A 57,069-nucleotide genomic window follows, 5' to 3' on the forward strand; every position below is an offset into this window, starting at 1 on the left:
ACGATCCGGCCGCGGGGCGCGAGCAGGGCGACGGCTCCGGCCAGGTCGTTCGTCCCGGAGGTGTCGATGTGGACGTCGACACCTCCGGGGCTGAACTCGCGTATGCGGTCGTCGAGGTCGGGGTCCTTGTAGTCGAAGACGGCCTCGGCGCCGAGCTCGAGGCAGTGGCCCGCGTCCCGCGCCGAGGCGGTGGCGATGACCCGGGCACCCGCCTCGACGGCCATGACGATCAGGGCGCTGCCCACGTTCCCGGCGGCGCCGGCGACGAGGACGGTCTCGCCGGGGCGGATGCGGCCGTGGGTGAAGAGGGCGAGGTAGGCGGTGCCGGCGGGGTGCACGACGGCGACGGCCTCGGCGGCGTCCACGGCGGCGGGCAGGCGGTAGAGCCGGTCGACGGGGACGACGGCCAGTTCGGCGGCGGCGCCCTGGCGGCCGCCGTGGCCCAGGCTGTTGCACCACACGCGGTCGCCGGGCGCGAAGCCGGGCGCGCCGGGTCCGGCCGCTACGACCGTGCCGACCAGGTCGCGGCCGATCACGAACGGGAACTCGACGGGGGTGCGGAAGAGCCCGGACCGGACGAAGGTGTCCACGGGGTTGACGGAGACCGCCTCGACCTCGACCAGGACGTCCGTGGGGCCGGGGGCCGGAGGGGCGACGTCGCCGTAACGGATGTTCTCGGCGGGGCCCAGTTCTTCGATGAAAGCTGCACGCATGGGGCGATCCTCGCAAGGGCCCGGGGTGTTCGCGCACCGTGTCGGGAAGGCTTCGTCAACTCCCGGAACGGGGCGCAAGCCGCCCGGAAACCGCCCGGAAGCCGCCGGGGAGCCGCCCGGGAGCCGCCGTGGTCATGGCCGGATCCGGGCATGACCGAAGGGCCGCTACGGGGGTGTGAGCGGCCCTTCGGAGAGGGGGGGAGCGTGCAGGAGCTGGCGACTCCGGCCGGGGGGGTTCAGCGGACGGACCGGCTGCGGATCAGAGGCCGGCCTCGGCGATGGCGCGGGTCTCGCGGATCTTCGTACCGAGCGCGGAGAGCAGCTGCTGGAGGATCTCGACGGTGGTCTCGTCCGTCAGGTTGCCGTGCTCGTCGAAACGCTCGTGGGCGCGGAAGATCTGCAGCTCCGGCTTGCCGACGACCTTGGAGTCCGTCCACAGGAACATCTGGCGCAGCGCGAGCTGGGCGCGGACGGTGCCGAAGTTGGTCGGCGCGGCGCCGGCAATGGCGACCGGCTTGCCGGTCAGCGAGGAGGCGAGGGCCGGGCGGCTCGCCCAGTCCAGGGCGTTCTTCAGGACACCGGGGATCCCGTAGTTGTACTCGGGGGTGGCGATGAAGAGGCCGTCCGCCTCGGCGATGCGGCGACGCAGGTCGGCCACGGCGACCGGCGCGGGGTCGACGTCGTGGTCGGTGTCGTAGGGCGGGATGTCGCGCAGGCCCTCGTAGATCTCGATGGCCAGGTCACCGGGGGCGAACTTCTGGGCGGCGCGCACGAGGGCGCTGTTGTACGAGGCGCCGCGCAGGCTGCCGGAGATGGCCAGGATCTTGAGCTCGGGCATGAACTGTCCTTCCGCGAAGGTGACATGCGCAGCGAATGCCGTGCCCGGCATGCCCCTGCGAGTTGAACGTCGGTGAATGAGCAGGAGTCTGTCCGCGCACGGGGCGCACCGACAACGGCGGACGGCCGTATCTGTCATCTGTCGGCGGGCCGGTCGGTGAGCGGGAGGCGGGCCGGCCGGTGCGCAGGACTCGGGCCGGTCGGTGCGCAGGACTTGATCGGGGACGGTCCCTCCCGTATAACTGACATCGAACTGAACTGAACTGTATGGTTCATTACAGCTCATCACCACCGGAGAGCGACGACCGCGAACGACGAGAGAAGGCATCATGACCACGCTGGGTTCCGCCACCGCCACCGCCACCGCCACCGCGCTCCGATCGGTGGCCGACGTGGTGCAGCCGGTGCACACGCTGGAGGGCGAGGGCTTCCCGGTCCGCCGCCCCTTCCCCACCCCGCGGATCCCGCAGCTGGACCCCTTCCTGATGGTCGACCAGGTCGGCCCGGTGGACCTCGGCCCGGGTGAGCCCAAGGGCGCCCCCGACCACCCGCACCGCGGCTTCGAGACCATCGCGTACGTCCTGGAGGGCGACATCGAGTACGCGGACTCCACCGGCAGCCGCGGCGTGGTGCCGCCCGGTGCGGTGCAGTGGCTGACGGCGGGCGCGGGCGTGGTGCACTCGGCCCAGCCGACGGACGCCTTCCGCACGGCCGGGGGCCTGCAGCACAACCTCCAGATCTGGGTGAACCTGCCGGCCTCCCGCAAGGGGCTGCGTCCGCGCACCCAGAACCACACGGCGCAGGAGATCCCGGTGGTCCGCACCCTGGACGGCTCCTGGTTCAAGGTCATCGCCGGCTCCGCGCTCGGTGTGACCGGGCCGTTCGACACGCAGGTCCCGGTGACGGTCGTGCACGCCTCGATCGCGCCCGGCGCGAGCGCGGAACTCCCGGCGCCGGCGGGCCGCAACGCGGCGGTGTACGTCCTGTCGGGCAGCGGCAGGGTCGCCGCGCGCGAGCTGGCCGACGGGGAACTGGCCGTCCTCGCCGACGACGGCGGCGCCGTCCGCGTCGAGGGCGGTCCGATCGGCGCCGACCTGCTCTTCCTGACGGGCGAGCCGATCGGCGAACCCGTCTTCCGTGCCGGCCCGTTCGTGATGAACACCGCCGAGGAGATCGACCAGGCCTTCGACGACTACGCGGCGGACCGCCTGGGCCGCTACGAGGACTGATCCCGGTCGCCGGACCCGACCACGACGGGGGGCACCGCGCCGGCTTCCGGCGGGTGCCCCCGGTGGCATTTCGGGCACGTAGCTACGATCTTCGCGTCATACAGGGGCACGGAGGGGGCGTCATGAGGCTGGTCTGGCTGGTGTGGCTCGTGCGGCACTTCGAGGAATTCGGCTACAGCCACGGGGTGTTGCGGGGCGTCATCGGCACGGTGGCCGTGGCCCTCACCGCCCTGCTCGTCGGGTACACCTTGCGCCGCTCCCGACCGGCCGCCCTCGCCGGCGCCGCCGCGGCCGCCGCGGCGGGCGTCACCTGGCTGACCCTGCACTGACGCCACGGGCGACGCGGGCGCGGGCGGCAGCGCGCGAGCGCGGCCAGCGGCGCAGGACGCGGGTAGCGCGCGGGCGGCGGCGCGGGCGCGGGCGGCGGCGCGGGCGCGGGCAGCGGCGCGGGCGCGGGCAGCGGCGCGGGCGCGGGCAGCGGCGCGGACAGCAGCGCAGGCGCGGACGGCAGCGCGCGGGCAGCAGCCAGGACGCGGGCGCGGGCAGCGGCGCGGACGCGGACGGCAGCGCGCGAGCAGCAGCGAGGACGCGGGCAGCAGCCAGGGCGCGGGCGTGGGTAGCGCGCGGGCGGCGGCGAGGACGCCGGCAGCAGCGCACGGGCGCGGACGCGGGTGGCAGCGCGGGCGTGGGCGCAGGCGCGGGCAGCAACGCGCCGACAGCGGCGAGGACGCGGGCAGCAGCGCACGGGCGCGGACGGGGGTGGTGCGCGGGCGCGGGTTCGGCGTGGGCGCGGGCAGCGGCGAGGACGCGGGCGGCAGCGCGGGCGGCCGTGGTCCCCGCGGCCGGGAGGAATGACCGGTCTGCACAGACGCGGACAGCGACGCGCATGCGGGCGGCAGCGCGGGCGCGGACGCGGGCAGCGGCGCGGACGCGGAGAGATGCGCGGACGCGGACGGCACGCGCGGACAGCAGCGACGCGGGCAAAGGCGGGCAGCGGGGCGGGCGCGAACGGCAGCGCAGACGCGGGCGGCCGCGCGGGCAGCGCAGGGGGCGGGGAGCGCCGGGGTCAGTCGCGCAGGAGGACGACCGCGAAGCCCGCCACCACGCCCAGCAGGATGCCGAGTACGCCGTACCGCGGCCTCGACTCCCGCAGTACGGGGAGGAGGTGGTCGGCGGAGAAGCGGCCCGGCCCGGTGAGGGTCAGGGCCACGACCCCGGCCAGCAGCACCGTTTCGAGCTCCACGCCCTTGGGGGCGAAGTAGGTCCCGGGGTTCCGCACGGCGAGGATGTTGACGAAGACGCCGATCAGGGCCGCGCCCGCCAGCGGCGTGAGCAGGCCGAGGGCGAGGCCGAGCCCGCCCAGCGTCTCGGACAGGCCGGCGACGACTGCCATGGTCTTTCCCGCCGGGTACCCGCTCGCGGTGAAGCCCTTGCCGAACGCGTCGAGCCCCGGACCGCCGAACCAGCCGAAGAGCTTCTGCGTGCCGTGGGCGGCCATGGTCAGACCGACGACCAGCCGCAGCACGAGCAGGCCGACGTCATGGGTGACGGTGGTGACGGGGGCGGCGGGACCCGAGGCGGCGCTGAGGAGCGAGCGTTCCCATTGCTGCGACGTCATGAACGTCCGTCCGTTCTTCCGCTTCTGCCTCCCCCGTGCGCGATGGCCACCCTAAGGGCTGTCCCGTGGGCCCTGGTGGATCGGCGCGCGGCGTCGGATGCGGTGCATCGCAAGCGGAGGGGCGTCCCCGTACTGGGCGTATTCGGGCGTTCCGACGACGCAACGAGGTGCCGTAGCCGGCGTCGTGCGCCCGCCGGGGATGACGGGACGGCCCTGAGGACGCCCGGCGGCCACGGCCCCGGCGAAACGGCGGGCGGCCGGGCCGGTGACCCGTTCGGCTCCCCCCTCCGGCCCCGGTCAGACCTCGTTCACGGCGTACTGGTGGAGGAACATGTCCACGCCGCCCTGGATGAGGCGCTCCGCGAGGTCCTCGTCGAGGGCCGTGCCGTACACCCCGTAGACCAGGTGGGGGGACAGGACCAGGCCGGAGAGCTGGAGGACGGCCAGCTCCATGTCGGGGATGCGGAGCAGACCGCGGTCGTCGAGCCGGCCCAGGGCCGTGGCCAGGGCCGCGTGCTGGCGGCCTGGGCCCTCCTCCTGCCAGGTGGCCCCGAGTTCGGGGAAGCGGTGGCGCTCGCCCGCGATCACGTTGCGCAGCGCCAGCACCTCGGGGGTGGTGAGGCCGGCGACCCAGGTGCGGCAGGCCTCCAGCAGGTCGGTGCGGACGTCGTCCGACTCGGCGAGCTTGGCCTGGATCACCGACTGGGCCACTTCCAGCGCCTCGTCGAGCGTCTGCCCGATGACGGCGTTGAACAGGTTCTCCTTGCTGCCGAAGTGGTTGTAGATGGTGACCTTGGAGACGCCGGCCTCGGCGGCGAGCTGGTCCACTCCGGCCCCGAAGCCCTCGCGGAGGAACACGGTGCGCGCCGCCTCCAGGATGGCCTCGCGCTTGCGCGCCGCGCGCGCCCCCGTGGGAACGGCCTGGTGGGGCTCGGTGGTGCCGGTCCGTGCGCTGCTCCGTGCGGTCATGTCGGTCCCTACTCCTCGGAAGTGCGGTGCCCAGTCTAGATCCCAACTGAACTGAACCGTTGCGTTCAGTTGAACTGAACTGTATGGTTCAGGAAGTGGGAGGCGCCAAACACGGCGCCGAAACACCGCAGTTGAGACGTTCCAGTCCAAAGGAGGCCCATCCCCATGAGCGACACCCAGACGCCCCTCTTCCGGTCGCGAGCCCAGATCCACGTCTCCGCCACGCCGGCCGAGGTGTACGCCGTGGTCACCGACCTGGCCCGGAGCGGCGAGTGGAGCCCCGAGTGCCTCGGCGGGGAGTGGACCACCGGAGCACCCGGCGCGGTCGGCTCGGTGTTCCACGGCGAGAACGAGCGCAGCGAGGACGTCGTCTCCTGGGCCCCCGTGGTGCGCGGCAAGTGGTCGACCTACGCCGAGGTCGTCGCCGCCGAGCCGGGCCGGACCTTCCAGTGGGCCATGCACAACAGCTCCGGCGAGAAGCAGGACAGCGTCTGGGGCTTCTCCATCGAGCCCGACGGCGAAGGCAGCCTGCTGGTCCACCACTTCCGGATGGGCGCCGCCACCGAGGGGATCACCGGCATCACCGCCGAGATGGACGAGGACCGCAAGCAGCAGTTCTTCGCCGAGTGGGGCGAGAAGGTCGCCGGCGACCTCGCCACCACCCTCGAACGCATCAAGGTCGTCATCGAGAAGGACCTCGCCGGGAACGGCCCCGTCCGGACCGGCGCCTGAGCACCCCGAACCGTCCGATTCGGCACCTCACCTCCATCACAGCTGACGTGGAAAGAGCCAGACGATGATTCTGCAGCGCATCGGGAACAAGGGAATCCGGCTCGGGACGCTCTTCGAGCGGGCCGCGAGAAAGCATCCGACGAACGTCGTGATCCTCGACCACGACCTGGACATAGCCCCGGCCCTGGGCCGCCGGGCGACGGTGGCCGAGGTCGCCGACCTGATCGACGACTTCGCCTCCCGGCTCTGGGCCGCCAAGGTCCGCCCCGGCCGCAGGGTCGTCGTCTACAAGTCCGACGGCTTCGACATCACCCTGCTGGCCTGCGCGGTCGCCCGGATCGGCGCCGTCCCGGTGCTGCTGTCCCCCAAGCTCGACGGCGAGACCGTCGCCGAACTCGTACGCCGCACCGACCAGCCCTACCTGCTCACCGACCAGGACAAGCTGGAGACCGAGCTGCCCGCCTCGGTCTTCGCGGAGGCCGAGCAGGTGCTGCTCACCTCCGGCAGCTACCAGGAGGCCACCGAGCTCGCCTCGCTCGCCGGGGTGCCCCGGGTCCCCGCCGTGACCATGCCGCCCGAGCACCCGACGCTCATCACGCACACCTCCGGCACCACCGGCACCCCCAAGCTCGCCGTCCACACCGGCGCCACCCTCCAGGCGCGCTACCGCCCGCAGGCCACGATCACCAAGCCGCTCATACCGGGCCGCGAGACCATCGCCATGCACGTCTCCTTCGTCCACTCCCGGCTGATCACCGCCCTCGCCATCTCCCTCTTCCGCGGCTTCCCGATCGTCGTCCTCGCCGACTCCGACCCCAAGCAGGCGGCCGACCTGTTCGCCCGGCTGCGCCCCGGCATCCTCGAAGCCCACCCCAACTCCTTCATGGAGTGGGAGGAGATGGCCGACGACCCCCGCGGGCCGCTGTCGAACGTGAAGCTCTTCAGCAGCACCTTCGACGCCATCCACCCGCGCACCGTGCAGCGGCTGCTCAAGGCGACGAAGCGCAGGGCACCGGTCTTCGGCCAGCTGTACGGGCAGAGCGAGATCGGCCCGGCCGTCGCCCGCTCCTTCTCCAAGCGCCGCGGGCTCGACGCCGACGGCCGCTGCGTGGGCATGCCCTTCCCCGGCATGACCGACGTCCGCGTCGTCAGCCGCAACGGACTGCCGCCGTCCGAGACCAACCCGGGCTTCATCGAGGTCAAGAGCGACGGCCGGATCGTCACCTACCTCGGCGAGCAGGAACGTTACGACAAGCAGGTCACCGACGGCTGGTGGCGCATGGGCGACGTCGGCTACCGCACCAAGTGGGGCTGCGTGCACCTGCTCGACCGCGAGGTCGACCTGATCGAGGGCTTCGGCTCCACCCTCGCCGCCGAGGACACCCTCTTCACCCGGCTGGACGAGCTCGCCGAGGTCATCATCATCCCCGACGAGAGCGGCCGCGCCGTCCCCGTCGTCTGCACCAAGGACGACAAGCCCCTCGACCCGGCCGCATGGAAGGCCGCCACCGCGGGCCTGCCCGCCATGGCGGACCCCGTCCAGTGGCGCCAGTCCGACCTGCCGCAGACCGCCACCACCAAGATCAAGCGGCTCGAACTCGCCCGCCTGATCGCCTCCGGCGCCGGCGCCGGCCAGCAGCGCACCGAGGAGAAGGTCTGATGTCGAAGCTGATCGTCGTCGGCGGCGGAATCGGCGGCCTCGCCACCGCGCTCGCCACCGCCCGTCAGGGCCACCGGGTCCTCGTCCTGGAGCGCGCCCCCGAATTCGCCGAGATCGGCGCCGGCATCCAGCTCGCCCCCAACGGCCTGCACGCCCTCGACCGCCTCGGCCTCGGGGACGCCGTCCGCTCCACCGCCGTCCGGATGGACGAGCTCCGGTTCATGGACGGGGTCACCGGCCGGCACGTGGTCAGCATGGACCTGACCGAGCGCTACCGCGAGCGGTTCGGCAACCCGTACGCCGTCGTCCACCGCGCCGAACTCCACACCAAGCTGCTGGAGGCCTGCCAGGCCTCCGAAGCCATCGAACTGCGCAGCGCCGTCACCGCCGTCGGGTACGAGCAGGACGCCACCAGCGCCTCGGTCGTCCTGGAGGACGGCGAGCGGATCACCGGCGACGCCCTGATCGGCGCCGACGGCATCCACTCCGCGATCCGCGCCCAGCTCGTCGGCGACGGCGCGCCCCGCAACTCCGGGATCACCGTCTACCGGGCCGTCATCCCGATGGAGCAGGTCCCCGAGGAGCTGCGCCACCTGACCTCGGTGACCTGGTGGACTGGCCCGCACTGCCACTTCGTGCACTACCCGATCGCCGGCGGCAAGTACCTCAACCTCGCGGCCAGCAGCGACAACCACGCCACCGAGGCCCTCGCCGGAGTCCCCGCCACCGCGGACGACATCCGCCGTGAGTTCGCCGCCCTCGGCGAGGACGCCCAGCGCCTGCTCGCCCTCGGCGAGGGGTGGAAGTCCTGGGTCCTCGTCGACCGGGACCCGGTCGACACCTGGACCGACGGCCGGGTCGCCCTGCTCGGGGACGCCGCCCACCCGATGCTCCACTACGTGGCGCAGGGCGCCTGCCAGGGCCTGGAGGACGCCGTGATCCTGGGCGACCTGCTCGACTGCGGCTCCGGCGAACTCCCTCAGCGCTTCGAGAAGTTCAACGCCGAGCGGCACGAGCGCACCGGCAAGATCCAGCTCCTCGCCCGGGAGAGCATCAAGCTCTGGCACACCTCGGGCGACGCCGTCGCCACCCGCAACGAGCACCTCTCGGCCCTCACCACCGACCAGCTCCACGACTACGTGGCCTGGATGCACGGCGCCCGCACCCTCGACGAGAACACCGCCCCGAACGGAGAGCAGCGATGAACACGAACCAGGGACAGAAGCAGGGACACCTCCAGGTCGCCATCATCGGCGCCGGCCCGCGCGGCCTCTCCGTACTGGAGCGCCTGTGCGCCAACGAGCGCCGCAACCCCACGCACTCCGCGGTCACCGTCCACGTGGTCGACCCCTCGGCGCCCGGCGCCGGCCAGGTCTGGCGCTCCGACCAGTCCCAGCACCTGCTGATGAACACGGTCGCCTCCCAGATCACCATCTACACCGACGACAGCGTCCGCACCGAGGGCCCCATCGAGCCGGGTCCGAGCCTCTACGAGTGGGCCAAGGACGTGGCCTGCGGCTCCGCCGACGAGGCGACCCTGGCCGAGGCCCGCCGACTGGGCCCGAACACCTACCCGACCCGCGCCTTCTACGGCAGCTACCTGCGCGCCACCTTCGAGCGGGTCGTCGCGAACGCCCCCGCGAACGTCACCGTCGAGGTGCACCGTTCCCGGGCCGTGGCCATGGCCGACACGCACGGCAGCCCCGGCGGGCAGCAGGGCATCCGGCTGGAGAACGGCACCCGCCTCAACAAGCTCGACGCGATCGTGATGGCGCAGGGCCACGTACCGGCGCGGCTGACGCCCCGCGAGGCGAAGACCGCGAGCCTCGCCCGGATCCACCACCTCACGTACGTCACGCCCGCCAACCCGGCGGACCTGAACCTGAACGTCGTCAAGCCCGGCGAGAACGTCCTGCTGCGCGGCCTCGGCCTGAACTTCTTCGACCACATGGCGCTCTTCACCGCCGGCCGCGGCGGCGAGTTCGTCCGGCAGGAGGACGGCCGCCTCGTCTACAAGGCCTCCGGCAACGAGCCGAAGCTGTACGCCAGCTCGCGCCGGGGCATCCCGTACCACGCCCGCGGCGAGAACGAGAAGGGCGCCTACGGCCGCTACCTGCCGCGCCTGCTCACCCCCGGGAAGATCGCCGACCTGCGCCGGCGCTCCGAGGACGGCGAGGGCATCAGCTTCTCCGCGGACCTGTGGCCGCTGATCTCCCGCGAGACCGAGAGCGTCTACTACGGCACCCTGCTGGAGACCCAGGGCCGCGGTGACGAGCGCGAGGGCTTCACCCGGCGGTTCCTGTCCCTGGAGTCCGCCGAGGACCGGGACTCGCTGCTGGACGTCTACGGCATCGACGCGTCGCAGCGCTGGGACTGGGAGAAGCTCTCCCGCCCCTACGGGGACCGCGAGTTCACCAGCCGTGAGGACTTCCGCGACTGGCTGGTCGGCTACCTGGCCAAGGACGTCGAGGAGGCCCGGGCCGGCAATCTGAGCGGCCCCCTCAAGGCGGCCCTGGACACGATGCGCGACCTGCGCAACGAGATCCGCCTCGCGGTGGACCACGGCGGCCTGACCGCCGACTCGCACCGCGACGACCTGGAGGGCTGGTACACGCCGCTCAACGCCTTCCTCTCCATCGGTCCGCCGGCCTCGCGCATCGAGGAGATGATCGCCCTGATCGACGCCGGGGTGCTCGTCCTGACCGGTCCCGGGACCGAGATCCGCGTCGACACGGCCGCCGGTGACGACGCCACGTTCATCGCCGCCTCCCGCACCGTCCCGGGCGAAGCGATCCGCTCCACGGTCCTGATCGAGGCCCGCCTGCCCGAGCCGGACCTGCGCCGCACCGACGACCCGCTGCTGCGCCACCTCCTCGACACCGAGCAGTGCACCACCTACCGGATCTCCGGCCCCGACGGCGCCAGCTACGAGTCCGGCGGCCTCGCGGTCACCGAGCGGCCCTACCGGCTCCTCGACGCCCGCGGCCGCGCCCACCCGCGCCGGTTCGCGTACGGGGTCCCCACCGAGTCCGTGCACTGGGTCACCGCGGCCGGCATCCGCCCCGGCGTGGACTCGGTCACCCTCGGCGACTCCGACTCCATCGCCCGCTCCGTCCTGGCCCTGCCGGCCGCGACGGTCGTCCCGCACGGCGTCGCGCCGCTGCCGGCCGAGACCGACCTGACGGGCGTCCTGGTATGAGCGCCGCCGCGTACGACGCGCTCACCGACGCGGGGCTGCTGTCGCCGGTACGGGCCGGCACCCCCGCCGAGGAGGCCGTCTCCGACCTGGCCTGGCTCCAGGCCATGCTCGACGCCGAGGCCGCCCTGGCCCGGGCCCAGGCCCGGCTCGGGACCCTCCCCGGGGCGGCCGCCGAAGCCGTCACCCGTGCGGCGCGGGCCGAGAACCTCGACCTGCGGGCCCTGGCGCTGGCCGCCCGGGAGACCGCGAACCCGGTGGTCGCCCTGGTGCAGGCGCTGACCCGGGTGGTGGCGGAGCAGGACACGCAGGGCACCGGGGCCGCCGAGTACGTGCACCGCGGATCCACCAGCCAGGACATCTTCGACACCGGCGCCATGCTGGTGGCCGGCCGGACGCTGAAGCTGATCCGGGCCGATCTGGCCCGGACCGCCGAGGCCCTGGCCCTGCTGGCCGGCGAGCACCGCGACACGGCGATGGCGGGACGCACGCTGGCCCTCCAGGCCGTGCCCACCACCTTCGGACTGAAGGCGGCCGGCTGGCGGCAGCTGGTCCTGGACGCCGACCGGCGGCTGGCCCGGGTGCAGGAGGACGGGCTTCCGGTGTCGCTCGGCGGCGCGGCCGGCACGCTCGCCGGCTACCTCGAATACGCCCGGATCGACGGCGCGAAGCGCTCCCCGGAGCCCGGCGCCTACCTGGACGACCTCGTCGGGGCCTTCGCGGACGAGACCGGACTGGCCCGGCCCGCGCTGCCCTGGCACGTCCTGCGCACCCCGATCGCGGACCTCGCCGCCGCGCTCGCCTTCACCGCCGGAGCCCTCGGCAAGATCGCGATCGACGTGCAGAACCTGGCCCGCACGGAGGTCGCCGAGGTCGCCGAGCCGGCCGTGGCCGGCCGCGGCAGCTCCTCGGCCATGCCCCACAAGCGCAACCCGGTCCTGAGCACGCTGCTGCGCAGCGCCGCCCTCCAGGTGCCGGTGCTGGCCACCGGGCTCGTGCAGTGCCTGGTCTCGGAGGACGAGCGCTCGGCCGGGGCCTGGCACGCCGAATGGCAGCTGCTGCGCGAATGCCTGCGGCTGGTCGGCGGCGCCGCCCACACGGCGGCCGAGCTCGCCGCCGGACTCACGGCCCGGCCGGAACGGATGCGGGCCAACCTGCTGCTGACCGGCAGTCAGGTGGTGTCGGAGCGGATCGCGGCCGTGCTGGCGCCGGAGTTGGGCAAGGCAGCGGCGAAGCAGCTGCTGACGCGGGTCTCGGCCGAGGCCGAGGCGAGCGGCCGGCCACTGTACGAACTGCTTGCGGCGGAGCCGGTGTTCGCGGGACGCCGGAGCACGCAGGAGCTGGCGCAGCTGTGCGATCCGGGCGCGTACACCGGAGGCGCGGGCGCGCTGGTGGACAAAGCCCTGGCCCTTAAGTGAACTGAACTGTATGGTTTACATAGTTAGCCGCCACGAACAGAAAGCCGAGGAGCCATGACGCCGCCGCCCGCACGGCCCGCAACCCGACGCTGGATCGAGGACTGGGACCCCGAGAACGAGGAGTTCTGGCAGCGCTCCGGCAAGCGGACCGCCCGCCGCAACCTGATCCTCTCCGTCCTCGCCGAGCACGTCGGCTTCTCGGTGTGGAGCATGTGGTCGGTCCTGGTCCTCTTCATGTCGCCCGCGATCGGCCTGGGGTTCACCCCCGCCCAGAAGTTTCTGCTCGTCGTGGTCCCCACCCTGGTCGGCGCCGCCCTCCGGCTCCCCTACAGCTACGCCGTGACCCGCTTCGGCGGCCGCAACTGGACCGCCTTCTCCTCGGCCGTCCTGCTCGTCCCCACCCTCGCCGCCCTGTACTTCGTCCAGCGCCCCGGAACCCCGCTGTGGGTTTTCCTGCTGATCGGCGCCGCCTGCGGACTCGGCGGCGGCAACTTCGCCTCCTCGATGACCAACATCACCGCCCTCTTCCCGCAGCGCCTCCAGGGCTGGGCCCTCGGCATCAACGCGGGCGGCGGCAACCTCGGGGTCGCCGCGGTCCAGCTGATCGGCCTGCTCGTCATCGCCACCGCGGGCAGCACCCACCCCGCCTACGTCATCGCCGTCTACCTCCCCCTGATCGCGGCCACCTCCCTGCTCGCCGCGCTGAGGATGGACAACTTCGCGGCCGTGCGCAGCGCCCCCGGCGCGCAGCGCGAGGCCGCCCGCAACCCGCACACCTGGTGCATATCCCTCCTCTACGTCGGCACCTTCGGCTCCTTCATCGGCTACGGCTTCGCCTTCGGGCTGGTCCTGCAGAGCCAGTTCGGCGCCACCCCGCTCCAGTCCGCCTCGTACACCTTCCTCGGACCGCTGCTGGGCTCCCTGTTCCGGCCGCTCGGCGGCCTGCTGGCCGACCGGTGGGGCGGGGCCCGGATCACCCTGCTGACGTTCTGCGCGATGGCGGCCGGCACCGGCGTCCTGCTGCTGGCCTCCGCGCAGGGCTCGTACGGGCTGTTCATCGTCGGCTTCACCGCCCTGTTCGTGCTGACCGGCATCGGCAACGGCTCGACGTACAAGATGATCCCGGCGGTCTTCGCCCGGCAGGCCCAGGACGACGTCACCTCGGGCCACGACGCGCAGGCGGCCTTCGCCAGGGCCCGCCGGCTCTCCGGTGCCGTCATCGGGATCGCCGGTGCGGTCGGCGCCCTCGGCGGGGTCGGCGTCAACCTGGTCTTCCGCAGCGCCTACAGCGGCACGGAGAAGTCCGGCGAACCGGCCTTCGTCGCCTTCCTCGGCTTCTACGTGGTGTGCGTCCTGGTCACCTGGGCCGTGTACCTGCGGCGGCGCCCGCAGGACGCGGTGGCCACCGCGGCGGCCACCGGGACGACGGGGGGCACGACGGTCCGGGCGGAGGTCTCCCGTGTCTGACCTCCGCCGCACCACCCCGACCACCGAAGCCGCCGAAGCCACCGCGACCACCGGCACCGAGACCACCGGCAACGCCGGCGCCCGGGCGAGCGGCACCGTCACCACCCACTGCCCCTACTGCGCCCTCCAGTGCGGCACCCGGCTCACCCGCCGGGACGGCCGCACCGCCGTCGAGCCGACCTCGTTCCCGGTGAACCGGGGCGGGCTGTGCCAGAAGGGCTGGACGGCCCCCGCCCTGCTCGACACCCCCGGCCGGCTCACCCGGCCGCTGGTGCGCGGCGCGGACGGCCGGCTCGCACCCGCCACCTGGGAGAGCGCCCTCGACACGATCGCCGCCCGGCTGCAGGAGATCCGCGCCGCACACGGCCCCGACGCGGTGGGCGTCTTCGGCGGGGGCGGGCTCACCAACGAAAAGGCCTACCAGCTGGGCAAGTTCGCCCGGGTCGCCCTGGGCACCAGCCAGATCGACTACAACGGCCGGTTCTGCATGTCCTCGGCGGCGGCCGCGGGTTCGGCGGCCTTCGGGCTCGACCGGGGCCTGCCGTTCCCCGTCACCGACCTCGGCGGCGCCGACGTGATCCTGCTCGCCGGGGCCAACCCCGCCGAGACCATGCCGCCGCTGATGCGCCACCTGACCGGAGCGCAGCTCATCGTCATCGACCCGCGGCGCACCGCCACCGCCGAGGGCGCCGCCCTGCACCTCCAGCCGGCGCCCGGCACCGATCTCGCGCTGGCGCTCGGCCTGTTCCACCTCGCCGTCGTCGAGGGCCGCACCGACCGGGGCTACCTGAACAAGCGGACCACCGGCTTCGACGCCGCCTGGGCGCGGGCCGCGGCCTGGTGGCCCGAGCGGGTCGAACGGGTCACCGGGGTCCCGGTCGCCGAGATGCGCGAGGCGGTCCGGCTGCTGGCCGGCGCGGAGCGGGCGTACGTACTGACCGGGCGCGGAGCCGAACAGCACAGCAAGGGCACCGACACGGTCGCCGCGTTCATCAACCTGGCCCTCAGCCTCGGCCTGCCCGGCCGCGAGGGCAGCGGCTACGGCTGCCTCACCGGCCAGGGCAACGGCCAGGGCGGCCGCGAGCACGGCCAGAAGGCCGATCAGCTGCCCGGCTACCGGATGCTGACCGACCCCGCCGCGCGCGCCCACGTCGCCGGGGTGTGGGGCGTGGACCCCGACGTGCTGCCGGGCCCCGGCCGCAGCGCGTACGAACTCCTCGACGCGCTCGGCACCGGCGGCGGCCCGCGCGCCCTGCTCGTCTTCGGCTCGAACCCGGTGGTCTCGGCGCCGCACGCCGCCCGGATCGCGGACCGGCTGAACTCCCTGGACCTGCTGGTCGTCGCCGACTTCGTACCGTCCGAGACGGCGCGGATGGCGGACGTCGTCCTCCCCGTGACCCAGTGGGCCGAGGAGGAGGGCACGATGACCAACCTCGAAGGCCGGGTGCTGCGCCGCCGCCGGCTGCTGTCCCCGCCCGGCGAGGCCCGCAGCGACCTGGAGGTGCTGCACGGCCTCGCCGTCCGGCTCGGCCAGCCCGCGCACCGCTTCCCGGCCGCGCCCCGCGAGGTCTTCGAGGAGCTGCGGCGGGCCTCGCGCGGCGGCCCGGCCGACTACTCCGGCATCAGCTGGGAACGGCTCGACGCGGGCGAGGCCCTGCACTGGCCGTGCCCCGCGACCGCCGGGGACGAGGCGGCGCACCCCGGCACCCCCCGCCTGTTCCTCGACGCCTTCGCCCACCCGGACGGGCTGGCCCGGTTCGCCGAGGTCGAGCACCGCGACGGCGCCGAGACGCCCGACGCGGCGTTCCCGCTGTACGCGACGACCGGGCGGGTGCTCGCCCAGTACCAGTCGGGCGCGCAGACCCGCCGGATCCCGGAGCTGGCCGCGGCCGCGCCGGAGGCCTTCGTGGAGGTGCACCCCGACACCGCCGCCCGGTACGGCCTGGCCGACGGCGACGCGGCCGAGGTCAGCTCGGCCCGCGGCAGCACGCTGGCCCGGGTCCGGCTGGTCCCCTCGCTGCGGACCGACACGGTGTTCCTGCCGTTCCACTTCGCCGGGGCCGGCCGCGCCAACCTGATCACCAGCCCGGCGCTCGACCCGCGCAGCCGGATGCCGGAGTTCAAGGTGTGCGCGGTGCGGATCGGGCCCGCGCCCCTTGCGGCGCCCCTTGCGGCGCCCCTTGCGGCGCCCGGGACCGCGGAAGCGGTCCGGCCGTGAGCGCGGGCGAGGTGCTGGTGGTCGGCGCGGGACCCGCCGCGCAGCGGTTCGCGGAGCGGCTGCGCCACCATGGACACCGCGGCGGCGTGACCCTGCTCGGCGCGGAGCCGCAGGCCCCCTACCAGCGGGCGCTGCTGTCCTGCGTCCTGGACGGGACGCTGCCGGCCCCCGCCCTCGCCCTTCCCGCGCTGCCCGCGGGCACCCGCCTGCACACCGGGGTCACGGTGACCCGGATCGACCGCGCCCGGCGGCTCGCGTACGGGGACGACGGCTCCGTACACCCCTACGACACGCTGGTCCTGGCCACCGGGTCCCGCGCGGTCGTCCCCCGCATCCCGGGGCTGCCGGCCGGGGCTGCGGCGGCGCTGCGGACCCTCGCCGATGCCCGGCGGTGCGCCGGCGGGCCGCGCGGGGCCGCCGTCGTCGTCGGCGGCGGGCCCCTCGCGGTCGAGTCGGCCGCCGCACTGCGTCGCGCCGGACACGAGACGGTGCTCGTCCACCGCGGCCCGCACCTCCTGGACCGGCACCTGGACGCCGCCGGGGGCGTGCTGCTCACGCGGGGCCTGGAGGACCTCGGGATCGAGGTCCACACCGGCCGCACGGCCGTCGGGTACTGCGCCGGCAAGCTCACCCTCGACGACGGCCGGGTCCTCGCCGCCGACACGCTGCTGCTGTGCACCGGCGTCGTCCCCGAGACCGGGCTCGCCCGCCGGGCCGGACTCACCGTCCGCACGGGCGTCGTCGTCGACGGGCTGCTGCGCACGGACGACCCGCACATCCACGCCATCGGCGACTGCGCCGAACACCCCGGGGACACGGCCGGACACCTCGAACCCGCCTGGGCACAGGCCGAGTCCCTGGCCCGGACCCTCACCGGAACCCCGGTGCGCCACCTCGGCACCCGGCGGATCACCCGGCTGCGGGTGCCCGGCGTCGACCTCGTCGTGCTGGGACGCGGCGGGCCGGCCCCCGAGCGCGCGGAGGTGGTCGCGTTCTCCGACCCGGCGCGCCGCCGCCACGCCCGCCTCACCCTGCACGGCGGGCGGATCACCGGGGCGGTGCTGCTGGGGCTGCCGAGGGCCATCGCCGCCGTGAGCCGGCTCCACGAGCTCGACCTGCCGGTGCCGGCCGGGCGGCTGGAGTTCCTGCTCGGCATCGCACCGGCCGCGCCGGGGGCCGACGCGCTCCCCGACGAAGCGGTGGTCTGCCGCTGCAACAACGTCACCAGGCACACCATCACCGAGGCCTGCCGGTCCGGGGCCGCCGACGTGGCGCAGGTCGCCGCGGCGACCCGGGCCACCACCGGCTGCGGGGGCTGCACGGACGCCGTCCGCGCCCTCTGCCGGGCCCTCCCGGCGGGTCGTGACGCCGGGCCGGACGTGACGCCGCGGGACCGGCGCGACGCGCCGCCGACGCCGGCCGGACCGGCCGCGGACCAGGACCACGGGCCCGGCGATCCGGCCGGCGCGACCGACGAGCCGGGGCGTGCGCCCCGAAGGAGTGGGGAACGATGACCAGGACCCTCGTCGTCGCCGGACACGGCATGGCCGGACACCGGCTCGTGGCCGACCTGCGGTCCCTGGACACCGCCGGGCTCTGGCGGATCGTGGTCCTCGGGGAGGAGCCGCACCCCGCGTACGACCGGGTCGCGCTGTCCTCGTACCTCGACGGCCGCAGCGCCGCGGACCTCGCCCTGGCCGGGCCCGGCTTCGCCGACGACCCGCTGCTGGAGCTGCGGCTGAACACCGGCGCCGCCGCCGTGGACCGGGCGGCGCGCACCGTGACCACCACCGCCGGTGACGTCGTCGCGTACGACGCGCTCGTCCTGGCCACCGGCTCGCGGCCGTTCGTCCCGCCCGTACCGGGCCACGATCTGCCCGGCGCCTTCGGCTACCGCTCGCTCACGGACCTCGACGCGATCCGCGCCGCCGCCGTACCGGGCCGCCCCGGCGTGGTGATCGGCGGCGGACTGCTCGGCCTGGAGGCCGCGAACGCGCTGCGGCTGCTCGGCATGGAGCCGCACGTGGTGGAACTCGCCCCTCGGCTGATGCCGTTGCAGGTGGACGCGGCCGGCGGCGCTGTCCTCGGGCGGCGCGTCGCGGAGCGCGGGCTGCAGGTCCACTGCGGGGTGGCGACGGCCGCGCTCCGGGCGGGCCCGGACGGCGCGGTGGCCTCGGTCGCCCTGGCCGACGGCAGCACCCTGGACGCCTCCCTGGTGGTGTTCTCGGCGGGGGTGCGGCCGCGGGACGAGCTCGCGGGCCCGGCGGGCCTGGCCACGGGCGAGCGCGGCGGGTTCCTCGTCGACGAGCTGTGCCGGACGCGGGACGAGCGGATCTGGGCGATCGGCGAGTGCGCTGCCGTGTCGGGGCGCTGCCACGGGCTGGCCGCGCCGGGCTACCGGATGGCGGCCTCGGTGGCGCGGCAGCTGCTGGGCGGGGCCGGGGACCCGTTCGGGGAGGCGGACCTGTCCACGAAGCTCAAGCTGCTGGGCGTGGAGGTGGCGAGCTTCGGCGACGCGCACGCGGCGACGGCGGGCGCGGTGGAGCTGAGCCGGCTGGACGAGGCTGCGGGCACGTACGCGAAGCTCGTGCTGGACGCGGACTGCGCCACCCTGCTCGGCGGCATCCTCGTTGGGGACGCGCGCGCGTACGGCGAGCTGCGGCCCTACGTCGGCCTGGGCCTGCCGGCGGCGGGGCACCGGCTGCTGGCCCCCGCGGCCTGAGCCCCGTACGGCGTGCGGCGCCGGACGCACGACACCGCCCTTCGGGTTCCGGAACCCGAAGGGCGGTGCGGGGAGGGCCGGGTCAGACGGTTTCGAGCGTGCGGTCGTCCCGGACGGCGGCCTCGGCGGCCGCGGCCTTCGCGGCCCTGGCCTTGCGCGAGCTGGAGAAGCGGCGCGTGATCGGCGCCTCCACCCAGGCGTACAGGGCCCAGGAGAGCAGCACCGCGACGACGATCTGGGCGGCGATCAGGGCGATGCCGGCCGGGGTCGAGTAGAGCTGGTCCCCGAGCAGTTCGCGGGAGTAGGCCAGGACGATGTAGTGGAGCAGGTAGAAGGCGAAGGAGATCTCGCCGAGCCAGATCATGAACCGGTTGTTGAACGGCGTCGGCTTGTTCTCGGCGTCGCGCAGGGCGACGGCCGCGATCAGCAGCACGATCGGGACGAGGGTGACCGAGCGCTGCGCGTACAGGTGCTCCACGTTCATCGCGATGCCGTACGTGACGGCCAGCAGCAGCGCGGACCAGGTCGTGCCGATGTTGCGCCAGCGGCCCGCCATCACGGCGCGGGCGACGAGGATGCCGAGGGCGAAGTCGAGCAGCCGGACGGGCGGCAGGACGTACGCGAACCAGTACTGCACGGTCGAGGTGCCGTCGGCGCCGGGCATCTGCATGCCGCCGCCCGGGATGACCGCGTAGGTCAGCGTCGGGGTGAGGAAGATCGCGGCGACGACGCCGGCGATCCAGTACTTGAGCCGCGCCGGGTCGATCCTCTTGATGAACAGGAACAGGGCCGGGAAGGCGAGGTAGAAGATCGCCTCGGCGCCCAGGGACCAGCTCGGCGGGTCCACGCTGAAGTTGGTGGCGAAGTCGGGCACCCACACCTGCACCATCAGCAGGTTGACCACGGCCTGCCAGGGCTTGGTCATGACGGCCGCGAAGGTGACCAGCGCCAGCGCCCAGGTGATCACGTAGTTCGGGTAGATCTTGACGAAGCGGCGGCGCCAGAAGGCGCGCATCGTGTCCTGGTCGCGGGCCGACCAGGTGAGCACGAAGCCGCTGAGGACGAAGAAGAAGGTGACGCCGAGGGCGCCGGCCTGCGAGGCCCACTTGGCGAACGCGTCGTTGGCCGAGTCGTCGGCGAAGAGGCGGATCCACGGGACGCCGAGGGAGGCGTGGAAGAAGAAGACCAGGAGGGCGGCGGGGAAGCGCAGGCCGGTCAGCGACGGGAGCCGGGGCGGTCTCGCGGGTCTGGAACCGACCGTTCCATTCATGGACATGACAAAGACGCTCCTTGTGCGGTGTCGGGAGGGTGGGCGGGGCGTGGGGGGATGGCCGTACGGAAAGGCGGGTCCGGACCGCGGCGGCCGGCAGGGCGGCGGCCGCGGCCCGGACCCGTCAGGCGTGGTGCGTCAGTCGCGGATGACGGTCTTCGTCCGCATCAGGAACTCGCCGAGGTAGCCGTCGTGCGGAACGCCCGGCCGGATCCAGTACGTCGGGTGGTCACCCAGGTAGACGTTGCTGATGGTGGGCTCCTGGAGCAGCGCGTCGATCAGCGCCTCGTCCTCGGTGAACGCGGTCAGCACCAGCGAGTTGCGCAGCGGCCCGATCCCGTCGGCGGGCGACCACGGCGCCACCCACACGCAGGGGAAGGGCAGTTCGATGCCGGCCTGCTCGGCGTCCGGCCGCTCCAGCCGGTGCACGGCCGGGCGCAGTACGGCGCTGCCGTCGCCGAGCTCCTCCACGACGCCGTCACCGCCGAGGTGCGCCGTGGTCCCGGCCGCCTTGGCGAGCAGGAACCTCTCGATCGCGCGGGCCCCCTCCACGGGCTGCACCGCGAGGACGGCCTTCTCGTCCTCCGGCGGCAGGCTGGGGATCGTGGCCAGGCGCTCGGCGATGGCCTGCGCGAGCGGCTCCGGATCCCCGTCGATCAGCACGGTGGTGGCGTTGATGCAGGCCACACCGCCCTGGTGGCTGATGGAGTCCACGATGGTGTCGAGGTGGTCGCGCCAGTCGACACCGGCCGGGACCAGCATCTTGGAACGGCCCGGGCCCTGCGGCAGCACGTTGGTGCCCGCGTACTTGCGCACCACGTCGTCGCCGCCGTACACGAGGCCGTAGTCGGCGCTGCGCAGGATCTCGTCCGCCGCCTCGTAGTCCGTCGGCAGCAGCACGACCTGGTCGGGGCCGAAGCCCGCGGCCCGCAGCGCCGAGATCAGCCGGTGCGGGGTGAACGGCTCGCGGCGCGAGGGCCGCACCGCGACGCGGTAGCCGAGCGCGAGGGCCTCGACCCACAGCGAGTGCGGCCCGGGGTGGTTGCCCGCGGCGTGCACGGCGAACACGTCACCGCGCCGGGTCCACACGGCGCTGCCGCTGCGGGTGTCCTCGGCGCGCCAGTCGTCCACCGCGCCCGCCGGCCGCGCCTGGTAAGCGGCGAACCGCGACTGCTCGGTCGCCTCGATGATGGCGGCGGTCGCGGCCTGCACGACACCGATGGGCACGCCGGAGACCCGGGCGACCGTGTGCTCGTACGCGGCGAACGACAGCCCGTCGATGGTCTCCTCGGCGAAGATCTTCCCGGCGCGGGCCAGCGCCGCCGTCCGCTCGTCGGCCGGCAGCGACTCGGCCTTGCGCAGGGCGTCCATCGCGCGGGTCACGAACAGCTTCGGGACCAGGCTGAGTTCGGCGACCGGCGCGCCCGTCACATCGGTGACGGTCGTGCGCTTGCGCGCCCGGAACGGTCCGGCGGGCCCGAGCGCGTCCAGCGTGATCAGGCCGGCATTCATTAATAGACCCCTTCGATGACGGTCTCGTTGTCGAACTCCTGGACCGGCGCGATGTCCGCCACGGAGTCGCCGAGCTGCCAGACGCCCTCGGGGCCGGGCACCCGGGTCGCGTAGTCGCGCTCCAGGTTGTTCGGCATGAACAGGCTCTTGCTGATGTGGTGCATGACGACCTGGCCGCGCTCGCCGTACGGGACGGTCTCGCGCGTCGCGGGGTCGACCACGTCGAAGATCATGTGGGGGGAGAACGGGTCGTAGATGCACGGGTCGTCGTCGGACAGGCCCGGACGCTCGCTGGCGTTGCCGAGGATCATCGTCGAGCCGTAGCCGCTGTAGAGGTGCGCCTTGGGGAAGACCTCGGTGCGGTACAGGTAGCGGGTGTCGGCGTCCATCTGGGTGCCGACCCAGTTGATCGCCTTGACCTTCTCGTCGATGAGCTTGGCGAGGTCGTCACGGCGGGCCAGGCGCTCCAGGACCGGCGGCGTGCACATCAGGACGCCGATGTCCTGGGTCTGGAGCAGGAAGGCGACCTGGTCGACGATGTGCTCGGCGTACGCGCCGGCCTCGGCGCCCTTGCCGTCGGAGATCAGCTTCTTGACCCAGCGCGGGTCGAGGTCGACGGTGAAGGCGAGGCCGCCGCGGAAGGCGGTCTGCCGCTTGATCACGTCACCGACCATGTGGGGTCCGGTCGGGGCGACGACCAGCCAGTTCACGTTCTGCGGGACGCCGTGCCGGTCCAACTGGGCGCTGCTCCAGGCGAGCAGCCGGTCCAGCCACTCCTGGAGCAGGACGATCCGCTTGGGGGCGCCGGTGGTGCCTCCGCTCTCGTAGACGCCGACGACCTCGGGCTTGTCCCCGTAGCCGCGGGGTATGAGGTCCTCGGCCCGTACGTCGCGCAGTTCGTTGGCGAGGTTGGGGAACCTGTTCAGGTCGGCGAAGCCGCTGATGTCGGTCAGCGGGTCGAACCCGAGAGTTCCTGCGCGTTCCAGCCAGAACGGCGAACCCGTTTCCGGGGAGAAATGCCACCGCAGGGCGGCGCGCAGGAATTCGTCGGGGTCCGGCTGGGTGTCGAGTGGAAATTCCAGCAAGGGATCAACGATGGACACAATGCTCCTTCCGGATACGGAGTAACGCCGTACTCCGGGCATCGTGCGCCGGGCCGCGGGAGCCGGTCCACGTTATTCGGGTGAGTACGTCAACTGTCTGTGTCAGGTCAGCTGGATCCCGACGGTCCGGTTTGCGCCACCGCTGTCCGGGAGTTCGTCGAGCTCCATTCCGAAGTGGGTGCGGTAGGCGTCCAGGAGGTCCTGGTCGCTCGAAGGCTTCTCGATCGTGCGCTCGCCCCCCTCGATCCTGACCAGGCGCCCGCCCTTCAGGGTGACCCGGCCGTCCGCGAGCGCCAGCGAGCAGAACAGCTCCTGGAGGAACGGCGAGTCGGGGCTGCTGCGCCACCACCACAGGGTGGGCCCGAAGTCCTCGAGGCGGCAGGCCCGGTCGTCGATCCGGTAGAGCGGGACCCCGTTCAGGGACACGTCGAACCCGCCCTCCGCGGCCGCCTCGACCCGGTACTCGCCGTGCGGGTCCCGCTGCACGTCAGCGGTGGTGAAGCGGAGCGGATGGCGGCTGTTGCGGCCGAATCCGGCGTCGACCAGCCAGGGCTGCCCCTCCAGGGTCACCCGCAGGGCGAGGTGGCACATCGCCGGCCCCAGCCCGTCGGGCCGGTAGACCCGGCCGGGCAGGATCTCGACCTGGTGGCCGAGGGCCTCCAGCAGGACCGCGAGGGCCGAGTTCACCTCGTAGCAGCCGCCGCCTCGGCGCCGGCGCACGATCTTGTCGACGGCCCGCTCGCCGAGGTGGATCTCCCGGTCGAGGTGGTAGTCGATGTTTTCGAAGGGCACCGAGAGGACATGCCGCTCCTGAAGGTGGCGCAGACCCGCGAGATCGGGCCGCTCCGGCCTCTTCGCGCCAATTCGGTCGAGGTATTCGGCCACTCCTGCGTCGTCCAGCATCGCATTCTCCTTGACGATTCGAACCCGGCAGCGTACGCCGAATGAAAATACACGGCCACCGGTGGTCCCCGAATCGAGCTGACGGACAATCCGGCACCTGACAAAGTGCCCTTCCACTTGTTGCCGCGTTCTCGCGCGGTTACCAGCATCGGATGGTCCGGAGTCATCCGACGCGGCGCATTCGGTTCGAATGGGCACCGTGGAGTCGGCGTGACTGACCACCCGCCGAAGACGATGGAGAACCCACGGCAATGGCCACCTCTGCCGCCCCCAGCCCCTCGCCTGAAACCGGATCCCGCGCCGGAGCCGGCACCGTGCTCGCGCACACCAGTGCCGGTGTGATCGCCGGGGAGCGCTCCGGCCGGCTGTCCGTCTTCCGCGGCGTCCCGTACGCCGCGCCGCCGGTCGGCCCCCTGCGCTTCGCCTCGCCCCGGCCGCCCGTTCCGTGGAGCGGGGTGCGCGACGCCACGGCGTTCGCCCCCGAGTCCCTCCAGCCGATCATCCCCGGCAGCGGCGAGGACTCCCTGTACGCGAACGTCTGGACACCCGCCCCGACCGGCTCCGCCGACGCCGGCCCGGACACCGACGCCGAAGCCGCCAAGCCGGTGCTGGTCTACATCCACGGCGGCGGCTGGATGGTCGGCGGCGGCAGCCTGCCCGTCTACGACGGCGCCCGCCTCGCCGACCGCGGCGACCTCGTCGTCGTCACCTTCAACTACCGCCTCGGGGCCCTCGGTTTCGGGCTGCACGAGGACTTCACCGATCCCGACACCGGCGACTTCGCCAACTGGGGCCTCCAGGACCAGGCGGCGCTGCTGCGCTGGGTCCACCGCAACGCCGCGGCCTTCGGCGGCGACCCGGACAACATCACGGTCGCCGGCACCTCCGCCGGCGGCGCGAGCACCTGGCAGTTCGCGCTGCTGCCCGAACTGCGCGGGATCATCCGCCGCATCGTCCCGATCAGCGCCTGCCACGTCTGGGAGCCCGCCACCTCGCTGTCCCCCGCCGACTCCCGGCAGGCCTACGAGGCCGTCGCGCGCCGGCTCGGCACCACCGTGCCCGGCCTGCGGGAGGTCCCCGCGGCCGCCCTGATGGACGCCTGGGAGGAGGTGTTCGGCGGGCTGCCCGGCGAGCGCGAGGTCGGCAGCGGCCGCGAGTTCCGCGGCCCGGTCGTCGACGGCCGCTGGATGAGCGCCTTCGACTACGAGCTGCCCACCCCCGAGGTGCCGGTCCTGGCCGTCCACACCCGTACCGAGGGCTCGTTCTACACCGGCCCCTGCCCGCCGCAGCCCACCCCGACCCCGCCGCCCACCGACGCGGCGGAGCTCCGCGAAGCCGTCCGCGGTGTCCTGGAGAAGGGGATGGAGAAGGTTCCGTACGAACTGGCCGACGCCTGCATAGCCGCCTACCGCGAGGCCGCGGAGGCCGACGGGCTGCCGCAGGACCCGCTGTCGCTGTGGACGGAGATCTGGGGCGACGCACTGTTCCGCTACCAGATCGTGCGGCTGTCCGAGCGGCACGCCCGCCACGGCCGCTCGCCGCAGTACGTCATGGAGTTCGCGCAGCCCGTCCGAGCCCCCCACCACGGCACCCCGCACGAGGCGACCTCGCCGTTCCTGTTCGGCACGTACGCCGACCCCGCGGCGATCTCCGCCACCTACCCGGTACCCGGGACCACTCCGCTGTTCCACGACGGACCGCACGAGCGCGCCGTCTCCGAGACCTTCATGGACCTGGTGGCCGCCTTCGCCCGCGACGGCGTGCCCACCGGCCCCGGTGCTCCCGCCTGGCCCGTCTTCGACCCCGAGCGCCCCAGCACGCTGGTCCTCGGCGGTGAGCCGATCGCCGAGATCGCCACCACGTCGAAGGCGCGCCAGCTGCGGTTCTGGGACGAGTCCGGCTGGGTCCCGCGCACCTGACCTGCCCCGCGGCCGCCCTGCCGCCTCCCAGCAGGCCGGCTCCCGCCCCCAGACACGAATGAGGTTCCTGTCATGGCAACACTGGAAACACCCGCCGAGACCGCCGCACCGGCGCAGGTGCCGGAGAGCCCCACCTCCCTGAAGAGCTGGTTCGCCGTCATCTCCGTCGCCGTCGGCATCTTCACCCTCGTCACCGCGGAGCAGCTGCCCATCGGGCTGCTCACCTCGGTCGGCGGCGCCCTGCACGTCTCCGAGGGCACCGCCGGGCTCATGGTGACCGTGCCCGGCCTCGTCGCCGCGCTGTCCGCACCGCTGATCCCCGTGGTCGTCGGCCGCATGGACCGCCGCTTCCTGCTCGTCGGCCTGATGACCGTGATGGCCGTCGCCAACCTGGTCACCGTCCTCGCGCCCAACTTCGGCATCCTGCTCGCCTCCCGCGTCCTGGTCGGCATCACCATCGGCGGCTTCTGGGCCATCGCGGGCGGTCTCGCGTTCCGGCTCGTGCAGCCGGCGGCGATCCCCCGGGCGACCGCGCTGATCTTCGGCGGCGTCGCCGCCGCCAACGTCCTCGGCGTACCGACCGGCACGCTGATCGGCGGACTCGCCGGCTGGCGCACCGCGTTCGCCACGCTCGGCGTCCTGGCCTTCGTCGTCCTCGTCGCCCTGCTCGCCCTGCTGCCGTCGCTGCCCGCCACCCGGCCCGTCAGCGTGCGCGAGCTGATCGGCCAGTTCGCCAACCGCGGCGTCCGCTCCGGCATCATCGCGACCGCCCTCATCGTCACCGGGCACCTCGCCGCGTACACGTACGTCAGCCCGATGCTCCAGCAGGTCTCCGGCATCGACGAGGACCTGATCAGCGTCCTGCTGCTGGGCTTCGGCGTCGCCGGCATCATCGGCAACTTCGTCGCCGGCGCGGCCGTCGCGAAGAACCTGGGCCGCACCATGGCCGCCATCATCGTCGCGCTCGCCGCCGCGATGCTGCTCTTCCCGCTCCTCGGCAAGACCCAGGCCGGCGGCATCGCCCTGCTCGTCCTGTGGGGCCTGGCCTTCGGCGGCGTCTCCGTCAGCCTCCAGACCTGGATGCTCAAGTCCGCGCCCGACGCGATGGAGGCCGCCTCCGCCCTGTGGGTGTCCGTCTTCAACCTGGCCATCGCGCTCGGCGCGCTCGTCGGCGGTCTGATCGTCGACCAGGTAGAGCTGATCACCGTGGCCTGGCTGGGCGGCGTCGTGGTGCTGCTCACCGCGCTCACGCTCCCGAGCCTGCGCACCGCCGGCAAGGACGCCCGGTGAGCACCCCGTCAGACGAGAAGGGAACCTCCTCCGTGACCACCACCGCCGTGACCGACGACGACTTCGCCGCGCTCGCCGCCGAGCTGCGCGGGCCGCTGCTCCTGCCCGGCACCGACGCCTACCAGGACGAGACCGAGGTCGGCTTCAACCGGATCCTGGCGGACAGCCGGCCCGCCGCCGTGGTCCTCGCCGACGGCACCGCCGACATCATCGCCTCGGTGCGCTTCGCGGCCCGCCGCGGCATCGCCGTCGCCGTCCAGGCCACCGGGCACGGCGTCGCACGGCCCGCCGACGGCGCCCTGCTGATCAACACCCGCAACCTGCGCGGCGTCCGGATCGACCCGCGCACCCGCACCGCCCGCGTCGAGCCCGGCGTCCAGTGGAGCCGGGTCATCGAGGAGGCCGCGGCCTTCGGCCTGGCCCCGCTCAACGGCGCCTCCCCCGGTGTCGGCGTCGTCTCGTACACCCTCGGCGGCGGCCTCGGCCCGCTCGGCCGCTCGTACGGCTACTCCGCCGACCACGTGAAGAACATCGACCTCGTCACCGCGGACGGCGAACTGCGCCTGGTCTCCCCCGAGGAGCACCCGGAGCTGTTCTGGGCGCTGCGCGGCGGCAAGGGGAACTTCGGCGTGGTCACCTCCATCGAGATCGGCCTCTTCCCCGTCGCCCGGCTCTACGGCGGTGGCCTGTTCCTGCCCGGCGAGCACATCGACGAGATCCTGCGCACCTGGCGCGACTGGACGCGGACCGTCCCCGACGCGATGCAGTCCTCCATCGCCGTGATGCGCTTCCCCGACATCGACGTCCTGCCCGAGCCGGTCCGCGGCCGTTTCCTCGCGCACATCCGGATCGCCTTCAACGGTTCGAACGAGGAGGGCGAGGAACTGCTGCGCCCGCTGCGGGCGATCGCCCCGGCCGTCCTCGACACCGTCGCGGACATGCCGTACACCCGGGTCGCCGAGATCAACATGGACCCGACGATGCCGTTCGTCTACTACGAGCGCTCCACCCGGATCCGCGAGCTCGACGACGCCGCCGTCGACACCCTGCTCCCGCTGATCAAGGAGGGGGTGGACGCGGTCCGCCCCGGCATCGAACTGCGCCACCTGGGCGGCGCCCTGGGCCGCCGGCCCGAGCACCCCAACGCCCTGCCGCACCGCGAGACCGCGTACACGCTGTTCGCGGGGGCCCCGGTGTGGCCCGAACACATCCAGGACGTGCGTGAGTTCCAGGAACGGCTGATCGAGACGATGGAGCCCTGGCGCATCGGCGGCCCGTTCCTCAGCTTCATCAGCGCCCTGGAGAGCACCCCCGAGCACATGCGCTCGGCGTACGACGGGGCGACGTACGCCCGGCTCGTCGAGGTCAAGGACGCCTACGACCCGCAGAACGTGTTCCGCGTGAACCACAACATCCCGCCGACGGGGTGGTCCCGATGACGGAGGAGAGGACGAAGACCATGCTCAGCGATGCGATGGTGGACGCGTACCTGGAGCGCATCGGTGCGCGCCGGCCCGAGAGGGCCGATATCCACGCCCTGCGGCACCTCCAGGAACGCCATGTGCTGTCGGTGCCCTTCGAGAACATCGACTACCACGTCGAAGGCGCCGAGCTGGGCCTCGACCGCGAGTTCCTCTACGAGAAGATCGTCACCCGGCGGCGCGGCGGCGGCTGCTACGAGCTCAATCCCTCCTTCGGGCACCTCCTGGAGGCGCTCGGCTTCTCCGTGGAGATCCTCGCCGGCCAGGTCTTCCTCGGCGGCGCGTTCGGCGCCCCGCTGTGCCACCTGGCGCTGCGCGTGCGCGTGGACGGCCAGGACTGGCTGGTCGACGCGGGCTTCGGCAAGAACAGCCGGTTCCCGCTGCAGACCTGGTCGGAGGAGGTCCAGAAGGACCCGCACGGCGATTACCGGGTGACGCGGCCCGAGAAGGGCTTCCTCCAGGTCCACTTGAACGGGAACATCCAGTACCGCCTCGACGAGCGGCCGGTGCGCATCGACGACTTCCACCCGACCCTGTGGTGGTACCGCACCGCGCCGGATTCCGTGTTCCTGCACAACCTCATCGCCTCGATGCAGAGCGACGCCGGCCGGGTCACCGTCAACGGACGTGAGCTGACGCGTACGGACGAGAACGGCACCGTGACGACCCTGCTCGCGGACGACGCCGCCCTGCGCGCCGCGTACGAGGAGCACTTCGGCATCGTCATCGACCCGGCGGCGATGCCGAAGCAGCCGGACGTCGACCCGGCGGTCCGTATCATCATGCAGATCGACTGATTTCTCTTCTCCTTGTCGACGATCCCCTGTGCCGCACGCATTCACGCGTGCGGCACAGGGGTTTTTCATGGACCTGACGGATCGATACCCGGTCTATACCTCCCGTGAATTCACTGCGCCATCATAGGAATTGCCGGAATACACACCGATTCCTTGGGAGAGATTCACATGCGTAAGAGCACCCGCATCAAGGTCGCCGTTTTCGCGGGCGTCGCCGCGCTCGCCACCGCGACGGCCGTCACGGGTTCTGCGAACGCCGCGGTCGAGGGCGGCAGCGGCTGCTACACCCTGCCCGGCAGCTGGAAGGTCGTCGACGACAACAGCCACGAGACCTTCCTCGGCAGCTACTACGGCGCCACGAGCGCCACCGCCGGCGTCGTCAACTTCACCTCGCCGAACAACACCACGACCGCCTCGCACGGCGAGTGGCGCCTGACCGGCTGCGGCACCTACTCCGACACCGACACCGCCTTCCTGATCGGCACGGACGGCAAGGCCGCCTCCACGATCACGTTCAAGGCCAACATCACGGTGACGGGCAAGAACACCGCCAACTTCGACTTCGCCTTCACCATCAACAACCTCGACGGCTCCTTCGTCACCAGCGGCGCCTCCACCGGCAAGGCCACCCGCATCGCCGTCCAGCCCCGCTGACCCCCGCAGCGCCCCCGCACCATCCCCGCCGCACCCCCGCTGCACCCCTCAGGCGCCCGCCGTACGGGCCCGGCTCCCCCCGGCCGGGCCCGTACGGCTTTGTCGTGCGGCCGGCCCGCGTGCCCGCGTGCCCGCGCCCACGCACCGGCACGCGGGCGTCCAGGCACGCGGGCACGCGGGCACGGCCAACGGAACGGGGCCCGTGGTGCGCACCGGCCGGGTGCGCGCCACGGGCCCCTCAGGGTCCGTACGAGGGCTCAGGAGGGTTCGGGGGCCGGCAGTGCGGCGACGACCACCGCGGCCTCCTCCTCGGTCAGCTCGATCTCGAACTGCTTGGCCAGCAGCTCGCGCACCTCCGCGTCCACCACGTACCGGACCTCGACGCTGCCGTCGGACCGGGTCAGGGTGAGCTTGCGGTGGTTGAGGTTGAGCCGCCAGTCCTCCGCGATGCGCTCCAGGAAGACCCGGCCGGTGAACGGCGAGCTGGAGTGCGTGGAGATGAAGTAGTTCGCCACCACGCAGTCGATGTGGTGGTGGCCCTCCGTGGCGTACCAGTACAGGGGGAACCAGTCCTCGCCCCGCCGGAGCGAGAGCACCCACTCCTTGTCGGTGCCCTTCACCCGGGCCAGCCGGTACACCCAGCCGTTCTGCTCCGAGACGATGCCGTCGCGGACCGGGATCGGCTCCAGCGGGCCCTCGTCGCCGAAGCCGACGTCGGCGAGGTACGTCTCGTCGCCCACGGCCACGCTCAGGATCAGGTGCGTACGGGGCAGCGGCTTGGGCGCGTCCAGGATGGGCCGCGCGTACAGCCGGGTGACCTCGTACCCGAGGCGCTCCAGCAGGACGGCGAAGAGCATGTTGTGCTCGTAGCAGTACCCGCCGCGCCTGCTGCGCAGGAGCTTGGACTGCATGACGTCGACGTCGAGGCCGATGCCCCGCCCCAGCAGGATGTCGAGGTTCTCGAACGGGATGGTCAGGGCGTGCGCGCGGTGCAGCCGGCGCAGGGTCTGCGCGTCCGGCTCCAGGGGCCCGGTGACGCCCAGGCGGTCGAGGTACGCCTGGACGTCGAGGCGGTCGGCCTGCCACTGGGCGGCGCTGCCGATGGGCCGCATGCTCAGCCCTTCTTCTCGCTGTCGAGCATGGCCATGCCCTCGGCGTCGAAGCGCGTGCCGGCGACCTCGTCGGCGGGGACGGCCCGCTCGATCTCGGCGACGTCCTCGGCGGTGAGCTCCAGGGACAGCGCGCCGAGCGCCTCGGTCAGCTGGTCGCGGCGGCGGGAGCCGACGACGGGGACGATGTCGACGCCCTGGGCCATGGCCCAGCCGATCGCCAGCTGCGAGGTGGTGACGCCCTTGGCCTCGGCCACCTTGCCGAGGGCCTCGACCAGCTGGAGGTTGCGGTCGAGGTTCTCGCCGCTGAAGCGCGGGAAGTTGCTGCGGCCGTCGTCGGAGGCGGCGGCCCGCTGGTGGTTCCAGCGGCCGGACAGCAGGCCGCGGGCGAGCACCCCGTACGCGGTGATGGCGGTGCCGAGCTCGCGCGCGGTCGGCAGGATCTCGTCCTCGATGGCGCGGGAGAGCAGCGAGTACTCGATCTGCAGGTCGGCGATGGGGTGCACGGCGGAAGCGCGGCGCAGGGTCTGCGCGCCGATCTCCGACAGGCCGATGTGCCGCACGTGACCGGCGTCGACCATCTCCTTGATGGCGCCGATGGTCTCCTCGATCGGCACCGCCGGGTCGAGGCGCGCCGGGCGGTACACGTCCACGTAGTCGGTGCCGAGCCGCTGGAGGGTCTGGGCGAGGGAGTTCTTCACGGCCTCGGGGCGGCAGTCGACGCCGAGGATGCCGCCCGACGGGTCGCGCAGGACGCCGAACTTGACGCTGAGGGTGAGCTGCTCGCGGTCGTGGCTCTGCAGCACCTCGCGCAGGAGGAGCTCGTTGTGGCCGCTGCCGTAGAAGTCGCCGGTGTCGAGGAGGGTGATCCCGGCGTCGATGGCGGCGTGCGCGGTGGCGACTCCCTCGGCCCGGTCGGCGGGCCCGTAGAAGTCGGACATGGACATCAGGCCGAGGCCGAGAGCGGATACCTCGGGGCCGGCCGAACCAAGTGATCGCAGCTGAGTCATATACCCCAGCATTGAGCAGGCCGCTGTGGCGCAAAAACCATTCCCTGCCGGTCTGTCAGGTCGTGAATGGCCGGATATCGATGGGGATTCCGCTGCGCCGGTTGAGATCATCGAATGCATGACAGAAACCATGCGCACCGTCCGCCAGGAATCCCTCGGCGGAATTGACGTACTGAACTTGACGGATTCCCCGCTCCCGATTCCCGGCTCCACCGAAATTCTGGTAAAGACCCACGCCGCCGGCGTCAATCCCATCGACTGGAAGATCCGCGCGTACGGACTGTGGCTGACCCCGCCGTTCGGCGTCGGCTGGGACGTCTCCGGCACCGTCGTGGCGGTCGCGGCGGGCGAGAACCGCTTCAAGGTCGGCGACGAGGTCTTCGGCCTGCCGTCCTTCCCCCACGAGGCGGCCGGGTACTCGGAGTACGTCGCGGCGCCCGCCCGGCACTTCGCGCGCAAGCCGGGCAGCCTCGACCACGTCTCCTCGGCCGCCCTGCCGCTCGCCGGGTCCACCGCCTGGCAGGCACTGATCGACGGTGCGGACCTCCGGGCGGGCCAGCGGGTGCTGATCCACGCGGCGGCCGGCGGCGTCGGTCACCTGGCCGTCCAGATCGCCAAGTCCCGCGGCGCGTACGTCATCGGCACGGCCAGCGCGGCCAAGCACGAGCTGCTGCGCGAGCTCGGCGCCGACGAGCTGATCGACTACACGGCGCAGGACTTCGCCGACGCCGTGCAGGACGTCGACGTCGTGCTCGACCTGATCGGCGGCGACTACGAGGACCGCTCGCTGCGCACCCTGCGCCCCGGCGGGCTCTACATCGGTGTGACGAACCCGCTCGCCATCGAGGAGATCACGGCGAAGGCGACCGCGGCGGGCGTCCGCGCGATCACGGTCAACGTGGCCCCGGACCACGTCGTGCTGGCGGAACTGGCTGCACTCGCCGACGCGGGCCGGCTCCGCCCGCTGATCGCGGAGACCTTCCCGCTCCAGGAGGTGCGCAAGGCCCACGAGCTCGGTGAGTCGCAGCACACCACGGGCAAGATCGTTCTGACGGTCTGAGCCGGGGCCGCCGTACCGCCCTCGGCCCCGGGGCGGTACGGCGGACGCGCGGTGACACACGTCGGGCGCACGCGTCGGGCCCGCGCATCGGGCGCACTGCGGCACGGCGGTGACAAAAACAGATGCGACGACCACTTAAAGTGATCATGTGTTGTCACCGACGATGTCGGTATGACGGGATCTCCCTCATCCGGGTCGGACGGCGCCGACGACGCCGACGACGCCAAGGCGCAGCGGGCAGGGGTACGGCAGGAGGCCACCGCGTCGGACGCGGCCCGCGTCTACCAGGCCGGCCGCGACCTGCGCATCCTCGACCTCCGCGTTCCGCGCGGCATCCGCAACGCGCTCGTCGCCCTCGTGGTCCTGGCGCTGCTCGGCGGCGGGGCCTGGGCGGTGGTGCGCTGGGTGCTGCCGTCCTACGCGCCCACCTACAAGACCCAGTTCCTGATGGACGCCACCGCCGTCGCGGACTCCGGGGACGCGGACGCCGTCGCCGCCTCCCTGGGGACCGTGGTGGGCAACGCCGGCGACTCCGACGCCCTGGCCCTGCGCCGTTTCGGCGGCGAATGCGGCGCGGACGGCAACACCGCCCGGCTGGTGGACTTCGGCACCGACAACCGGCAGGACATCGTCCGCGCCGCGCGGCAGGCCCCCGCGGGCGGCAGGGCCACCCTGCTGCGGGGCATCGTCCAGGCCGTGGACGACTTCTCCACCACCTTCTCCTCCACCTTCGCGCTCGGCGCCGGCCAGCGCGCCAAGCAGGTGAACCGCATCGTCGTCATCACCCGGCACGGCCGGGACGCCTGCGACGACGACACCGACTTCGTCCGGCGCGAGATCGGCGAGCGGATCCGCGCCGCCGGCCTGGACATCGAATTCCGGCTGATCGGCTACCAGGTGCCCGAGAACCAGAACGACAGCCTGAAGTCGATCGCCGCCGCCGGCTCGAACCCGGCCGAGCCGGTGTTCGCGCACACTCAGGCGGACCTGGACGCAGCCCTCGCATGGTCGACCAACACCGAACCGGTCCTGCGCAACGCCACGCGGATCGTGGACGTCCTCAACCCGGCCGTGACCCGCATCAACACCGCCGCACAGGAGATCGTCGAAGGCCGGCTCGACGAGGCCGGACAGAACCTCGACCGGGCCCGGGAACCCCACATCGGCACCGAGTTCGAAGACCTCGGCGGGCGCGCCGGGACACCCGAGGGCCGCGACATCAACGACCGGGCGTCGAAACTGCGGGAGCAGCAGAAGACCGTGCTCGACGCGGCCGACCGGCTGCTGGCGGCGGCCCGCTCCAAGACGCCGCTGGGCCCCCGGCACGCGGCCTTCGAGAAGGCCGCCACCGACTACAACACCCAGGTGGACGCGATGAACAAGGCACTCGCCACCCTGCGCGCCCAGGCCCCGGCCGCCCGATGACCACCCCTGCGGCCCGGCCGCGCAGGCGCTGGTTGCGCATCACCCTGGCCGTGCTCGCGGTGGCCGCGATGGGCATCGGGGCGACCGTCGTGTACGTCGTCCGGTCGACCCCGCAGTACCGCACCGCGTTCCTCGTCGACACCTCCGACGCCGGGCCCTCCGATACCGCACCCTTGGACGCGCGGCGGGACTTCGGCGCCCTCGCCGACTCGGTGGGCGCGGCGGTCCGCAACGCCGGGGACGGCGACGCGCTCTCGCTGCGCCGCTTCGGCGGCGGCTGCGGCGACGCGGACAACACCGCGGAACTCGTCGGCAGCGGCACCGGCAACGGGAAGCGGATCAGCGAGGCGGCCCACGCGCTGGAACCCGGCGGGAAGGCGACCCTAAACAGCGGGCTCCTGGCCGCGATCGACGACTTCTCCGGGCGCTACCCGTTCCGCGGCAGCAAGCGCAACCGCATCGTCGTGGTCACCACCCGCGGCACCGACGGCTGCGGCGGCGACCCGGCCGCGATGAACGCACACGTCCGCGACCGCATGGACCGGCTGGGCCTGCACCTGGAGTTCCGCTTCGTCGGCTACCGCGTGCCCGTCGCGGAGCAGGAGGTCCTCACGCGGCTGGCCACGGCGACCCGGAGCGCCGCGCCGCAGTTCGCGCAGGACGTCGCCGAGCTGAACGCGGTGCTGGAGAAGCTCGTGGTCCCCGCCCAGCCCGAGGCGAAGCCGATCGAACTGCCGCTCCAGGAGGCCGCCGTCACCGCGTGCACGCAGGACGGCGCGTCCGGGCAGAGCCTGCCGAGCGTGCCGCCGCAGGCGCAGCCGCCCGTCCCGCGCTCGGTGCACCTGCCGCGCCAGGTCCGGCTGCCGGCCGGGGCCGCGGTCTACGGCGGGCGTCCGGACAACTACCTGATCGGGCCCGCGGGCGGCAGATGCGCGTTCACCTACTTCGCATCCGGATCCACCTGGCAGATGGGCCAGGGTGCGGACCCCGTCGTCATGGAGGGGCACGGGCAGGGCCTGACGGTCGAAGAAGTGACCGGCGAGCTCCGCGACTGCCTCTCGTTCGGCCGGACCGCGCCCGAACTGCTGCAGCATCTCGCGCCGGACGTCACGGAGAGCGCCTGCAAGGAGGCGGACCGAGGAGAGCTGACGAACGTTCCGAGCGGTGTCCCGGGGCTCTACATCGGAACGGAACGCTACGTCGGCCCCATTGACGACCCGTCGGGCATCGACGTCAAGGCCACGCTCACGGTCCTGCGGTTCGACCGCGAGAAGCCCGTGCAGAGCACCTTGGCCTGCCTGCTCCCCAAGGAGCAGGCGGACATCTGCACGGCCTCGCTCGTCTACTTCTTCCTCCAGCAGTCGGCCGGGACGAACCTCTCCGACGCCGACCGCGACCGCGTGGTCGCCGCCCTCAGCACTCCCCTCCCGTGATCAGGCGATGCGCAGTCCGGCGAGGTACGAGCGGACGTTGCGGCGGGTTTCGGCCACGGAGTCGCCGCCGAACTTCTCCACGACCGCGTCCGCGAGGACCAGGGCCACCATCGCCTCGGCGACGATCCCCGCCGCCGGAACCGCGCAGACGTCGGAACGCTGGTGGTGCGCCGCGGCCGCCTCACCCGTGGCCACGTCCACCGTCGCGAGGGCCTTCGGGACGGTCGCGATCGGCTTCATCGCGGCCCGCACCCGCAGCAGCTCACCCGTGCTCAGACCGCCCTCCGTACCGCCGGAGCGGCCCGAGGTCCGCCTGATGCCCTCAGGAGTGGCGACGATCTCGTCGTGCGCCTGCGAACCCGGCACCCGCGCCAGGTCGAAACCGTCACCCACCTCCACACCCTTGATCGCCTGAATGCCCATCAACGCGGCCGCGAGACGCGCGTCGAGGCGGCGGTCCCAGTGGACGTGGGAACCAAGGCCGACCGGCACCCCATACGCCAGGACCTCGACCACACCACCAAGGGTGTCGCCGTCCTTGTGGGCCTGGTCGATCTCCGCGACCATCGCCTTCGACGCGTCCGCATCCAGGCAGCGCACCGGATCCGCGTCCAGCCGCTCCACATCCCCCGGCGTCGGGTACACCCCGTACGGGGCCCTGGCCGAGGCCAGCTCCACCACGTGCGAGACGATCTCGATCCCCGCGACCTCCTTGATGAAGGAACGCGCGACCGCACCCAGCGCCACACGGGCGGCCGTCTCACGGGCGCTCGCCCGCTCCAGGACCGGCCGTGCCTCCTCGAAACCGTACTTCTGCATACCCGCCAGATCGGCGTGGCCCGGCCGCGGACGCGTCAGCGGCGCATTGCGGCCGGTGTCCTTGAGCAGCGACGGATCGACCGGGTCCGCCGACATCACCGTCTCCCACTTCGGCCACTCGGTGTTCCCGATCATGACCGCCACCGGAGAACCCTGCGACAGGCCGTGCCGCACACCGCCCAGGAACGTGACCTCGTCCTGCTCGAACTTCATCCGGGCACCGCGGCCATAGCCGAGCCGGCGCCGGGCCAGATGATCCGCCACCAGCTCGGTGGTGACCGGAACGCCGGCGGGAAGACCCTCCAGCGTCGCGACCAGTGCCGGTCCGTGCGACTCTCCCGCGGTCAGCCAACGCAACCTGCTCAACGGGCCGACCCGGTCCCGAAGTCGTACGCGTCGTGCAGCCACGCCACCTTGTCGTACATGTCGTCGTCCGACAGCGACGCCAGCATCGCGTTGCGCTCGACGCGCGCGTCGCCCGCCGCGTGGTAGAGCTGTCGCCCCATCTCCCGCGCCACCAGCTGCACCCGCCCGGTCCGCTCGCGCCGCGCCGCGTTGTACTTCTCCAGCCGCTGCTCGTAGTCGGCCGGGCAGCCGTCCAGCAGCCCGCTCAGCAGCACCGCGTCCTCGATGGCCTGGCAGGCGCCCTGGGCGGCGTACTGGAGCATCGGGTGCGCTGCGTCGCCCAGCAGCGCCACCCGGCCCTCGGTCCAGCGGTCGACCGGGTCGCGGTCGCACAGGACCCAGGCCTTCCAGTCCCGGCCCAGCTCCAGCAGCCGCCGGGCCGCGCCGGACAGTTCGGGGAAGGAGTTCAGGACGTGGTCGTGCTCGGCCGGCACGCCCGCGACGGCCTCGGTGGCGCCGTCGTCGCGGGTCGCGGCGAGGTTGAAGTGCTCGCCGCCGGCGATCGGGTAGTGGACGAAGTGCCACTTCGGGCCGGCCCACAGGGTGACGGTGTTCCACCGCAGCTCCTCGGGAACCTCCGACATCGGGATCACCGACCGGTAGATGGTGTGCCCGGACACCCGCGGGGAGCCGTCGGCGACCATCTGCTGCCGGATGGCGGAGTGCAGCCCGTCCGCGCCGATCAGGGCGTCGCCGGTGATGCGCCGGCCGTCCGCGAGGACGGCGGAGACCGTGCCCGCCTTCTGCTCGTACGCGACCACGTGGTGGCGGCCCAGCAGTTCGACGCCGGGATGCCGGCGGGCGGCCTCGAGCAGCGGCAGGTACAGGTCGACGCGGTGCACGACGGCGTACGGGTTGCCGAACCGGGCCCGGTACTTCTCCTTGACCGGCATGGCGGTGACCTTCTCGCCGGTCGTGCCGTCCATGAAGCGCAGCTCGTCGATGAAGACGGCGCGGTCGCGGACGTCCTGGCCCACGCCCAGCAGGTCGAGGGCGTGGAAGGCGTTCGGGCCGAGCTGGATACCGGCGCCGACCTCCGTGAACACGTCCCGGCGCTCCAGCACGGTGACCCGGTGTCCGCGCTTCGCCAGTCCGAGCGCCGCGGCGAGGCCACCGATGCCACCGCCGGCGATGAGTATGTCGGCCATGGGGTTTCTCACATCCCTTTCGTTGTCAGTGACTGTGGGTGCCCGAGCGGTGGGCCGGGAAGAGCCGTTCCAGTTCGGCGTGGAAGCCGGGGAAGGTCTTGCCGACACAGGACGGGTCGTCGAGCGTGATGCCGGGGACGCGCAGGCCCAGTACCGAGAACGCCATGGCGATCCGGTGGTCCCGGCGGCAGGCGATCCGGGCCGCGACGGGACGGCCCGGGTGGACGGTGAGCCGGTCCGGTCCGGACACGGTGCGGATGCCGAGCGCCCGCAGGTTCTCCTCGACCGCGGCGATCCGGTCGGACTCCTTGAGCCGGGCGTGCCCGATGCCGTACACCGTGATGGGGGCGTCGGCGAGCGGGGCCACCGCGGCGAGGGTCATGAACGTGTCGGAGATGTCGCCCATGTCGATGTCGAAGCCGCCGCGCAGCGGTCCGGTGCCGGTGACGGTGGTCGCCCCGTCGGTGATCTCCACCCGGGCGCCGGCCCGGCGCAGCACCTCCACGAAGCCGAGGTCGCCCTGGACGCTGCCGCGGCCGAGGCCGGGCACCGTGACGGTGGTGCCGGTGACGGCGGCCGCCGCGAAGAAGTACGAGGCGGTGGACGCGTCGGGCTCGACGTCGAGTTCGGCGGCCCGGTAGCCGCCGGGCAGCACCTGGATCGCGCCGCCCTCGAACTCGTCCACGTACGCGCCGAAGTGGCGCATCAGCGCCTGGGTCATGGTGATGTACGGACGGCTGACCAGGCCCGCGCCCCGCACGGTCAGCGGCTGCCGCATCAGCGGCCCCGCCATCAGCAGTCCGGTGAGGTACTGGCTGCTGAGGGAGGCGTCCACGGTCAGCTCGCCGCCGCTCAGGCCGCGGGCGGCGACGGTCAGCGGCAGTCCGCCGACGGGCTCGGTGACCCGGGCGTCCGCGCCGAGCCGGCCCAGCGCCTGCGCGAGGGGGCGCAGCGGCCGGGCGCGCAGCTGGTCGGTGCCGTCGAAGGTGAACGTGCCGCCCCCGGTCGCGGCGAACGGCGGCAGGAACCGGGCGGCGGTGCCCGCGTCCTCGCACCACACCGAGCCGCCGGCGGCCGGGGCGCGTCCGCCGCCGGTGACCTTCCAGCCGTCACCGTCCGCGGTGACGGAGACGCCGAAGCCGGTCAGCGCCTCCCGGAAGGCGAGGGTGTCCTCGCTGACCAGCGGCGCCCGCAGCAGCGAGACCCCGTCGGCCGCGGCGGCCAGCAGCAGCGCCCGGTTGGTGATGCTCTTGGAGCCCGGGATCCGGGCGGTCAGTGCGGACGTGGCGGTGTTCACGCGCGCTCCCGGTGTCCGGCGCGGGCCAGGCCGGCCCGGGCGGTGGCGGCGACCCGCTCGGCGCAGAATCCCGGCTGCTCGCGGAACGCGGAGTACGGGCCGCCCGCGACGAACTGGTCGAGGCGGGGCGGGATTCCGGCGTCGCCGAGCAGCTGGTACCAGCCGAGCGCAGAGCCGGCCCGGACGGAGACCCGGGCCCGGGCGCCGCACGGCCGCTGCGGGCCGGCGGCCGGCACGACCCGGGCGGCGATGCCCTCGCGGCCGAGGATGGCGCGGGCGTCGCGGGCGATGTGCACTTCGCTGCCGGTGGCGATCAGCACGACGTCGGGGTCGGTCCGCAGGCGGCCCTGCTTGGACCAGCCGGGCTCGCCCGGATCGGCGGCGGTGGACGGGGCAGTGGTCGGGGGAGGGGTCAGGGGAGTGGTCACGGCTCTACTCGCTCGTCTTGCGGTCGAGCACGAGGTCGTGCCCGACGATGTACGCGGCGGCGTCGGAGCAGAGCCAGACCACGGTGTCCGCGATCTCCTCGACGCTGGCTCCGCGCCCGAGCGGGCAGGGGCTGATCGCGTTGATGCGGATGGACTGGGTGACGTACTCGCGGGCCGCGGTCCGGGTCAGGGCGCTGACGGCGGCCGTCGAGGCGGCGTACGCGCCGAGGCCGGGGAGCATGCCCTGGGAGCCGATGTTGCTGGCGGTGTTGACGATGACGCCGCCGCCCGCGGCCCCCATGTGGGCGATCTCGTGCTTCATGGAGAGCCAGACGCCGGTGAGGTTGGCCGTCAGGGTGCGGGCCCAGACCGTCTCGTCGATGTCCGCGACGGACTGGTGGGGGCCGAGTTCGGTGGTGTTGTTGAAGGCCACGTTCAGGGCGCCGTGGCGGCGCACGGTCTCGGCGACGACGTATCCGGCGCCGGTGGCGGCGCCGGGCGTCGTGTCCGACACGTCGGCGACCACGCTGTCGGCCCGGCCGCCCTCGTCGCGGATCAGTTTGACCGTTCCTTCGAGCGTCTCCGGGTGGCGGCCCGCCACCACCACCAGCGCGCCGAGCCGGGCGAAGGCAACCGCCGCTGCCCGGCCGATGCCTTCGCCTCCTCCGGTGACGAGGACGACCTGGCCGTCGAACCGTTCAGACATCAGCGTTCTCCTGATTCTCCGCGTCGGATTTACCGGGAAGGCGCTCCGGGGAACGCCACCAACCAACCGTCACACTGCAAGAGACGGGCCCTGGTGAGGCAGTGGAATCCGGTCACTTCGTCAGGTCCTCCGGGCAGGTGACGTAATACCCCGAGCCGCTTTGACACCGTGGTTCACCGGGCCGATGCTGCACGCCGGCCCAGCGGCGGAAAGGGGAGATCAATGCTGACGCTTTCATGGACCCGTCCGGTCGTCGGCGCAGCTCAAGAGGGGTGTCCGGCCCCCACACGGGAGAGCTTGTGGCAGGCTCTGCTCCACAAGGCGGAGTTCCCCACCGGATATGTTCCGGCCATAAAGGAATGCCGGATCAACGAGCGGTACGCCGATGGATTTCTCCGGGAAATCCGGCGCGGCGAGCTGACGTTCCTGCAACGCGTCACTCCGCAGGAGAGTGCCGGTCGCATTACCTACCGGCATCTGAACGACACCGACATCGCGGAGATACGCAACGAGATCGGCGAGGACGAGGACGGCCGGCTCACGCTCACGCTGAGCATCACCCTGACCGACCGCCCGGCCGCCGCGATCCTGGCGCAGAACACCTATCTGCGGGACCTGGACAGCGATTTCCACGGCACGCTGGACGCCATGACGGAGGTCCTGCGGGACGTCCTGAGCAAAGGGGCGTAGTCCCACGACGACGGCCCCCCACAGCCCCGGAGAGGGGATGCGGGGGGCCGCCCGTGTGCGCGCGGGTCACACCCTCCCGGGCAGCAGGGGGACGCCCTCGACGGTCGCCTCCACGTCGAACACCGTGTACGAGGCCGGGGCCCGCCCGATCAGCTCGGCCGCCCGCGGGGCCAGCGGCTGCGCCGCCGCCTCCGCGGTCTCCCACAGCATCACCGCGCCCCAGCGCTGCGTCTGCGGGTCCGCGATCCAGAACTTCAGGCGCAGCCCCTCGACGGCGGCGAACCGGTCGATCGCCTCGTCGTGCAGGTACGCCCGCAGGGACTCGATGGTGTGCCCCGAGCCCTTCAGGTCCCACCAGGCCACGGTCGCCTTCATACGGCCCGCTCCCGCAGCAGTCCGGACAGGGCCTCGCTGACGATGCGGATGCCGTCCTCGGTGAGCACCGACTCGGCGTGGAACTGCATCGAGCGGAAGCCCGGCCCGCGCAGGGCGTGCACCTCCCTGGTCCCCGGCTCCCGGCACACCTCGACCGTGCCGATCCCGGGCACCTCGACGGAGTCGGAGGCGCTCTGCGCGGCGAAGGTGTTGTAGAAGCCGACGCGCTCGCGCCGTCCGAACAGCTCGATCTCCCGCTGCACGCCCTGGTTGGGCTGGTCCCGGCGCTTGAGGGAGAAGCCCAGCTTCGTGCTGAGCACCTGGTGGCTGAGGCAGACGGCGAGGAACGGCCGTCCCTCGGCGAGGAGGACGTCCACCGCGGACCGCAGGTGCGCGATCTTCGGGTGGTCCACGTCGCGCGGGTCGCCCGGCCCCGGGCCCATCACGACCAGGTCGTACGGGGCGAAGCTGTACGGCTCGTCGAACCGGCAGACCGTGACGTCGGCCTCCATGGCCCGCAGCTGGTGCTCGATCATCGCGGTGAACATGTCCTCCGCGTCGACCACCAGCACCTTGCGGCCCACCAGCAGCGGCACCGGCCGGGCCCGGGAGGCGTCGTCGTCCAGCCAGAACCCGGCGATCGTGGCGTTGCGCCGGCTCAGCGCCGCCCGGACGTCCGGGTGGTCGCCGAAGCGGCGCGGCCCCGACCGCTCGAACATGGCGAGCAGGCCGGCCGCCTTCGCCCGGGTCTCGGCGACCTCGGACAGCGGGTCCGAGTGGCGCACGAGGGTGGCGCCGACGCCGATGCGCATCCGGCCGCCGGCGTCGATGTCGGCGGTGCGGATCAGGATCGCCGAGTCCAGCGTCCGCTCGCTGTTCTCGTCCTGGCCCATCAGGGCCAGGACGCCGCTGTAGTAGCCGCGGCCATGGGGCTCGTACTTCTTGATGACCCGGCCCGCGCTCTCCAGCGGGGACCCGGTGACGGTCGGTGCGAACAGGGTCTCGTGCAGGATCTCCCGGGGGTCGCGGGAGGTGCGGCCCTCGATGAAGTACTCGGTGTGGGCGAGGCGGGCCATCTCCTTGAGGTACGGCCCGACGACCCGGCCGCCCGATTCGCAGATCCGGGCCATCATCTTGAGTTCCTCGTCGACGACCATGTACAGCTCGTCGGCCTCCTTGCGGTCGGCGAGGAAGTCCATGACGCCGGGCAGTTCGGGGCCCGAGGCGGGGAACCGGTACGTGCCGCTGATGGGGTTCATCACGGCCCGGCCGCCGGAGAGGCTCACGTGGCGCTCGGGCGAGGCGCCGATGAGGGTGCGCCCGCCGGTGTGCACGATGAACGTCCAGTAGGCGCCGGTCTCCCGTTCCAGCAGCCGGCGGAAGAAGCGCAGCGCGGCGGCGACGGAGTACTCGCTGATGTCGGCCACGAAGGACCGCTTCATCACGAAGTTGGCGCCGGCGCCGGTGCCGATCTCGTCCGCGATGACGCGGCGGACCGTCTCGGCGTACGTGTCGTCGTCGATGTCGAAGTCGCCGCCCGGCGCGAGGTGGACGGGGGCGTCGGGGATCGCGGACAGGACCGTGTCGAGGGGCACCCGGCCCTGCTCCTCGATCACCATCGCGAGCAGCGGGGTGCCGTCGTCGGGGGCCTCGAAACCGCGCTCGGCGAGCTGCCGGTACGGGACCAGGGTCAGCACGTCCTGACGGGCCCCGGCGCCCGCCTCGACGTCCCGCAGCGGGATGTCGGCGAGCGTGGCCGCCTCGGTGAACTCGCCCAGGAACAGGTCGAGTTCACTGGTGACGGTGGTCTCCGGACGGTGGATCAGCGCGAAGGACGGCGGTCGGCCGGTCAGGATCCGGCCCAGCAGGTCCGCGGTCATGCGGATTCCCCTCCCGCTCCCGCGTACGCGGCCACCCGGTCGGGGAGGGCGGTCAGGAGCTCCTTGGTGGTGGTGAGGCGGGCGCAGCGGCCGGCGGCGTACTCGAGCGCCATCCGGTGCTCCTCCCAGCTGAAGTCGGCGATGGCGTCGGCGACCAGGAAGGGCTGGATGTCGTTGGTGAACGCGTCGACCGCGGTCATCAGGACGCCCACGTGGGCGTACACCCCGCAGATGATCAGCTGGTCGCGGCCCCGGGCGCGCATCCGCTCCAGCAGGTCGGTCTTGAAGAAGGCGCTGTAGCGCCACTTGGTGAGCATCCAGTCGCCGGCGGCGGGTGCCACCGGGTCCACGACCTGGCGGTGCTCCGGGCTGGGCTGCATGCCCGGGCCCCAGAAGTCCTTGAGGAGCCCGCGCTCCTCGGGGGTCATTCCGCCCGGCTGCGCCGTGTAAGCGACCGGGATGCCGAGTTCGGCGGCGCGTACGCGCAGCTCGCCGGCGTTGCGGGACAGGTCCACGACGGGCTGCTCGCCCGCCGGGAAGGCGGCCAGGAAGTACTTCTGCAGGTCGTGCACCAACAGGACGGCGCGGTCCGGATCCACGTCCCAGTCGACGGCGGAGGCGGGCAGGTCGGCCGCCGACGGCATCGGATAGGGGCTGATCGCAGGTATGCCTGCCATGCCTTTCTCCCTCTCGTTCACGCTCTCGTTCACGGTTCGCTGACGGGTCGCACCGTTCTCAGGCACCGAGCGCCGCACCGCCGTCCACGGTGAGGTCGTGCATGGTGATGTGGGCGGCCTTGTCGGAGAGCAGGAAGACCACCGCCTCGGCGACGTCCTCGGGACGCGCGAGCTTGCCGAGCGGGATGCCGACGCGGTACGCGTCGGGGACCCCGTCGATGGAGGCCCGCGCGCTGCTCTCGTCCTGCCACATGGAGTTGAGCATGGGGGTGTCCGTGGAGCCCGGCGCGACGAGGTTCGCGCGGATGCCGAACTTGGCGACCTCCAGCCCGAGGCACTTGGTGAACATCGTCGCGGCGGCCTTGGAGGCGGCGTACGCGGACATCTCGGTACGGGCGGTGCCCGCGGCGTTGGAGGCGATCGTGACGATCGCGCCCCGGCGGCGCGGCACCATGCGGTTGACGACGGCCCGGGAGACGAAGAAGACCCCCGTGGTGTTGACCGCGAACGTCGTGCTCCACTCCTGGTCGGTCAGCTTGCGCGCCTCGGCGAGCCGCAGCACGCCGGCCGCGTTGACGAGGAAGTCGAGCGGTCCGACGAGCGCCTCGACGTCGTCGACCAGCGATTCGACGTCGGCGCTGGCGGTGACGTCGGCCGGGAACGGGTCGACCCGCCCGCCCTCCTCGCCGACGGACTTGGCGACGTCGCGCAGACGGTCGGCGTCCCGGTCGACCGCGGCCACCCGGACGCCCCGGGAGGCCAGGGCGCGGACGATGGCCTCACCGATGCCGCCGGCCGCTCCGGTGACCAGAGCGATCTTTCCTTCCATGGAGTAACCCCCTCTTTCTTCTTCGGCCTCAGCCGCGCCAGGCGGAGGCGACTTCGATGGCCTGCTCGGAATTGAGGCGCGGGTCGCAGAACGAGGTGTACTTCTCGCCCAGCTCATCGACGTGGTATTCGTCGGAAACACATTCGTGGACCTGGTCCGGGGTGGTTTCCAGGTGGAGGCCGGCCGCCACCCCGCCGTTGTCGACCACGGCCTTCTGGAATTCCTCGACCTCGCGTACGACCGTTTCGACGTAACGGGTCTTGATGCCACCGGGCGCACTCACGGTATTTCCGTGCATGGGGTCGCACATCCACAGCACCGGGTGACCGGCCTCGCGGACCGCGCGGACCAGCTCCGGCAGCTTCTCGGCGGCCTTGCCCTGGCCCATCCGGGAGATCAGCGTGAGCCGGCCCGGCTCGCGCCGCGGGTCGAGCCGCCCGCACAGCTCCACCAGCTCGGCCGGGGTCATCTTCGGACCGACCTTGGTGGCGACCGGGTTGGCGATCGACGCGAAGAGCTCGACGTGGGCGCCGTCCAGCTCGCGGGTGCGCTCGCCCATCCACGGCCAGTGCGTCGACGTCAGCAGCACCGAGCCGTCCGGCTGCGTGCGCAGCATCGGGCCCTCGTAGTCGAGCAGGAGCGCCTCGTGGCTGGTCCATACCGGGGCCTCGGCCGCGGAGGGGCGCCCCTCGCCGTGCCAGCCGAGCGAGGCCATGGCCCCCGAGGCCGCCTGGTAGCCGGCGACCAGCCGCTGCGGGTCGGGCCGGCGCAGCTCGGGGTCCGGTTCCGGGCTGTTGACCATGTGCCCGCGGTAGACGGGCAGCTCGACCCCGGCCACCGTCTCGGTCGGGTTGGAGCGGGGCTTGCCGAACTGGCCGGCCAGCCGGCCCACCCGGATGACGGGCTTGAGCGAACGCGTCTTCATGACACCGGCCAGCACATCGAGAAGCGCCGCCTTGCGCGCCACATAGCCGGGGGTGCACTCCGCCGGGTCCTCCGCGCAGTCGCCGCCCTGGACGACCTGCACCTCGCCCCGCGACGCCGCGGCGAGCAGGGCGCGAAGGTCTTCGACGTCCTCCCGGCGAACGAGTGCGGGCGACTCCGCGAGTTCGGCCCTGGCATTCTCCAGGGCGTCTTCATCCGGCCAAACGGGCTGTTGGCCCGCGGGCAATGATTTCCAGCGTGCAACACCGTGCATGCGGCACCTCCCAGTGCTGAACCTGCCGTGACATCAGATGCAGCCAGAAGTCTGTGAAACAGCTATTCGAGTGAACCACCACAGATTCGCCACTCCGTCAGGTGGGTGCATATTCGGTCAGGTCGAAAGGAGGATTCCGAAATCGACCTGACGCATCGGCCGGAAGGGCGCGGCCGGACTTGCGGGAAACCCTTTAGGGTCCGCGCGCGCGACGGGAAACGGGACACCGGGCGCCCTGTACTTGACACACCACCAACGGTTTCATTTCAGGCGCATGTCATGACGCCCTAAGGTCGGTCCCGTGGTGAGTCAAGGAGCGGGAGCGCTGCTGAAACAACTGGTGTCCGAGGGGGTCTCGCCGTGGCTGAGCGCGCAGGATCCGCAAGAGTTCGACGCCGGAGTCCGGTATCCGACCCTGGGCGCCCACTTCCACAACGCCCTCGCACCGGCGGGCAGCACCCTGGCACAGCTCCGCCGGGCCTGCGACCTCCTGCTGCCCGTGTTCGAGGCCGGCAGGGGCATGGTGGGCCAGGTGTCCGTGCCCGTGTCCCCGCACCGGGCCCATGACGCGAAGGCCCTGGGCGCGGCGGCCCGTGCCCTGCACCGGTCGGTGGCCCGCCCCAACGCGCTCGTGCGCATCCCCATGACCCCGGCGGGCCTGGAGGCGATGACCGACTGCCTCGCCGAGGGAATCGGGGTGCACGCCGCGATGGTCTTCTCGGACGAGCGCTACGCCGAGGTCCTCGACGCCTATGTCGCCGGCCTGGAGCGGTCGCTGTCCTGCGGCCGGCCGCTCGGCGACGCCCCCATGGTGGCCTCGTTCCCGGTGGGCCTGTTCGACGCCGCCGTCGACGCCCGGCTGGACGAGCTGGGCGTCGGCCCCCGCCACGAGGTGCGCGGCGCCGCCGGCCTGGCCGTGGCCCGCAGGATGTACCGGCTGCGCGAGGAACGGCTGTCCGGGGACTGGTGGCGGGTGCTCCGGGCCAACGGCGCCCCGCAGCCGCGGCTGCTGTGGGGCACCGGCGCGGACGGCGGGGTGGGCGCCCTGGTGGGCTGGAACACCGCGCTCGCCCTGTCCGTCGACACCCTGGAGGCCGCCGCGCTGAAACCGGAGCTGAGCGGCGACACCCTGCTCAACGCCGACGCGGAGGCCACCTGCGCGCTGCGGGCCCTGGAGCGGCTCGGCGTCCCCGCCCGAGGGGTCGCAGCCGCGCTGGAGACGGCGGAACTCGCCCGCCTCCAGCGCGGCTGGGGGATCAGAACGGGATCCGGGCTCGCTTCCGCTCCGGGAACCGGGTGTTCGTCAGCGCCAGCAGCGGAGCTGCCTTGACGGCCGTCTCCTCGTACTCGGCCGCCGGGTCGGACAGGGCCACCACGGCCCCGCCCACCCCGTACCGGACCCGGTCGGCGGTGATCGTGGCGGTGCGGATCACGATGCTCAGGTCCGCGGCGCCGGACAGCGAGAAGTAGCCGATCGCGCCCGAGTACACCCCGCGCGGGCCGGCCTCCAGCCGGTCGATGATCTGCATCGTGCGCAGCTTGGGGGCTCCGGTCATGGAACCGCCCGGGAAGGCGGCGCGCACGCAGTCCACCGCCGACGACTCCGGCCGCAGGCGCGCCCGTACCGTGCTCACCAGCTGGTGCACGGTGGCGTACGTCTCGACCCGGAACAGGTCGTCGGCCTCGACCGAGCCGGGCACCGCGCACCGGCCGAGGTCGTTGCGGACCAGGTCGACGATCATGAGGTTCTCGGAGCGGTCCTTCTCGTCCGTCAGCAGGTCCGCGATCAGCTCGGCCTCCTCCTGCGGAGTGGCGCCGCGCGGCCGGGTGCCCTTGATGGGGGAGGACTCGACGAGCCCGTCCCGCGAGACGCGCAGGAACCGCTCGGGCGAGGTGCTGAGCACGGACAGCTCGCCGAACTGGAGCAGCGCGGCGAACGGCGCCGGGCTGCTGCGGCGCAGGGTCCGGTACGCGGCCCAGGGGTCGAGGCCGGCCTCGGTCTCGGCCATGTTGGTGAGGCAGACCTCGTACGTCTCGCCGGCGGCGATCTCCTCCAGGCAGCTGCCGATGAGGTCCAGGTAGGCGCCGCGGTCGTGGCGCAGGCTGATCTCACCGCCGGAGGCGGCCGGCCGGGGCTCGGGCAGGCTCAGTCCGGCGAGTGCGGCGAGCCGCTCCCCCGTGCCGATGAGCCAGGCGTCGGCCGCGGCCGACGACTGCTCGCCGGTCCCCTCCACCAGTGCCAGCAGGTACGTGGCGTTCTCGGCGTGGTCGAAGACCAGGGCGCGGTCCGCGAAGACCATGGTGGCGTCGGCGACCGGCGAGCGGTGCACGAGGTCGCCGCCGCACTCGGCCTTCAGTTCGTAGCCGAGGTAGCCGACCCAGCCGAGGGTGAAGTCGAACGGCAGCTGCGGGAGTTCGGTGTGCAGGGAGCGCAGGTCGCGGTCGAGCCACTCCAGGAAGGGGGCGGCGACGAGTTCGCTCCCGCCGCCCGCCGACTCGACGGTGACGCACCCGCTCCACACGTCGGCGGTGGCGACCCGGGCGAGCGGTCCGGTGGCGTCGCCCATGACCGAGAACCGGCCGCGGTCGCCGCCGGGCAGGCTGCTGTCCAGCCAGTAGGCGTGGTCGTTGCCGCGGAAGAGCTGGTCGTAGACGGTCTCGGGGCACCAGCGCGTGGACAGCCTGCGCGCGGCCACCCGCAGCCGGCGCACCGGGGGCTCCTCGGCGGGAGCGGGCACGGAGGCGGGCACGCGAGCTGCGGCCCGAGCGGCAGCGGGGACGGGAGCGGGCACTGGAGCCCGACGCGGGGTCCCCGGCATCCGGTCCGGGCGGTCCGCCCGGTGGGCGCGGGTCAGCCCGGCGAAGTTTGCAAGCAGCTCGATCCCGTACTGACTGCAAATCGACTCGGGGTGGAACTGCACCCCCCACATCGGCCGCGACCGGTGCCGCAGCCCCATCAGGATGCCGTCCGGGGTCCACGCGGTGGCTTCGAGCCCGTCCGGCAGGTCCGTCACGGCGAGCGAGTGGTACCGGACCACCTCCAGCGGTGAGGGCAGCCCCGCGAACAGCCCGGTGCCGTCGTGCAGGACGGGCGAGGTGCGGCCGTGCCGGGGCTCCGGCGCCCGGTCGACCGTGGCGCCGTGGACATGGCCGATCCCCTGGTGGCCGAGGCAGATGCCGAGCAGCGGCAGCGTCGAGCGCTCGATGATCTCGGTGCACACGCCGAAGTCGGCGGCCCGGCGCGGAGTGCCGGGGCCCGGCGAGATGACGACGTTGTCGAAGGCGTCGAGTTGTGCGATCTTCCAGTGCGGATCGTCATTTCGGACGACTTCCGGCTCCCGGCCATTGACCTCGGCCAGATAGTGGAAGAGGTTATACGTAAACGAGTCGTAATTGTCTACAAGAAGCGTACGCACGATGAAATATCCCCCCGGCTAAATCAAGCCTGGATTGGCTTGATTTCGAGCAGCATGTGCTCGACCATGTCCTCTCCGTACTCCCCCTCGCGGACGCGGCAGCTCGCCAGCGTCGACAGCTCGCGCCCGCTGACGTCCGCCAGCTCGTGCAGCGCCGCGAGGTCCCCCCGGTCGCTGAAGTGCAGCAGGACGCGGCCGCCCGGGGCGGTCCAGTGCACGGCCTGCTCCAGGTAGCGGCGGTGCGCCCGGTAGCCGGTGTCCACGTACGCCCGCTCGTGCACCGACTTGTACTCGTAGCCCTCCGGCCCCATCACGTAGTTGGAGCTCCAGAACACGAGGTCGAACCGCTCGTCCTCGCGCAGACCGGAGAACAGGTCGCTGTGCAGGGCCTGGAGGCGGTCCGCGACCCCGTGCCGGTCCGCGTTGACGGCGGCGTTCTCCACGGCGGCGGGGCTGATGTCGGCCGCCACGACCCGGTCGTACCCGGCCAGCGCGGCCGTCACGGCGATGACGCCGGTGCCGCACCCGATTTCCAGGAAGGAGCCCGAACGCGGCTCCGTCGAAAGCGCGTTGAGGCCGAGCAGTTCGAGGGCCACGCCCGTGGAGGGCGAGTAGACGGGGGCGAAGACCTCGTCGAACAGGTCCCACTCGCGGTCGCCGAGCGTGAACACGCGGGGTCGGTCCTGCCGGGTCAGCGACAGGCGGCTGCGGAGCAGCGACCGCTCGTAACTCTGAAGCTGAGACAGCTGTGACAGCTGAGACATGCGAATCCCCCCAAGGAAACGACAGGCTGTGGTGACGGCGCCGCCGGGGCCGACGGTGGTGCCGGCACCGGAACGCTCGGTGATCAGCCTGCCCTTGAGTGAGCCTCGACCAGAAGGTGTTCAGATGACAGCGTCGCTCATGGACCGTGGTGACGCGATCACCCTCCGCGTCCCTGACCTGGACCACATCTCAAGTGTTTCTTGACCGGTTCTTGCCCCAAGAGATACTTTCAGGCAGGCCAGGGATTGCTTGCACCTCGGTTGGTGCAAACGTGAACGGCTTTATGGGGGTCGGGGGAGAAGTCGTGGTTGACCACGCTTACGAAATGCTGGAACTGCTGAACAGAGAGGCGCCCGCGGCTGCCTTCGACGACGTGGTCCGTAAAGCACGTGAGTCCGGCCTGTCCGGGGACGCCCTCGCCCAGCTGACCAGGGCCAGAGACCAGAGTCTCGGCATCCGGGCGCTCTTCGTGCGCCGCCAGCAGCGCGAGGCCGGCCTCGCCGCCCTCGTGGACACCGCACGTGACCTGACCCTGCCGTACGACCTCGACGAACTCCTGAAGGTGATCACGCGCCGGGCCCGGCTGCTGCTCGGGCTCGACATGGCCTGGGTGAGCTTCGACGACCTCGACGCGCAGTGCTCCAGGGTCCGTTCGGCCGACGGCCACGCCTCCGCGCTGACCATCGGGTTCGCCATCCCGCTGACCGGAGGGGGCGTCGGCAAGCGCGCCGCGGACGGTTCCGCACCGTTCTGGTCGGCCGACTACATGAACGACAAAACCTTCCAGCACAGCCCCGTCATCGACGAGGTGGTGCAGGCCGAGGGGCTGCACGCCGTCATGGCCGTCCCGCTGCGGCACGCCGGGACCGCCCTGGGAGCCCTGTACGTCGCGGACCGCAACATCCGCCACTTCACCCCGGACGAAGTGTCGCTGATGAGTTCGCTCGCCGACCTCGCAACCGTTGCGATCGAAAAGGCCCGGCTGCTGGAGCAGACCCGGTACGAGGTCGTGGAACTGGAGCAGGACACCTCCCGCGCCCGCGACTCCTCCACCACCGCCCGCCAGCTCCGCGAGACCCACGGCCGGCTGCTCGACCTGGTGCTCCAGGGCGGCGGCCTCGGCAACCTGGCCGCCGAGGCGGTCAAGGGGCTCGACGGCACGCTGCTCGTACGGGACGCGGCCGGGCGCAACCTCGCCTGCCCCGGCGGCGAACCCCCCGTGCTGAACGAGGCGGAGGTCCGCACCGTCCTGCTGGACGCACACACCGACCGGCAGCCGCGCAGCACGAGCGACGGGGTGTGGATCGCCTCGGTCGCCGCGGGCGACGAGATGCTGGGCACGCTCATCCTGTCCTGCAAGGAGCCCGTCACCGACCGCCAGGTCCAGCTCCTCGCGCTCACCGCCCAGGTCACCGCCGTGGTGCTGCTGATGGAGCAGGGCATGGCCGCCGCCGAGGGCCACATGCGGGACGAGTTCTTCCACGACCTGCTGCGGGGCACCTCGCTGTCCCCCGTGCAGATCGCGGAGCAGAGCCGCCGCCTCGCGCTGAACCTCGACGAGCCCCACGTCATCGTGATCGCCCGGCCCGAAGGCGGGGTCCAGGGCCGCGTGGTCGCCTGGGCCGCCTCGTACGCCAACCGCCACCACGGCCTCAAGAGCGTCGACGGCGACGTCGTGGTGCTGCTGCTGCCCGGCACCGAGGCCGGGGCCATCGCCCGTACGGCGTCCAGGGAACTCTCCGAGGTGCTCGGCAAGCCCGTCACGGCGGGCTCCGCCGGCCCCGTGGACGATCCGGCCGGCATCGTCCACATGTACCAGGAGGCCCGCCGGGTCCTGGACGCGGTCGCGGCCCTCACCGGCGCCGGCAGCACCGCCTCCCCCGACGAGCTGGGCTTCCTCGGCGTCCTGCTCTCCGAGAAGCCGGACATCACCGGTTTCATCAACGACACCATCGGTCCCGTCCTGGACTACGACGACCAGCAGTACACCGAGCTGATCCGCACCATGGAGGCGTACTTCGCCTCGGCCAACAGCCCCTCCAGGGCCGCCGAGTCCCTGCACGTCCACCCCAACACGGTCTCGCGCCGACTGGAACGGATCACCGAGATCCTGGGCGAGGACTGGCAGAAGCCGACCCAGGCCCTCCAGGTCCAGCTGGCCCTCCAGCTCCAGCGGACCCGCCAGGCCCTGAACAAAGCCCCCCGCGCCGGGCAGCCGAGGCAGATCATCGGCTAGCCGGCGACGGCGCGCTCGGTGAGCATGCGGACCGCATGCGCGGCGGAGGCCAGGGTGGTGTGCCGGTGCCAGCCGCCGAAGGAGCGGCCGCCGAAATCGGTGAGCCCCACCTTCTGCGAGATGTTCACGAAGTCCGCCTCGACGTTCTGGGCGCGCTTCGCGAGCCGCAGCAGCCCGCCGGGCGGCGCCTGCGTCATATCGCTGATCCAGCACTGCTCGGGCCAGCCCCGCGGGTCGTTCCACTCGCCGAACAGCAGCAGCGGACGGGGCGACTGCGGCAGCTCCACCCGTACGCCGACCACCAGCGTGGTGCGCTGCTGGAGGGTCAGCGGGTCCACCCAGGTCACCGGGCGGCGCAGGGTGCGGGCCATCAGCAGCAGCTGATGGGCGGCGAGCTCGCGGTTGCCGCTGCTCGGCAGGACCGGGTCCACGCAGCGGACCCGCAGCGAGCCGCGGGCCGACGCCACGAAGTGCATCCCGACCGGGCCGAACCGGCGGGCCACCGCGGCCGGGTCGACGTCGGGCAGGTCGAACACCACCGGCCGCCGGCTCTGGCCGACCCAGTCGCGCAGTTCCTCGACGGCTCCGGCCGCGCATTCGAGGGGCGTGGTGGCCAGTTCCGACTCGTGGACGTTGGGGGAGAGGGGGCCGACGCTCTCGCGCCACTTCTGGGTGAGCGCGAGCCGCCAGTTCACCGGGCAGCTCTGGTCCTCGCCGACGGACCACACGCCGAACGCCACCTGGCTGTTGACCATCTGGCCGCGCTCCGGCACGAAGCGGCGGGCCACCCCGACGGACTCCGTGCCGGCCTTGGAGATCACCACCGGCTGCACGACCCAGGCGCGGGGACGCAGCGCCCGCTCCAGGTAGCGGGCGAGGGCGGCGCGCACCGGACCCCAGTCCCAGGTGGACGACACCACGAAGTGGTGCAGGCTCTGCTCGGCCGCCCGGTCGCCGACGTGCGCCGCGATGTTGCGTATCGACTTGCGGCCCTCGGCCTTGAGCAGGCCGCGCAGGTACACCTCCCCCTTGCGTCGCTGGTCGCTGCGCGGCAGCGAGGCGAACAGCTCGGCGCAGAGTTCGTCCACGACCAGGTCCGGTACGAACCGGCTGCTCAGGGTCTCCAAGCGTTCGAGACTCGGTGCGCTCATGATGGATCCATCCCTTCCCCCGGTGTTCTCTCCAGCTCCTCAACCCTGCGGCCGGGCACGGCGGGAGAACCAGGTGGAGCGGTCACACACATTCGGCCCCGCGTGCACGGGGGGTCATCAGCCCCGACCGGACCACGGGAACCCGGATGATCATTTGACGGAGTCCCCGACAGGCCCTTGGCCTGGGCAGCAATGGCTCGCAGACTCCTGGAGCCCCGCTCGCGGCGGACCGGACCACCCGCCCCGTCCGCACCACGCCCGGGCCGTTCCGGGGGAGAGGTGCCCCGCCCACCACCGCGCCGCTCCCGCACGGTGGCCCGGCCACCACTGCGCAGCTCGGCGACGGGCCCGGCTAGGGTGTGCCCGTATGGGGACCTGGACCGCACCGAGCGCCATAGAACGAGAGCTGTACGAGGCCAAGAGCGCCGGCGCCTGGGACCGGTACCTGGACGTGCTCGCCCGCTCCGAGCTGTTCCTCCCCCAGTCCCGCGCACAGGTCGACGCCGAACCCTCGCACGCCCGCTTCCACCCGGTCGGACACAGCCTGCCCGTGTACACCGCCGGCATGCTGCCCGTGCCCACTCCCGAGACCGTGTTCGTGCGCCAGCGCCTCTCCTGGTTCGCGGGCGTATGGGAGCGGCGCGACCCCGCGTACCTGGCGGTGAACCCCGGCACCCCCGTCGAGGCCTACCTGACCACGGGCCCCGCCGACCTCGCCCGCTGGCGCGCCCATGCGGACGCGGCCACCGGCTGGGGCCTGCCCGTCGGCGAGGTGCACGCCCTGCACGTCGGCGGGCCCCTGCACGGACCCGTCGCCCGCGGACTCGCCGTGGGCGCCCATCTCTGCGTGACCAACGGCGAGTTCTGGAACGCGCTGGCCTACCACGGCGGCGGCTACACCCGTGAACGCGAACGCCTGCGCAAGTGGTGGGGCATCACCACCCGCGAGGAGTGGCTGGACGTCCTGCACCGCATGCTGAACGCCGAGATCGTCAGCCCCGTCTGGGAGTTCGCCCTGCGGGTCCGCCGGATCCTCGCCTCCGACTTCGCCGGGCCGGTCGACGCCGAGCACTGGCGGCACGCCGCCGAGGCCAGCCTGCGCCGCAGCGCCGAACGGGCCGCCGAGCCGCAGCTCACCCCCGACGGGGTCACGGTCGCACAGCCGCGCCCGACCGCCGAGGTGGAGGGCGAGATCACCGGCGTGCACCGCCTCATCGGCCGCATCACCCGGTACGAGCAGCGCTTCCGGGCCGACGGGCTGCTGCCCGAGGACGGCTACGTGCGGTCCGTCGAGGGGTGGGACGTCGGCCGGGCCTCCCAGATGGCCCGCTGGGGTCTCGGCGCCCGCTACGGCACCCTGGAGGAGACCGAGCGCGCCGTGCTGCGCGCCGGTGAGGCGGCCGTCGAGACGTACCGCTCCTGGGCGGACTTCTCGGCCGGGTACCTGCTCGGCCGGTGCCTGCACTTCGACGAGGAGGAGTTCGGCGAGTGGTACGACAGCTCCCTCGCCACGCACCTGACGCTGACCCGGGCGCCCGCCAGCCCCTGGCTCAACATCCCCTGGAAGTAGCGCCGGCAGCCGACCTGCCCCAGTAACGGCGAATCCTTGGACGGTCCCGGAGCAGGCCAACTAGCCTCGCCCGCATGACCATTGTGCTGAACGAGACGGTTCGCAAGCTGCTCGACTCCCCGCACCCGGCCGTGCTCTCCACCATCGACCCCGACGGCAGTCCGCAGAGTTCGGTGGTCTGGGTGACCCGGGACGGCGGCGACGTGCTGGTCTCCACCGAGCAGGGGCGCCGCAAGGAGCGGAACATCGCCCGGGACGCACGCGTCGGGCTGACCGTGTTCGACACCGCCAACCCGTTCGTCTACGTGGAGATCCGCGGCACGGCCACCCTCACCGAGGACACGGGCCGCGCGGTCGCCGTCCGCATCGCCGAGGAGTACATGGGGCCGGGCGCCGGCAAGGAGTACGCCGAGGGCCCGGCCGAGAACGTCCGCGTCGTCGTCCGCATCACCCCGACGAAGGTGCTCGGCAACGCCGCCAAGGCGGGCTGAGCCGGGGTGGGGCCTCTCCCCCGCCGCGGCCTGTGGCCACGGGGCTGTGACCACGGGCTGTGACCACGGCCTGTGACGACGGCCTACGGGAGCCGCGGGCGCAGCCGTGACCAGGCGTCGAGGGTCGCGGCGAGCGGTTCGCCCTCCGGGAGGTGGGGGCGGACCGCATCCGTCCAGCGGAGCAGGTTCTTGATCCGGCGCAGGTGGACGATCTCCGCGCGGGGCAGGTCGCGCCAGTGCCCGGCCCGCGCGGCGGCCTGCGCCGGCGTGAGGTCGACCAGCGCGAGCAGCTCCCGGCACAGGGCGGCCGGATCGCCGCCGCGGCCGGGCCCGAACTCCCGGATCAGGTACCCCCGTACGAAGGCCAGCTCGATCCCCCGCACCAGGTCGGACGCGCCCTCCGCCTCCGCGCAGCGGTACGCCGCAGCCACCGCCACCCGCCCCCAGCGCAGCCGGGTCTCCTCCGGCAGCCGGTCCTCCTGCATGCCGCCCACGGCCAGCGCACGCAGCGTCCGCGGCCGCGGCTCGTCCAGCAGCGGCGGACCGGTGGCCAGCCAGGCCTCGATGTCCTCCAGCGCGTGTCCGCCGGGCGGGACCGCGGTCAGCACCTGCCCCCGGGCGAGCAGGGCGACCAGGGCGCCCGCGAGGTGGACCCTGGCCACGTGCCCCGCGTCGAAGAAGGCCACGGTCCGCCCGTGCCGCTCGATCCGGCGCAGCCCGAGCCGCAGTGCCCCCACGGCGTAGACCTGTCCGGTGCGCGCGACCCCGCCCAGACAGCGGACCACGCACACGCCGCCCGTGACGTCGGCCTCCTCGACGGAGTACACCTGCAACTCGGCAATGGCCACCCGGTCCCCCTTCCCCGGGCGGGAGGCTACCGCCCCCGTCCCACCTCGGGTACGCCGAAGGCCCCCTCGCGGTGCGGTGGCGAGGGGGCCTTCGGATGTGCGCCGCGACCGGTGCGCCTACGACCAGGTGACGAGGCGGCGGGGGTGTTCCAGGACGGCCGCGATGTCCGCCAGGAAACGGGAGCCGAGCTCGCCGTCGATGAGCCGGTGGTCGAACGACAGCGCCAGCGTGGTGACGTGGCGCGGCTTCACCTTGCCCTTGTGGACCCACGGCTGGAGCTTGATCGCGCCGACCGCGAGGATCGCGGACTCACCGGGGTTCAGGATGGGCGTGCCGGTGTCGACGCCGAAGACGCCGACGTTGGTGATGGTGAGGGTGCCGTTCTGCATGTCGG

The 57,069-nt window shown here is 72.7% G+C and carries 49 protein-coding genes (2 of these 49 running past the window's edge); 24 read left to right on the top strand and 25 right to left on the bottom strand.

Annotation, left to right across the window (positions count from 1 at the left end):
* Together ACIPK4_RS08010 and ACIPK4_RS08015 are read right to left on the bottom strand one after the other, a co-directional pair.
* Positions 1–713: the 5' portion of an NADPH:quinone reductase gene (locus tag ACIPK4_RS08010; RefSeq protein ID WP_402310065.1), read on the bottom strand. The gene continues 271 nt to the left of window position 1, outside the view; the window shows 713 of its 984 coding nt (coding positions 1–713); its start codon is at positions 711–713; the stop codon falls past the left edge of the window.
* Positions 714–972: 259 nt separating this feature from the next.
* Complete coding sequence (locus tag ACIPK4_RS08015) at positions 973–1,551, bottom strand: NADPH-dependent FMN reductase (RefSeq protein WP_054221647.1); 579 nt, start codon at positions 1,549–1,551, stop codon at positions 973–975.
* A gap of 328 nt (positions 1,552–1,879) precedes the next feature.
* Here ACIPK4_RS08015 and ACIPK4_RS08020 point away from each other — a divergent pair, with 328 nt between their 5' ends.
* Positions 1,880–2,779, top strand: a complete 900-nt coding sequence (locus tag ACIPK4_RS08020; RefSeq protein ID WP_402310068.1) for a pirin family protein — start codon at positions 1,880–1,882, stop codon at positions 2,777–2,779.
* 122 nt (positions 2,780–2,901) lie between these two features.
* Positions 2,902–3,108, top strand: coding sequence for a hypothetical protein (locus ACIPK4_RS08025; RefSeq protein ID WP_402310071.1), 207 nt, complete (start codon positions 2,902–2,904; stop codon positions 3,106–3,108).
* 737 nt (positions 3,109–3,845) lie between these two features.
* Here ACIPK4_RS08025 and ACIPK4_RS08030 read toward each other — a convergent pair.
* Together ACIPK4_RS08030 and ACIPK4_RS08035 are read right to left on the bottom strand one after the other, a co-directional pair.
* Positions 3,846–4,397: a DoxX family protein gene (locus ACIPK4_RS08030; protein ID WP_402310073.1), complete on the bottom strand. Its 552-nt coding sequence runs from the start codon at positions 4,395–4,397 to the stop codon at positions 3,846–3,848.
* 297 nt (positions 4,398–4,694) lie between these two features.
* Positions 4,695–5,366 (bottom strand): TetR/AcrR family transcriptional regulator, encoded by a 672-nt coding sequence (locus ACIPK4_RS08035; RefSeq protein WP_402310076.1) that lies wholly within the window; start codon positions 5,364–5,366, stop codon positions 4,695–4,697.
* A 165-nt stretch (positions 5,367–5,531) separates the two neighbouring features.
* On the opposite strand from ACIPK4_RS08035, the gene ACIPK4_RS08040 reads away from it, so the two are divergent.
* The 9 genes from ACIPK4_RS08040 (at position 5,532) to ACIPK4_RS08080 (ending at position 18,779) form a co-directional block, all read left to right on the top strand.
* Complete coding sequence (locus tag ACIPK4_RS08040; protein ID WP_054221642.1) at positions 5,532–6,098, top strand: SRPBCC family protein; 567 nt, start codon at positions 5,532–5,534, stop codon at positions 6,096–6,098.
* A gap of 64 nt (positions 6,099–6,162) precedes the next feature.
* Complete coding sequence (locus ACIPK4_RS08045; protein ID WP_054221641.1) at positions 6,163–7,758, top strand: class I adenylate-forming enzyme family protein; 1,596 nt, start codon at positions 6,163–6,165, stop codon at positions 7,756–7,758.
* On the top strand, positions 7,758–8,963 hold the full coding sequence (locus ACIPK4_RS08050) for an FAD-dependent oxidoreductase (RefSeq protein WP_402310078.1): 1,206 nt from the start codon (positions 7,758–7,760) through the stop codon (positions 8,961–8,963). The genes ACIPK4_RS08045 and ACIPK4_RS08050 overlap by 1 nt, the downstream gene beginning before the upstream one ends.
* A complete protein-coding gene (locus ACIPK4_RS08055; protein ID WP_402310081.1) occupies positions 8,960–10,957 on the top strand; it encodes an FAD/NAD(P)-binding protein in 1,998 nt (665 codons plus the stop codon). The genes ACIPK4_RS08050 and ACIPK4_RS08055 overlap by 4 nt, the downstream gene beginning before the upstream one ends.
* A complete protein-coding gene (gene pcaB / locus ACIPK4_RS08060) occupies positions 10,954–12,372 on the top strand; it encodes a 3-carboxy-cis,cis-muconate cycloisomerase (protein WP_402310083.1) in 1,419 nt (472 codons plus the stop codon). Before ACIPK4_RS08055 ends, pcaB begins: the two co-directional genes overlap by 4 nt.
* Positions 12,373–12,426: 54 nt before the next feature.
* On the top strand, positions 12,427–13,839 hold the full coding sequence (locus ACIPK4_RS08065) for an MFS transporter (RefSeq protein ID WP_402310086.1): 1,413 nt from the start codon (positions 12,427–12,429) through the stop codon (positions 13,837–13,839).
* Positions 13,832–16,057 carry a molybdopterin oxidoreductase family protein gene (locus tag ACIPK4_RS08070; RefSeq protein ID WP_402310089.1) on the top strand — a complete coding sequence of 742 codons (2,226 nt, stop codon included), beginning with the start codon at positions 13,832–13,834 and terminating at the stop codon, positions 16,055–16,057. Before ACIPK4_RS08065 ends, ACIPK4_RS08070 begins: the two co-directional genes overlap by 8 nt.
* The gene (locus ACIPK4_RS08075; RefSeq protein ID WP_402310092.1) at positions 16,054–17,571 is read left to right on the top strand and encodes an FAD-dependent oxidoreductase; all 1,518 of its coding nucleotides are present in this window, start codon (positions 16,054–16,056) and stop codon (positions 17,569–17,571) included. The genes ACIPK4_RS08070 and ACIPK4_RS08075 overlap by 4 nt, the downstream gene beginning before the upstream one ends.
* Positions 17,568–18,779 carry an FAD-dependent oxidoreductase gene (locus tag ACIPK4_RS08080; protein ID WP_402310094.1) on the top strand — a complete coding sequence of 404 codons (1,212 nt, stop codon included), beginning with the start codon at positions 17,568–17,570 and terminating at the stop codon, positions 18,777–18,779. The genes ACIPK4_RS08075 and ACIPK4_RS08080 overlap by 4 nt, the downstream gene beginning before the upstream one ends.
* Positions 18,780–18,861: 82 nt before the next feature.
* Here ACIPK4_RS08080 and ACIPK4_RS08085 read toward each other — a convergent pair whose 3' ends face one another.
* The 4 genes from ACIPK4_RS08085 to ACIPK4_RS08100 all read right to left on the bottom strand — a co-directional run bounded on the left by ACIPK4_RS08085 (position 18,862) and on the right by ACIPK4_RS08100 (position 23,567).
* Positions 18,862–20,055, bottom strand: coding sequence for an acyltransferase family protein (locus ACIPK4_RS08085; protein ID WP_402310097.1), 1,194 nt, complete (start codon positions 20,053–20,055; stop codon positions 18,862–18,864).
* Positions 20,056–20,187: 132 nt separating this feature from the next.
* A complete protein-coding gene (locus tag ACIPK4_RS08090) occupies positions 20,188–21,561 on the bottom strand; it encodes an aldehyde dehydrogenase family protein (RefSeq protein ID WP_402310098.1) in 1,374 nt (457 codons plus the stop codon).
* Positions 21,561–22,664 carry a phenazine antibiotic biosynthesis protein gene (locus ACIPK4_RS08095; protein ID WP_376195190.1) on the bottom strand — a complete coding sequence of 368 codons (1,104 nt, stop codon included), beginning with the start codon at positions 22,662–22,664 and terminating at the stop codon, positions 21,561–21,563. The genes ACIPK4_RS08090 and ACIPK4_RS08095 overlap by 1 nt, the downstream gene beginning before the upstream one ends.
* A 102-nt stretch (positions 22,665–22,766) precedes the next feature.
* Positions 22,767–23,567 (bottom strand): arylamine N-acetyltransferase, encoded by an 801-nt coding sequence (locus ACIPK4_RS08100; protein ID WP_402310101.1) that lies wholly within the window; start codon positions 23,565–23,567, stop codon positions 22,767–22,769.
* 251 nt (positions 23,568–23,818) lie between these two features.
* Here ACIPK4_RS08100 and ACIPK4_RS08105 point away from each other — a divergent pair, with 251 nt between their 5' ends.
* The 5 genes from ACIPK4_RS08105 to ACIPK4_RS08125 all read left to right on the top strand — a co-directional run bounded on the left by ACIPK4_RS08105 (position 23,819) and on the right by ACIPK4_RS08125 (position 29,708).
* Positions 23,819–25,486, top strand: a complete 1,668-nt coding sequence (locus ACIPK4_RS08105) for a carboxylesterase/lipase family protein (RefSeq protein WP_402310103.1) — start codon at positions 23,819–23,821, stop codon at positions 25,484–25,486.
* 72 nt (positions 25,487–25,558) lie between these two features.
* Positions 25,559–26,776 (top strand): MFS transporter, encoded by a 1,218-nt coding sequence (locus ACIPK4_RS08110; RefSeq protein WP_402310106.1) that lies wholly within the window; start codon positions 25,559–25,561, stop codon positions 26,774–26,776.
* Entirely contained in the window at positions 26,773–28,215 is a 1,443-nt protein-coding gene (locus ACIPK4_RS08115) for an FAD-binding oxidoreductase (protein ID WP_402310109.1), read from the top strand. Before ACIPK4_RS08110 ends, ACIPK4_RS08115 begins: the two co-directional genes overlap by 4 nt.
* Complete coding sequence (locus tag ACIPK4_RS08120; protein ID WP_402310111.1) at positions 28,212–29,054, top strand: arylamine N-acetyltransferase; 843 nt, start codon at positions 28,212–28,214, stop codon at positions 29,052–29,054. Before ACIPK4_RS08115 ends, ACIPK4_RS08120 begins: the two co-directional genes overlap by 4 nt.
* Before the next feature lie 168 nt (positions 29,055–29,222).
* Positions 29,223–29,708, top strand: coding sequence for a hypothetical protein (locus tag ACIPK4_RS08125; protein WP_054226771.1), 486 nt, complete (start codon positions 29,223–29,225; stop codon positions 29,706–29,708).
* Positions 29,709–29,965: 257 nt separating this feature from the next.
* Here ACIPK4_RS08125 and ACIPK4_RS08130 read toward each other — a convergent pair whose 3' ends face one another.
* Positions 29,966–30,820 carry an arylamine N-acetyltransferase gene (locus ACIPK4_RS08130; RefSeq protein ID WP_402310114.1) on the bottom strand — a complete coding sequence of 285 codons (855 nt, stop codon included), beginning with the start codon at positions 30,818–30,820 and terminating at the stop codon, positions 29,966–29,968.
* Between the two features lie 2 nt (positions 30,821–30,822).
* The gene (locus ACIPK4_RS08135) at positions 30,823–31,827 is read right to left on the bottom strand and encodes an aldo/keto reductase (protein WP_402310117.1); all 1,005 of its coding nucleotides are present in this window, start codon (positions 31,825–31,827) and stop codon (positions 30,823–30,825) included.
* A gap of 118 nt (positions 31,828–31,945) precedes the next feature.
* Between ACIPK4_RS08135 and ACIPK4_RS08140 the strand changes: the two genes are divergently transcribed.
* The 3 genes from ACIPK4_RS08140 to ACIPK4_RS08150 all read left to right on the top strand — a co-directional run bounded on the left by ACIPK4_RS08140 (position 31,946) and on the right by ACIPK4_RS08150 (position 35,745).
* Positions 31,946–32,887: an NADP-dependent oxidoreductase gene (locus tag ACIPK4_RS08140; RefSeq protein ID WP_054226769.1), complete on the top strand. Its 942-nt coding sequence runs from the start codon at positions 31,946–31,948 to the stop codon at positions 32,885–32,887.
* 171 nt (positions 32,888–33,058) lie between these two features.
* Positions 33,059–34,312: a hypothetical protein gene (locus ACIPK4_RS08145; RefSeq protein ID WP_402310118.1), complete on the top strand. Its 1,254-nt coding sequence runs from the start codon at positions 33,059–33,061 to the stop codon at positions 34,310–34,312.
* Positions 34,309–35,745 carry a hypothetical protein gene (locus ACIPK4_RS08150; protein WP_402310121.1) on the top strand — a complete coding sequence of 479 codons (1,437 nt, stop codon included), beginning with the start codon at positions 34,309–34,311 and terminating at the stop codon, positions 35,743–35,745. The genes ACIPK4_RS08145 and ACIPK4_RS08150 overlap by 4 nt, the downstream gene beginning before the upstream one ends.
* Here the strand turns inward: ACIPK4_RS08150 and aroC are convergent, their stop codons facing one another.
* The 5 genes from aroC to ACIPK4_RS08175 are packed head-to-tail and all read right to left on the bottom strand — an operon-like array spanning position 35,746 to position 40,548.
* Entirely contained in the window at positions 35,746–36,930 is a 1,185-nt protein-coding gene (gene aroC, locus ACIPK4_RS08155) for a chorismate synthase (protein WP_402310124.1), read from the bottom strand.
* Positions 36,927–38,117, bottom strand: a complete 1,191-nt coding sequence (locus ACIPK4_RS08160; protein WP_402310127.1) for a 3-hydroxybenzoate 6-monooxygenase — start codon at positions 38,115–38,117, stop codon at positions 36,927–36,929. Before ACIPK4_RS08160 ends, aroC begins: the two co-directional genes overlap by 4 nt.
* A 25-nt stretch (positions 38,118–38,142) precedes the next feature.
* Positions 38,143–39,414, bottom strand: a complete 1,272-nt coding sequence (aroA, locus tag ACIPK4_RS08165; protein WP_402310129.1) for a 3-phosphoshikimate 1-carboxyvinyltransferase — start codon at positions 39,412–39,414, stop codon at positions 38,143–38,145.
* Positions 39,411–39,842 carry a transketolase-like TK C-terminal-containing protein gene (locus ACIPK4_RS08170; protein ID WP_402310130.1) on the bottom strand — a complete coding sequence of 144 codons (432 nt, stop codon included), beginning with the start codon at positions 39,840–39,842 and terminating at the stop codon, positions 39,411–39,413. The genes aroA and ACIPK4_RS08170 overlap by 4 nt, the downstream gene beginning before the upstream one ends.
* Before the next feature lie 4 nt (positions 39,843–39,846).
* The gene (locus ACIPK4_RS08175; protein WP_402310132.1) at positions 39,847–40,548 is read right to left on the bottom strand and encodes an SDR family oxidoreductase; all 702 of its coding nucleotides are present in this window, start codon (positions 40,546–40,548) and stop codon (positions 39,847–39,849) included.
* A 222-nt stretch (positions 40,549–40,770) separates the two neighbouring features.
* Between ACIPK4_RS08175 and ACIPK4_RS08180 the strand changes: the two genes are divergently transcribed.
* The gene (locus ACIPK4_RS08180) at positions 40,771–41,238 is read left to right on the top strand and encodes an AtaL-like protein (RefSeq protein WP_376195168.1); all 468 of its coding nucleotides are present in this window, start codon (positions 40,771–40,773) and stop codon (positions 41,236–41,238) included.
* A 66-nt stretch (positions 41,239–41,304) separates the two neighbouring features.
* Here ACIPK4_RS08180 and ACIPK4_RS08185 read toward each other — a convergent pair whose 3' ends face one another.
* The 5 genes from ACIPK4_RS08185 to ACIPK4_RS08205 are packed head-to-tail and all read right to left on the bottom strand — an operon-like array spanning position 41,305 to position 46,197.
* Positions 41,305–41,613, bottom strand: coding sequence for a hypothetical protein (locus tag ACIPK4_RS08185; protein ID WP_402310135.1), 309 nt, complete (start codon positions 41,611–41,613; stop codon positions 41,305–41,307).
* Positions 41,610–43,493 carry an anthranilate synthase family protein gene (locus tag ACIPK4_RS08190; protein ID WP_402310138.1) on the bottom strand — a complete coding sequence of 628 codons (1,884 nt, stop codon included), beginning with the start codon at positions 43,491–43,493 and terminating at the stop codon, positions 41,610–41,612. Before ACIPK4_RS08190 ends, ACIPK4_RS08185 begins: the two co-directional genes overlap by 4 nt.
* Positions 43,490–44,170, bottom strand: coding sequence for an isochorismatase family protein (locus ACIPK4_RS08195; protein WP_054226758.1), 681 nt, complete (start codon positions 44,168–44,170; stop codon positions 43,490–43,492). The genes ACIPK4_RS08190 and ACIPK4_RS08195 overlap by 4 nt, the downstream gene beginning before the upstream one ends.
* A 58-nt stretch (positions 44,171–44,228) precedes the next feature.
* Positions 44,229–44,999, bottom strand: coding sequence for a 2,3-dihydro-2,3-dihydroxybenzoate dehydrogenase (locus ACIPK4_RS08200; protein ID WP_054226757.1), 771 nt, complete (start codon positions 44,997–44,999; stop codon positions 44,229–44,231).
* Positions 45,000–45,027: 28 nt separating this feature from the next.
* Positions 45,028–46,197, bottom strand: coding sequence for a 3-deoxy-7-phosphoheptulonate synthase (locus ACIPK4_RS08205; RefSeq protein ID WP_402310141.1), 1,170 nt, complete (start codon positions 46,195–46,197; stop codon positions 45,028–45,030).
* A 301-nt stretch (positions 46,198–46,498) separates the two neighbouring features.
* Between ACIPK4_RS08205 and ACIPK4_RS08210 the strand changes: the two genes are divergently transcribed.
* Complete coding sequence (locus ACIPK4_RS08210) at positions 46,499–47,527, top strand: transaldolase family protein (RefSeq protein WP_402310144.1); 1,029 nt, start codon at positions 46,499–46,501, stop codon at positions 47,525–47,527.
* Here the strand turns inward: ACIPK4_RS08210 and pabB are convergent.
* Entirely contained in the window at positions 47,454–49,613 is a 2,160-nt protein-coding gene (pabB, locus tag ACIPK4_RS08215) for an aminodeoxychorismate synthase component I (protein WP_402310147.1), read from the bottom strand. The genes ACIPK4_RS08210 and pabB overlap by 74 nt on opposite strands.
* 23 nt (positions 49,614–49,636) lie before the next feature.
* Positions 49,637–50,377: a methyltransferase domain-containing protein gene (locus ACIPK4_RS08220; protein WP_402310148.1), complete on the bottom strand. Its 741-nt coding sequence runs from the start codon at positions 50,375–50,377 to the stop codon at positions 49,637–49,639.
* A gap of 305 nt (positions 50,378–50,682) precedes the next feature.
* Here ACIPK4_RS08220 and ACIPK4_RS08225 point away from each other — a divergent pair, with 305 nt between their 5' ends.
* Complete coding sequence (locus tag ACIPK4_RS08225; protein ID WP_402310151.1) at positions 50,683–52,614, top strand: helix-turn-helix domain-containing protein; 1,932 nt, start codon at positions 50,683–50,685, stop codon at positions 52,612–52,614.
* On the opposite strand, the gene ACIPK4_RS08230 is transcribed toward ACIPK4_RS08225, so the two are convergent.
* Complete coding sequence (locus ACIPK4_RS08230; RefSeq protein WP_376195151.1) at positions 52,611–53,765, bottom strand: IS701 family transposase; 1,155 nt, start codon at positions 53,763–53,765, stop codon at positions 52,611–52,613. The genes ACIPK4_RS08225 and ACIPK4_RS08230 overlap by 4 nt on opposite strands.
* A 367-nt stretch (positions 53,766–54,132) precedes the next feature.
* On the opposite strand from ACIPK4_RS08230, the gene ACIPK4_RS08235 reads away from it, so the two are divergent.
* Together ACIPK4_RS08235 and ACIPK4_RS08240 are read left to right on the top strand one after the other, a co-directional pair.
* Entirely contained in the window at positions 54,133–55,335 is a 1,203-nt protein-coding gene (locus ACIPK4_RS08235) for a DUF1266 domain-containing protein (RefSeq protein ID WP_402310153.1), read from the top strand.
* 74 nt (positions 55,336–55,409) lie between these two features.
* Positions 55,410–55,826: a PPOX class F420-dependent oxidoreductase gene (locus ACIPK4_RS08240; RefSeq protein WP_402310156.1), complete on the top strand. Its 417-nt coding sequence runs from the start codon at positions 55,410–55,412 to the stop codon at positions 55,824–55,826.
* A gap of 83 nt (positions 55,827–55,909) precedes the next feature.
* Here the strand turns inward: ACIPK4_RS08240 and ACIPK4_RS08245 are convergent, their stop codons facing one another.
* Positions 55,910–56,674: a hypothetical protein gene (locus ACIPK4_RS08245; protein WP_402310159.1), complete on the bottom strand. Its 765-nt coding sequence runs from the start codon at positions 56,672–56,674 to the stop codon at positions 55,910–55,912.
* 117 nt (positions 56,675–56,791) lie between these two features.
* Positions 56,792–57,069, bottom strand: the end of a protein-coding gene (locus tag ACIPK4_RS08250) for a dihydrolipoamide acetyltransferase family protein (protein WP_402310618.1). Its footprint extends 1,198 nt past the window's final position; the window shows 278 of its 1,476 coding nt (coding positions 1,199–1,476); the start codon falls outside the window, past its right edge — the gene reads right to left on this strand; it ends in the stop codon at positions 56,792–56,794.

It is taken from the genome of Streptomyces sp. NPDC086989, assembly GCF_044745505.1.
In the GTDB taxonomy this organism is placed as follows: Bacteria; Actinomycetota; Actinomycetes; order Streptomycetales; family Streptomycetaceae; genus Streptomyces.

Coding starts and splice junctions, on each gene's coding strand:
- ACIPK4_RS08085 (WP_402310097.1), bottom strand. CDS start 20,055: ATGTCCATGAATGGAACGGTCGGTTCCAGACCCGCGAGACCGCCCCGG.
- ACIPK4_RS08185 (WP_402310135.1), bottom strand. CDS start 41,613: ATGAAGGCGACCGTGGCCTGGTGGGACCTGAAGGGCTCGGGGCACACC.
- ACIPK4_RS08150 (WP_402310121.1), top strand. CDS start 34,309: ATGACCACCCCTGCGGCCCGGCCGCGCAGGCGCTGGTTGCGCATCACC.
- ACIPK4_RS08180 (WP_376195168.1), top strand. CDS start 40,771: ATGCTGACGCTTTCATGGACCCGTCCGGTCGTCGGCGCAGCTCAAGAG.
- ACIPK4_RS08145 (WP_402310118.1), top strand. CDS start 33,059: ATGACGGGATCTCCCTCATCCGGGTCGGACGGCGCCGACGACGCCGAC.
- ACIPK4_RS08100 (WP_402310101.1), bottom strand. CDS start 23,567: ATGCTGGACGACGCAGGAGTGGCCGAATACCTCGACCGAATTGGCGCG.
- ACIPK4_RS08130 (WP_402310114.1), bottom strand. CDS start 30,820: ATGCGGCCCATCGGCAGCGCCGCCCAGTGGCAGGCCGACCGCCTCGAC.
- ACIPK4_RS08020 (WP_402310068.1), top strand. CDS start 1,880: ATGACCACGCTGGGTTCCGCCACCGCCACCGCCACCGCCACCGCGCTC.
- ACIPK4_RS08205 (WP_402310141.1), bottom strand. CDS start 46,197: ATGCACGGTGTTGCACGCTGGAAATCATTGCCCGCGGGCCAACAGCCC.
- pcaB (WP_402310083.1), top strand. CDS start 10,954: ATGAGCGCCGCCGCGTACGACGCGCTCACCGACGCGGGGCTGCTGTCG.
- ACIPK4_RS08230 (WP_376195151.1), bottom strand. CDS start 53,765: ATGAGCGCACCGAGTCTCGAACGCTTGGAGACCCTGAGCAGCCGGTTC.
- ACIPK4_RS08065 (WP_402310086.1), top strand. CDS start 12,427: ATGACGCCGCCGCCCGCACGGCCCGCAACCCGACGCTGGATCGAGGAC.
- ACIPK4_RS08160 (WP_402310127.1), bottom strand. CDS start 38,117: ATGGCCGACATACTCATCGCCGGCGGTGGCATCGGTGGCCTCGCCGCG.
- ACIPK4_RS08030 (WP_402310073.1), bottom strand. CDS start 4,397: ATGACGTCGCAGCAATGGGAACGCTCGCTCCTCAGCGCCGCCTCGGGT.
- ACIPK4_RS08055 (WP_402310081.1), top strand. CDS start 8,960: ATGAACACGAACCAGGGACAGAAGCAGGGACACCTCCAGGTCGCCATC.
- ACIPK4_RS08140 (WP_054226769.1), top strand. CDS start 31,946: ATGACAGAAACCATGCGCACCGTCCGCCAGGAATCCCTCGGCGGAATT.
- ACIPK4_RS08050 (WP_402310078.1), top strand. CDS start 7,758: ATGTCGAAGCTGATCGTCGTCGGCGGCGGAATCGGCGGCCTCGCCACC.
- ACIPK4_RS08105 (WP_402310103.1), top strand. CDS start 23,819: ATGGCCACCTCTGCCGCCCCCAGCCCCTCGCCTGAAACCGGATCCCGC.
- ACIPK4_RS08135 (WP_402310117.1), bottom strand. CDS start 31,827: ATGACTCAGCTGCGATCACTTGGTTCGGCCGGCCCCGAGGTATCCGCT.
- ACIPK4_RS08190 (WP_402310138.1), bottom strand. CDS start 43,493: ATGACCGCGGACCTGCTGGGCCGGATCCTGACCGGCCGACCGCCGTCC.
- ACIPK4_RS08195 (WP_054226758.1), bottom strand. CDS start 44,170: ATGGCAGGCATACCTGCGATCAGCCCCTATCCGATGCCGTCGGCGGCC.
- ACIPK4_RS08090 (WP_402310098.1), bottom strand. CDS start 21,561: ATGAATGCCGGCCTGATCACGCTGGACGCGCTCGGGCCCGCCGGACCG.
- ACIPK4_RS08175 (WP_402310132.1), bottom strand. CDS start 40,548: ATGTCTGAACGGTTCGACGGCCAGGTCGTCCTCGTCACCGGAGGAGGC.
- ACIPK4_RS08200 (WP_054226757.1), bottom strand. CDS start 44,999: ATGGAAGGAAAGATCGCTCTGGTCACCGGAGCGGCCGGCGGCATCGGT.
- ACIPK4_RS08035 (WP_402310076.1), bottom strand. CDS start 5,366: ATGACCGCACGGAGCAGCGCACGGACCGGCACCACCGAGCCCCACCAG.
- ACIPK4_RS08120 (WP_402310111.1), top strand. CDS start 28,212: ATGACGGAGGAGAGGACGAAGACCATGCTCAGCGATGCGATGGTGGAC.
- ACIPK4_RS08240 (WP_402310156.1), top strand. CDS start 55,410: ATGACCATTGTGCTGAACGAGACGGTTCGCAAGCTGCTCGACTCCCCG.
- ACIPK4_RS08015 (WP_054221647.1), bottom strand. CDS start 1,551: ATGCCCGAGCTCAAGATCCTGGCCATCTCCGGCAGCCTGCGCGGCGCC.
- ACIPK4_RS08235 (WP_402310153.1), top strand. CDS start 54,133: ATGGGGACCTGGACCGCACCGAGCGCCATAGAACGAGAGCTGTACGAG.
- ACIPK4_RS08040 (WP_054221642.1), top strand. CDS start 5,532: ATGAGCGACACCCAGACGCCCCTCTTCCGGTCGCGAGCCCAGATCCAC.
- ACIPK4_RS08025 (WP_402310071.1), top strand. CDS start 2,902: ATGAGGCTGGTCTGGCTGGTGTGGCTCGTGCGGCACTTCGAGGAATTC.
- ACIPK4_RS08220 (WP_402310148.1), bottom strand. CDS start 50,377: ATGTCTCAGCTGTCACAGCTGTCTCAGCTTCAGAGTTACGAGCGGTCG.
- ACIPK4_RS08110 (WP_402310106.1), top strand. CDS start 25,559: ATGGCAACACTGGAAACACCCGCCGAGACCGCCGCACCGGCGCAGGTG.
- ACIPK4_RS08045 (WP_054221641.1), top strand. CDS start 6,163: ATGATTCTGCAGCGCATCGGGAACAAGGGAATCCGGCTCGGGACGCTC.
- ACIPK4_RS08080 (WP_402310094.1), top strand. CDS start 17,568: ATGACCAGGACCCTCGTCGTCGCCGGACACGGCATGGCCGGACACCGG.
- ACIPK4_RS08125 (WP_054226771.1), top strand. CDS start 29,223: ATGCGTAAGAGCACCCGCATCAAGGTCGCCGTTTTCGCGGGCGTCGCC.